The organism is Amycolatopsis tolypomycina, from assembly GCF_900105945.1.
Lineage (GTDB): Bacteria > Actinomycetota > Actinomycetes > Mycobacteriales > Pseudonocardiaceae > Amycolatopsis > Amycolatopsis tolypomycina.
Map to the genome: position 1 here is coordinate 6,080,001 of NZ_FNSO01000004.1, position 57,465 is coordinate 6,137,465.

The 57,465-nt window shown below is 71.9% G+C and carries 48 protein-coding genes (2 of these 48 running past the window's edge); 31 read left to right on the forward strand and 17 right to left on the reverse strand.

The features are described 5' to 3' along the window. On the reverse strand, positions 1-1,465 hold the 5' portion of the coding sequence (locus BLW76_RS37445) for an IS1634 family transposase (protein WP_091316518.1). 71 nt of this gene lie to the left of the window's left edge; 1,465 of the gene's 1,536 nt are visible here — the first part of the coding sequence; its start codon is at positions 1,463-1,465; its stop codon lies off the left edge, out of view. A gap of 153 nt (positions 1,466-1,618) precedes the next feature. Between BLW76_RS37445 and BLW76_RS37450 the strand changes: the two genes are divergently transcribed. Next, the gene (locus BLW76_RS37450) at positions 1,619-4,207 is read left to right on the forward strand and encodes a bifunctional FO biosynthesis protein CofGH (protein ID WP_167384867.1); all 2,589 of its coding nucleotides are present in this window, start codon (positions 1,619-1,621) and stop codon (positions 4,205-4,207) included. Between the two features lie 53 nt (positions 4,208-4,260). Here BLW76_RS37450 and BLW76_RS37455 read toward each other — a convergent pair whose 3' ends face one another. After that, complete coding sequence (locus BLW76_RS37455) at positions 4,261-5,790, reverse strand: DUF8189 domain-containing protein (RefSeq protein WP_167384868.1); 1,530 nt, start codon at positions 5,788-5,790, stop codon at positions 4,261-4,263. A 159-nt stretch (positions 5,791-5,949) separates the two neighbouring features. Between BLW76_RS37455 and BLW76_RS37460 the strand changes: the two genes are divergently transcribed. The 5 genes from BLW76_RS37460 (at position 5,950) to BLW76_RS37480 (ending at position 14,170) form a co-directional block, all read left to right on the forward strand. Continuing rightward, a complete protein-coding gene (locus tag BLW76_RS37460) occupies positions 5,950-8,964 on the forward strand; it encodes an AfsR/SARP family transcriptional regulator (RefSeq protein ID WP_091316522.1) in 3,015 nt (1,004 codons plus the stop codon). Beyond that, the gene (locus BLW76_RS37465; RefSeq protein WP_091316524.1) at positions 8,961-10,595 is read left to right on the forward strand and encodes a glucosaminidase domain-containing protein; all 1,635 of its coding nucleotides are present in this window, start codon (positions 8,961-8,963) and stop codon (positions 10,593-10,595) included. The genes BLW76_RS37460 and BLW76_RS37465 overlap by 4 nt, the downstream gene beginning before the upstream one ends. Positions 10,596-10,754: 159 nt before the next feature. Continuing rightward, the gene (locus BLW76_RS37470) at positions 10,755-11,609 is read left to right on the forward strand and encodes a HalD/BesD family halogenase (protein WP_091316526.1); all 855 of its coding nucleotides are present in this window, start codon (positions 10,755-10,757) and stop codon (positions 11,607-11,609) included. Positions 11,610-11,624: 15 nt separating this feature from the next. Beyond that, positions 11,625-12,440 carry a class I SAM-dependent methyltransferase gene (locus BLW76_RS37475; RefSeq protein ID WP_091316527.1) on the forward strand — a complete coding sequence of 272 codons (816 nt, stop codon included), beginning with the start codon at positions 11,625-11,627 and terminating at the stop codon, positions 12,438-12,440. Further along, positions 12,437-14,170: a choline/carnitine O-acyltransferase gene (locus BLW76_RS37480; protein WP_167384869.1), complete on the forward strand. Its 1,734-nt coding sequence runs from the start codon at positions 12,437-12,439 to the stop codon at positions 14,168-14,170. Before BLW76_RS37475 ends, BLW76_RS37480 begins: the two co-directional genes overlap by 4 nt. Before the next feature lie 300 nt (positions 14,171-14,470). Here BLW76_RS37480 and BLW76_RS37485 read toward each other — a convergent pair whose 3' ends face one another. Then, positions 14,471-15,253: a class I SAM-dependent methyltransferase gene (locus BLW76_RS37485; RefSeq protein ID WP_091316529.1), complete on the reverse strand. Its 783-nt coding sequence runs from the start codon at positions 15,251-15,253 to the stop codon at positions 14,471-14,473. Positions 15,254-15,405: 152 nt separating this feature from the next. Here BLW76_RS37485 and BLW76_RS37490 point away from each other — a divergent pair, with 152 nt between their 5' ends. The 8 genes from BLW76_RS37490 to BLW76_RS37530 all read left to right on the forward strand — a co-directional run bounded on the left by BLW76_RS37490 (position 15,406) and on the right by BLW76_RS37530 (position 26,986). After that, positions 15,406-17,592, forward strand: a complete 2,187-nt coding sequence (locus BLW76_RS37490; RefSeq protein WP_091316530.1) for a discoidin domain-containing protein — start codon at positions 15,406-15,408, stop codon at positions 17,590-17,592. A 100-nt stretch (positions 17,593-17,692) separates the two neighbouring features. After that, positions 17,693-18,367, forward strand: coding sequence for a response regulator transcription factor (locus BLW76_RS37495; protein WP_091316532.1), 675 nt, complete (start codon positions 17,693-17,695; stop codon positions 18,365-18,367). Then, positions 18,364-19,806 carry a sensor histidine kinase gene (locus BLW76_RS37500; protein WP_091316533.1) on the forward strand — a complete coding sequence of 481 codons (1,443 nt, stop codon included), beginning with the start codon at positions 18,364-18,366 and terminating at the stop codon, positions 19,804-19,806. Before BLW76_RS37495 ends, BLW76_RS37500 begins: the two co-directional genes overlap by 4 nt. A 1,121-nt stretch (positions 19,807-20,927) precedes the next feature. Then, on the forward strand, positions 20,928-21,935 hold the full coding sequence (locus tag BLW76_RS37510) for a LacI family DNA-binding transcriptional regulator (protein WP_091316537.1): 1,008 nt from the start codon (positions 20,928-20,930) through the stop codon (positions 21,933-21,935). 263 nt (positions 21,936-22,198) lie between these two features. Continuing rightward, positions 22,199-23,572 carry an ABC transporter substrate-binding protein gene (locus BLW76_RS37515; RefSeq protein WP_091316538.1) on the forward strand — a complete coding sequence of 458 codons (1,374 nt, stop codon included), beginning with the start codon at positions 22,199-22,201 and terminating at the stop codon, positions 23,570-23,572. Continuing rightward, positions 23,550-24,518, forward strand: a complete 969-nt coding sequence (locus BLW76_RS37520) for a carbohydrate ABC transporter permease (protein WP_091316540.1) — start codon at positions 23,550-23,552, stop codon at positions 24,516-24,518. The genes BLW76_RS37515 and BLW76_RS37520 overlap by 23 nt, the downstream gene beginning before the upstream one ends. Continuing rightward, entirely contained in the window at positions 24,515-25,384 is an 870-nt protein-coding gene (locus tag BLW76_RS37525; RefSeq protein WP_091316542.1) for a carbohydrate ABC transporter permease, read from the forward strand. The genes BLW76_RS37520 and BLW76_RS37525 overlap by 4 nt, the downstream gene beginning before the upstream one ends. A 30-nt stretch (positions 25,385-25,414) precedes the next feature. Continuing rightward, entirely contained in the window at positions 25,415-26,986 is a 1,572-nt protein-coding gene (locus BLW76_RS37530) for a glycoside hydrolase family 13 protein (RefSeq protein WP_091316543.1), read from the forward strand. Here BLW76_RS37530 and BLW76_RS37535 read toward each other — a convergent pair. Then, positions 26,983-28,314: an LVIVD repeat-containing protein gene (locus BLW76_RS37535; RefSeq protein WP_091316545.1), complete on the reverse strand. Its 1,332-nt coding sequence runs from the start codon at positions 28,312-28,314 to the stop codon at positions 26,983-26,985. The two genes, BLW76_RS37530 and BLW76_RS37535, sit on opposite strands and share 4 nt — an antisense overlap. Before the next feature lie 104 nt (positions 28,315-28,418). On the opposite strand from BLW76_RS37535, the gene BLW76_RS37540 reads away from it, so the two are divergent. Together BLW76_RS37540 and BLW76_RS37545 are read left to right on the forward strand one after the other, a co-directional pair. Further along, a complete protein-coding gene (locus BLW76_RS37540) occupies positions 28,419-29,864 on the forward strand; it encodes a peptide ABC transporter substrate-binding protein (protein WP_091316547.1) in 1,446 nt (481 codons plus the stop codon). After that, positions 29,861-30,433: a nucleotidyltransferase domain-containing protein gene (locus BLW76_RS37545; protein WP_091316548.1), complete on the forward strand. Its 573-nt coding sequence runs from the start codon at positions 29,861-29,863 to the stop codon at positions 30,431-30,433. Before BLW76_RS37540 ends, BLW76_RS37545 begins: the two co-directional genes overlap by 4 nt. Here BLW76_RS37545 and BLW76_RS37550 read toward each other — a convergent pair. After that, complete coding sequence (locus BLW76_RS37550; RefSeq protein WP_091316550.1) at positions 30,430-31,308, reverse strand: LysR family transcriptional regulator; 879 nt, start codon at positions 31,306-31,308, stop codon at positions 30,430-30,432. The genes BLW76_RS37545 and BLW76_RS37550 overlap by 4 nt on opposite strands. 70 nt (positions 31,309-31,378) lie before the next feature. On the opposite strand from BLW76_RS37550, the gene BLW76_RS37555 reads away from it, so the two are divergent. After that, the gene (locus BLW76_RS37555; RefSeq protein WP_091316552.1) at positions 31,379-32,386 is read left to right on the forward strand and encodes an SDR family oxidoreductase; all 1,008 of its coding nucleotides are present in this window, start codon (positions 31,379-31,381) and stop codon (positions 32,384-32,386) included. Positions 32,387-32,489: 103 nt separating this feature from the next. On the opposite strand, the gene BLW76_RS37560 is transcribed toward BLW76_RS37555, so the two are convergent. From BLW76_RS37560 to BLW76_RS37580, 5 genes are all read right to left on the reverse strand, one after another. Next, positions 32,490-33,482 carry an AraC family transcriptional regulator gene (locus tag BLW76_RS37560; protein ID WP_091316553.1) on the reverse strand — a complete coding sequence of 331 codons (993 nt, stop codon included), beginning with the start codon at positions 33,480-33,482 and terminating at the stop codon, positions 32,490-32,492. 20 nt (positions 33,483-33,502) lie between these two features. Further along, complete coding sequence (locus tag BLW76_RS37565) at positions 33,503-34,237, reverse strand: SDR family oxidoreductase (RefSeq protein WP_091316555.1); 735 nt, start codon at positions 34,235-34,237, stop codon at positions 33,503-33,505. A 60-nt stretch (positions 34,238-34,297) separates the two neighbouring features. Then, positions 34,298-36,202, reverse strand: coding sequence for a S8 family peptidase (locus BLW76_RS37570; RefSeq protein ID WP_091316557.1), 1,905 nt, complete (start codon positions 36,200-36,202; stop codon positions 34,298-34,300). 136 nt (positions 36,203-36,338) lie between these two features. Continuing rightward, entirely contained in the window at positions 36,339-37,235 is an 897-nt protein-coding gene (locus tag BLW76_RS37575; protein ID WP_091316559.1) for an NADP-dependent oxidoreductase, read from the reverse strand. 33 nt (positions 37,236-37,268) lie between these two features. After that, positions 37,269-37,502 carry a hypothetical protein gene (locus BLW76_RS37580; RefSeq protein WP_091316561.1) on the reverse strand — a complete coding sequence of 78 codons (234 nt, stop codon included), beginning with the start codon at positions 37,500-37,502 and terminating at the stop codon, positions 37,269-37,271. Between the two features lie 23 nt (positions 37,503-37,525). On the opposite strand from BLW76_RS37580, the gene BLW76_RS37585 reads away from it, so the two are divergent. Further along, positions 37,526-37,972, forward strand: a complete 447-nt coding sequence (locus BLW76_RS37585) for a GNAT family N-acetyltransferase (RefSeq protein WP_091316563.1) — start codon at positions 37,526-37,528, stop codon at positions 37,970-37,972. Here BLW76_RS37585 and lpdA read toward each other — a convergent pair. From lpdA to BLW76_RS37605, 4 genes are all read right to left on the reverse strand, one after another. Then, positions 37,962-39,353, reverse strand: a complete 1,392-nt coding sequence (gene lpdA / locus BLW76_RS37590; RefSeq protein ID WP_091316565.1) for a dihydrolipoyl dehydrogenase — start codon at positions 39,351-39,353, stop codon at positions 37,962-37,964. The two genes, BLW76_RS37585 and lpdA, sit on opposite strands and share 11 nt — an antisense overlap. A 48-nt stretch (positions 39,354-39,401) precedes the next feature. Then, a complete protein-coding gene (locus BLW76_RS37595; protein WP_091316566.1) occupies positions 39,402-40,265 on the reverse strand; it encodes an alpha/beta fold hydrolase in 864 nt (287 codons plus the stop codon). Between the two features lie 31 nt (positions 40,266-40,296). Beyond that, positions 40,297-41,058, reverse strand: coding sequence for a lysophospholipid acyltransferase family protein (locus BLW76_RS37600; protein WP_425266039.1), 762 nt, complete (start codon positions 41,056-41,058; stop codon positions 40,297-40,299). Positions 41,059-41,136: 78 nt separating this feature from the next. Then, positions 41,137-41,541, reverse strand: a complete 405-nt coding sequence (locus BLW76_RS37605) for a nitroreductase family deazaflavin-dependent oxidoreductase (RefSeq protein WP_091316569.1) — start codon at positions 41,539-41,541, stop codon at positions 41,137-41,139. Between the two features lie 217 nt (positions 41,542-41,758). On the opposite strand from BLW76_RS37605, the gene BLW76_RS37610 reads away from it, so the two are divergent. The 6 genes from BLW76_RS37610 to BLW76_RS37635 all read left to right on the forward strand — a co-directional run bounded on the left by BLW76_RS37610 (position 41,759) and on the right by BLW76_RS37635 (position 47,597). Further along, complete coding sequence (locus tag BLW76_RS37610) at positions 41,759-42,799, forward strand: LacI family DNA-binding transcriptional regulator (RefSeq protein ID WP_091316571.1); 1,041 nt, start codon at positions 41,759-41,761, stop codon at positions 42,797-42,799. 81 nt (positions 42,800-42,880) lie between these two features. Beyond that, positions 42,881-44,014 carry a dihydrodipicolinate synthase family protein gene (locus tag BLW76_RS37615; protein WP_091316573.1) on the forward strand — a complete coding sequence of 378 codons (1,134 nt, stop codon included), beginning with the start codon at positions 42,881-42,883 and terminating at the stop codon, positions 44,012-44,014. Further along, positions 44,014-44,826, forward strand: coding sequence for a sugar phosphate isomerase/epimerase family protein (locus tag BLW76_RS37620; protein WP_091316575.1), 813 nt, complete (start codon positions 44,014-44,016; stop codon positions 44,824-44,826). The genes BLW76_RS37615 and BLW76_RS37620 overlap by 1 nt, the downstream gene beginning before the upstream one ends. Positions 44,827-44,876: 50 nt before the next feature. Further along, positions 44,877-45,539, forward strand: a complete 663-nt coding sequence (locus tag BLW76_RS37625; RefSeq protein WP_091316576.1) for an IclR family transcriptional regulator — start codon at positions 44,877-44,879, stop codon at positions 45,537-45,539. A gap of 46 nt (positions 45,540-45,585) precedes the next feature. Beyond that, positions 45,586-46,296, forward strand: coding sequence for a response regulator transcription factor (locus BLW76_RS37630; RefSeq protein ID WP_091316577.1), 711 nt, complete (start codon positions 45,586-45,588; stop codon positions 46,294-46,296). 2 nt (positions 46,297-46,298) lie between these two features. Then, entirely contained in the window at positions 46,299-47,597 is a 1,299-nt protein-coding gene (locus tag BLW76_RS37635; protein ID WP_091316579.1) for a sensor histidine kinase, read from the forward strand. 46 nt (positions 47,598-47,643) lie between these two features. Here BLW76_RS37635 and BLW76_RS37640 read toward each other — a convergent pair whose 3' ends face one another. After that, a complete protein-coding gene (locus BLW76_RS37640) occupies positions 47,644-48,474 on the reverse strand; it encodes an SCO6745 family protein (protein ID WP_091316580.1) in 831 nt (276 codons plus the stop codon). A 199-nt stretch (positions 48,475-48,673) separates the two neighbouring features. Between BLW76_RS37640 and BLW76_RS37645 the strand changes: the two genes are divergently transcribed. The 4 genes from BLW76_RS37645 (at position 48,674) to BLW76_RS37660 (ending at position 53,239) form a co-directional block, all read left to right on the forward strand. Further along, positions 48,674-50,065, forward strand: coding sequence for an amino acid permease (locus tag BLW76_RS37645; RefSeq protein ID WP_091316582.1), 1,392 nt, complete (start codon positions 48,674-48,676; stop codon positions 50,063-50,065). Further along, positions 50,062-50,805: a carbon-nitrogen hydrolase family protein gene (locus BLW76_RS37650; RefSeq protein WP_091316583.1), complete on the forward strand. Its 744-nt coding sequence runs from the start codon at positions 50,062-50,064 to the stop codon at positions 50,803-50,805. The genes BLW76_RS37645 and BLW76_RS37650 overlap by 4 nt, the downstream gene beginning before the upstream one ends. Then, positions 50,802-52,493, forward strand: a complete 1,692-nt coding sequence (locus BLW76_RS37655; RefSeq protein WP_091316585.1) for a flavin monoamine oxidase family protein — start codon at positions 50,802-50,804, stop codon at positions 52,491-52,493. Before BLW76_RS37650 ends, BLW76_RS37655 begins: the two co-directional genes overlap by 4 nt. Before the next feature lie 80 nt (positions 52,494-52,573). Then, positions 52,574-53,239, forward strand: a complete 666-nt coding sequence (locus BLW76_RS37660) for a TetR/AcrR family transcriptional regulator (RefSeq protein WP_091316587.1) — start codon at positions 52,574-52,576, stop codon at positions 53,237-53,239. A gap of 108 nt (positions 53,240-53,347) precedes the next feature. Here the strand turns inward: BLW76_RS37660 and BLW76_RS37665 are convergent, their stop codons facing one another. Then, positions 53,348-54,079, reverse strand: coding sequence for a TetR/AcrR family transcriptional regulator (locus tag BLW76_RS37665; protein WP_091316588.1), 732 nt, complete (start codon positions 54,077-54,079; stop codon positions 53,348-53,350). Between the two features lie 67 nt (positions 54,080-54,146). On the opposite strand from BLW76_RS37665, the gene BLW76_RS37670 reads away from it, so the two are divergent. Together BLW76_RS37670 and BLW76_RS37675 are read left to right on the forward strand one after the other, a co-directional pair. Further along, complete coding sequence (locus tag BLW76_RS37670; protein WP_091316590.1) at positions 54,147-55,019, forward strand: alpha/beta fold hydrolase; 873 nt, start codon at positions 54,147-54,149, stop codon at positions 55,017-55,019. Between the two features lie 125 nt (positions 55,020-55,144). After that, positions 55,145-55,534 (forward strand): hypothetical protein, encoded by a 390-nt coding sequence (locus BLW76_RS37675; RefSeq protein WP_244170495.1) that lies wholly within the window; start codon positions 55,145-55,147, stop codon positions 55,532-55,534. A gap of 79 nt (positions 55,535-55,613) precedes the next feature. Here the strand turns inward: BLW76_RS37675 and BLW76_RS37680 are convergent, their stop codons facing one another. Continuing rightward, the gene (locus BLW76_RS37680; protein WP_091316593.1) at positions 55,614-56,834 is read right to left on the reverse strand and encodes a PucR family transcriptional regulator; all 1,221 of its coding nucleotides are present in this window, start codon (positions 56,832-56,834) and stop codon (positions 55,614-55,616) included. A 112-nt stretch (positions 56,835-56,946) separates the two neighbouring features. Here BLW76_RS37680 and BLW76_RS37685 point away from each other — a divergent pair, with 112 nt between their 5' ends. Further along, positions 56,947-57,465 carry the 5' portion of an SGNH/GDSL hydrolase family protein gene (locus BLW76_RS37685; RefSeq protein ID WP_091316594.1) on the forward strand. The gene runs 327 nt beyond the window's last position, so 519 of the gene's 846 nt are visible here — the first part of the coding sequence; the start codon lies at positions 56,947-56,949; the stop codon falls past the right edge of the window.

The window sequence follows — 57,465 nt, forward strand, 5'->3', positions numbered from 1 at the left end:
TCCGCGGCCGCCCGCCGGTCGACGGGTACGTCAGGACCAGTTCGCCGATGCCCGCGAGCCGGTCGAGCAGTTCCCGGACCGACAGGTTCATCCCGGCCCGGTCGGCCTCGCGGCGCATCAGGTGGGTCACCGTCGCCGCCAGCACCGACACCAGGCCGTGCGCGGCGATCCGCTGCCGCGTCCACTCCCAGCGCGGGGTCGGGCCGGTGAGGGCGGGCCCGGTCAGCCAGCGGAACGTCGACTCCAGGTGGGTGCGGGCGCGGTAGGCCGTGACGACGTCGCCGACCGGCCAGTCCCGGTCGGTGACCAGCACCTGCTTGCCGAAGAACTCGTCGTCGAGCCGGGCCAGCGCGGCGGAGTCGATCCGCCGTTCCACCCGGATCTCGCCGGGCCGGGTGCCGCTGAGCACGGCGGTGAGGACGCGTTCGATGCGCCGGCCGCGGGTGACCCGGCCGATTTCGGCGTGCACCTGCGCGCGGTCGCCGCGGTGGGTGCCCGCGGCCAGGGCCTCGGCGAGGCCGTCGAGCTCCCGGGTCGCGGTGGCCAGCTCGTCGGCGAACGCCCGGGACTGCGCCGCGTGCAGCGTCGCCGAGTGGGTCAGGATCACCCGGCGGCGGACGCCGTCGACCACCGCGTGCGTGTCCAGCGCGGTGAGCCCGGCGAACCGCTCGGGGTCGACGCGCCTGCGGGCGGACGCGGGCTGCGTGAGCAGCTCCGGGTGGTCGGTCAGCGGCAGCGAGCCGACGAACCCGCTGCGGGAACCGAGGTCGAGCTGCGCGGCCTGCCCGGCGTGGAACACCAGGGTGGCCGGGCCCAGCTCGCCGGTCAGCGCGGCGAACGTCGGGGCGTTGTCGCGGCGGTACAGCCGCGAGGCCAGCGGGATGGCGCCGTCGCGGGTGACGCGCAGCCCCACGCCGGCGAGCACCTCCCGGCAGGCCGAGGGCAGCGTGCAGTCCGCGGGGGCGAACACGGCGAACTGCGGGACGTCGACGGCGAGGGCCTCGTGGTCGTCGAGCGTCTCGAGGACGGCGGCGGAAACGGTCTCCTCGATGCCCGCGATCCGCTCCGGGGTCAGGCGTTCCAGCGCCCGCCACAGGCCATCCACTGTGGACAGCCGGGTCAGGTCCGCGGCCGGGCTCGCCGCCCACCACTCGCCGATCGGCGTCTCCGGAGCGGTCGCCCGGTGCAGCACCGCCACGGCGAGGGCCTGCCCCAGCGACGGCTTCGCGCGCACGACGTCGTCGACGCGGGCGACGAAGCGCAGCCGGGACAGCGTCGCCCACACCGCGGCGACCTCGCCGTACGTCCGGTACGACGCCGACGCGGGCTCGCCGCCAGGGACGGCGCGCGCGATCTCGTCGGCCGTGCCGAGGTAACGCTGGGTCACCACCCGCGGCTTGCCGTCCACCCGGGCGGACTCCGCCAGGTAGTAGTACGTCCGCCCGCCGATCTTCTTGCCGACCACCGATGCCACCCTTTAGGTAATACACGCCGACGCACTGATCGACAACCAAGCGAACCCGCTGACCTGCGACGACGATCACCCGCGGGACACGGCCGACACAGGTGCGGAACACACACTGGCTGGTCCCGCGAGGACGGTCCTAGCGTGGGCGGAATGGGACCCGAACCCGACGCCACCACCCCGACCGCCTCCGCGATGCGCCGCGCGCTCGCCCGGGCGCGTGACGGGAAGACACTCGACGTAGCCGAAGCGAGCGTCCTGCTGCACGCTCGCGGTGACGACCTCACCAAGCTGTCCGAGTACGCCTCGCGCATCCGCGACGCCGGTCTGGCCGAGGCCGGGCGCGCCGGGATCATCACCTACAGCAAGAAGGTGTTCATCCCGCTGACCCGCCTGTGTCGCGACCGCTGCGGCTACTGCACTTTCGTCACCGTGCCCGGTCGCCTGGAGTCACCGTTCCTGTCCCCGGACGAGGTCCTCGACATCGCTCGCAAGGGTGCCGAGATGGGCTGCAAGGAAGCCCTTTTCACGCTCGGCGACCGGCCCGAGGACCGGTGGAAGGCCGCCCGCGAGTGGCTGGACGCGCACGGCTACGACGACACGCTCTCCTATGTCCGCGCGATGGCGATCCGGGTGCTCGAGGAGACCGGCCTGCTGCCGCACCTCAACCCCGGCGTGCTGACCTGGCAGGACTTCCAGCGGCTCAAGCCGGTCGCGCCGTCGATGGGCATGATGCTGGAGACCACGGCGACCCGGCTGTGGAGCGAGAAGGGCGGGCCGCACTACGGCTCGCCCGACAAGGACCCCGCGGTCCGGCTGCGGGTGCTCGAAGACGCCGGACGCAGCTCGGTCCCGTTCACCACCGGGGTCCTGATCGGCATCGGCGAGACGTTCGAAGAGCGCGCGGACGCGCTGTTCGAGATCCGCAAGGTCGCCAAGACCTACGGCGGCATCCAGGAAGTCATCGTGCAGAACTTCCGGGCCAAGCCGGACACGAAGATGCGCGCGACGCCGGACGCCGACCTCGAGGAGCTGGCCGCGAACATCGCCGTCGCGCGGCTGGTGCTCGGCCCGAAGATGCGCATCCAGGCGCCGCCGAACCTGATCGGCAGCCAGTACGACCTGATGATCCGCGCCGGCATCGACGACTGGGGCGGCGTCTCGCCGCTGACCCCGGACCACGTCAACCCGGAACGCGCGTGGCCGCAGATCGACGAGCTCGCCCGCCGCACCGAGAAGGCCGGCTTCGAGCTCAAGGAGCGGCTGACGATCTACCCGGAGTACGTCAAGGCGGGCGAGCCGTGGCTGGACCCGCGGATCACCCGGCACGTCGCCGCGCTCGTCGACTACGAGACGGGGCTGGCCCGCGAGGACGCGAAGCCGGTCGGCATCCCGTGGCAGGAGCCGGACGGCGGCTGGCAGGAGTCCGGCCGCACCGACCTGCACACCGAGATCGACACCAGCGGCCGCAGCGAGGACCGCCGCAGCGACTTCGACTCCGTGTACGGGGACTGGAAGGAGATCGGCGACCGGATCAAGACCGGGCCGGCCAAGTTCGACACGGACATCCTGGAAGCCTTGCGCAGCGCGGAAAAGGACCCCGCGGGCCTGTCCGACGACGCCGCGCTCGCACTGCTGCACGCGGACGGTCGCGAACTCGACGCCTTCACCCGGATCGCCGACGACCTGCGGCGCGAGACGGTCGGCGACGACGTCACTTTCGTCGTCACGCGGAACATCAACTTCACGAACGTCTGCTACACGGGTTGCCGTTTCTGCGCCTTCGCGCAGCGTCGCACCGACGCCGACGCGTACACGCTCTCGCCGGAGCAGGTCGGCGACCGCGTCGACGAGGCGTGGGCCGCGGGCGCGACCGAGATCTGCATGCAGGGCGGCATCCACCCCGACCTGCCGGGCACCGCGTACTTCGACCTCGCGGCCGAGGTCAAGCGCCGTCAGCCGGAGATCCACCTGCACTCCTACAGCCCGATGGAGGTCGTGAACGGCGCTTCGCGGACCAACCTGTCGCTTCGCGACTGGCTGATCAAGGCGAAGGAGTCCGGCGTGGACTCGCTGCCGGGCACGGCGGCGGAGATCCTCGACGACGACGTCCGCTGGGTGCTCACCAAGGGCAAGCTGCCGACGTCGGAGTGGATCAAGGTGGTGACCACGGCGCACGAGGTCGGGCTGCCGACGACGTCCACGATGATGTACGGCCACGTCGACACCCCGGCGCACTGGGTCGCGCACCTGAAGCTGCTGGCCCGGCTGCAGCGCGAAGGCCTGGAGAAGCACGGCCGGCGCGGGTTCACCGAGTTCGTGCTGCTGCCGTTCATCCACCAGAGCGCGCCGATCTACCTGGCCGGGCTCGCCCGCCCGGGCACGACGCTGCGCGAGAACCGCGCGGTGCACGCGCTGGCCAGGGTCCTGCTGCACGGCATGATCGACAACATCCAGAGCTCCTGGGTGAAGCTCGGCGAAGAGGGCAGCCGCGCCGTGCTGCAGGGCGGCGTCAACGACATCGGCGGGACGCTGATGGAGGAGACGATCAGCCGGATGGCCGGTGCGTCGCACGGGTCGTACAAGACGATCAGTGACATGCGCGCGATGGTCGAGCCGCTGGGCCGCCCGCTGGTCCAGCGCACGACGGGCTACGGACGGCCGTCGCCGGAGCGGATCGCCGCCGCGGCAGCGTCGGACGGGGTGGCGCGCGAGGTCAGGAAGCTCCTGCCCCTCGCGTGAGACTCGTGAGCGTTCCGGGCGGTGACACCGCCCGGAACGCTCACTGGTTTGGTTCAGTCGGTGATGGGGTGGTTGTCGACGACGGTCCAGGTGCCGTTTTGGCCGTTGCTGCCGAGGTAGTTGTGGACGAGGTAGCCGTCCATGGATCGGGCGTAGACCTCGACCGAGCGTCGTGACTGGTGGAACACCGCGGTCGGGGTGTTGCTGATGGTCCAGGTACCCACAGTGGTCCAGACGCCGTGCTGGCCGTCGGGCAGCAGGTAGTTGTGGATCAGGAAGTTGTCGGTCGCGCGGGCGTAGATTTCGATCGAGCGGGAGTTCGGGTTGTAGACCGCGGCCGGGGTGTCGGCGATCTTCCAGTTCCCCACCACGCTCCAGCTACCGTTCTGCCCGTCGGTACCCAGATAGTTGTGCAGCAGGTAGCCGTCGGTGGCGCGGGCGTAGACCTCCACCGACCGGCGGGCGTCGTTGAACACCGGCGCAGGCGAACCGGTGATCTTCCAGTTCCCCACCACCGTCCAGGTGCCGTGCTGGCCGTTGGGCAGCAGATAGTTGTGCAGCAAGAACTCATCGGTGGCGCGGGCGTAGATCTCGATCGAGCGGGAATTCGGGTTGTACACCGCCGCCGGCGTCTCAGAGATCTTCCAGTCCCCCACCACCGACCAGTAACCGTTCTGGCCCGAGGCGTCGAGGAAGGTGTGGATCAGGTAGTTGTCGGTGGACCGGGCATACACCTCGACGGCCCGGGAGCCGGGGTTGTACACCGCGGCCGGCGAACTGGCGATCTTCCAGTCACCGACCCGGGTCCACGGCCCGTACTGGCCGTCCGCACCGATGTAGGAGTGGATCAGGTAGCCCAGCGTGTCCCGGGCGTAGATCTCCACCGCCCGCGAGTTGGGGTTGTACACCGACACCGGGCGGCCCACGATCTGCCACGGCCCGTTCACGCTCCACGCTCCGGACTTCCCGTCCGTGCCCAGGTACGTGTGCGCGAGCAGCCCGTCGGTGCCGCGGGCGAACATCTCCACCGACGCCGTCCACGCGTTGAACGTCCCCTCCCCACCCGGCGGCGGGCTCTGCTCGGGCGCCGCGTCCTGGATGCCGGCCGGGCGGACGTACCGGACACTGCCCCAGTCGGTCGCCCGGTGCCAGTCCTGGAAGCGGACGCTGCCGGGAGAGCTGCCCTCGTTGCCGCCGATCGTCTGCACCATGCCGTCCGCGCGCACGCCGACCACGAGGTTGACGTGCTCCGCCCAGCTGACGCCGTCGTAGTTGTAGACGACGGCGTCGCCGACGTGCGGTTCGCCGGTCGTCGTCCCGCGCTGCTGGCCGTAGGCCGCGACGCTCGCCGCCGCCGGGCCGATGCCCGCGGTGTCGATCCCGGCCGTGTCCCAGACCCACTTGACGAAGTCGGAACACCAGGCGTCGGGATCGCACCGCCAGCCGCCGGTCGAACAGCCCTTGCCCAGCTGCCCCTGCGCGACCGCGGTGATGTCCTGCCCCGTTGCCGCGGCCGCCTCGGCACCCCCGAACGGCACGCTCACCAGCATGGCCAGCGCCGCGCCTGCCAGTGTCGTGGCCACGCGTCTCGCCTTGATCGTCATCCGTACCCCGTCCTCCGGTGGCGGATCCCCTCCGCCGGTCGATTCCAGAGTGGGTTCCCGCTCTCCGAAGAACCTGTGAACGCGTCTTGAGATGTCCCGGATGTCCGGGAATGCTGGCGGGGAGGACGGGGGGTAGGGATGCGGGTGTTGCTGCTCGGCACTGTCCAGGTCGAGTCCGGCGGGCGGCAGCTGAGCCTGGGCGGTCCCAAGCCGCGCGGGCTGCTCGCGGTCCTCGCCGCGAACGCCGGGCAGGTCGTCTCGCTCGATCAGCTGGTGGACGCGCTCTGGGACGACGTCGCGGCGGTCGACATCCGCGGCGCGGTCTACACCTACGTCTCCACGCTGCGCCGGGAACTCGGCGACGTGCTGGTTCGCTCGGCGGGCGGCTACGTGCTCGACCTGCCGCCGGAGGACGTCGACGTCCTGCTCTTCGACCGGCACCTGACGGAAGGGCGCCGGGCCGGCGACCCCGCGACCGCGGCCGAGCGGCTGCGGGCCGGGCTCGAGCTGTGGCGCGGTACCCCGTTGACCGGCGTTCAGGGCCGGTGGGCGGAGGGCGAACGGGCGCGGCTCGGCGAGCAGCGCCTGGCCGCGCTCGAAGACCGGCTCGCGGCGGAGCTGGCCCTGGGCTGGGGCAACCGGCTCGTCGGCGAGATCACCGCGCTGACCGCCGAACACCCGCTGCGGGAGCGGCTGCACGCGCACCGCGTCACCGCGCTCACCCAGGCGGGCCGCCGGGCCGAGGCCCTGGCGCACTTCCGCGCGGTGCGGCGTGAGCTCGCCGACGAACTCGGCGTCGACCCCGGCCCGGAGCTGACGGCCGCGCACGAGCGGGCGCTGCGGGCGGATGCCGGCCCCGGCGAGCCCGCGCCCGTGCCCGCGCAGCTGCCCACCGACGTCGCCGACTTCACGGGCCGTGCCGAGGACGTCCGCGTGCTGACCGCCGTGCTGACCGCGCGGCCGGGTGCCGCGGTCCCGGTCTGCGCGGTGTCGGGCCAGCCGGGAGCGGGCAAGAGCACCTTGGCCCGGCACGTCGCGCACCTGGTCCGCGACGGCTACCCGGACGGCCAGCTCTACGCGGCGCTCTCGGGCACGCGTCCGGTGGTCGCCGAACCGGCCGAGGTGCTCGGGGGCTTCCTGCGGGCGCTCGGCGTCCCCGAGACGTCGATCCCGCCGGGGCTCGACGACCGCGTCACGCGGTTCCGGTCCGAGCTGGCCGGGCGGCGGGTGCTGCTGGTGCTCGACGACGCCGCGGACGAGCGGCAGGTCCGGCCGCTCCTGCCCGGCGCCCCCGGGTGCGCGGTGCTGGTCACCAGCCGGAACAGGCTGAGCGCTTTGGAAGGCGCCCACCAGCGCGACCTGCGGGTGCTGCCGGACGCGGAAGCGCTGCAGCTGCTGGACGTCGTCGTCGGCGACCGGCGTGTCGCCCGGGAACCGGCCGCGGCCGCGGAGATCACGCGGCTGTGCGGCAGGCTCCCGCTCGCCGTGCGGATCGCGGGGGCACGGCTGGCCGCCCGGCCGCACTGGCCGCTGGCCAAGCTGGCGAACCGGCTCCGCGCCGAGCGCAGCGTGCTCGCCGAGCTGTCCATCGGCGACCTCGAGGTCCGGGGCAGTCTGGCCCTGAGCTACCACAGCCTCGCCGAACGCGAGCGCACGGCGTTGCGGCGCCTGGGTTTCCTTGAGGTTCCGTCGTTCGCGCCCTGGCTGCTGGTCCCGCTGCTGGACTGTCCGGCCGACGTGGCCGAGGAGGTCCTGGAACGGCTGGTGGACTGCCGGCTCGTCGACGTCGGCGCCGGCGAACGGTACGTCCTGCACGACCTGACACGGGCGTTCGGCCGGGAGCGGGCGGTGGCGGACGAGCCGGTCGAAGACCTGAAGGAAGCCGTGGCCCGGGTCGCCGAGGACTACCTCACCCTGGTGCAGCGGGCGTCGACGTTGATCCCGAGCACGGTCGGGCCCGCGGCGGCGCCGGTCTCCCGCACGAGCCGGCTGGACGAGGCCCTCGTCGACGAACTGCTCGGCGAGCCGGGCCTGTGGTTCGACCGCGAGCAGAGCGGGCTGGTCGCCGTCGTCGAGCTGACGAGCGAGCTGGACCTGTCCGGGCACGCGGCCCGGCTCGCCGCCGCGCTGAGCTCGTCGACCTTCGCGCTGACCAACCAGTTCAGCCTGTGGTGGCGGACCCACCAGGCGGCGCTCGCGTCGGCTCAGCGAACCGGCGACCGCGGGGCCGAAGGACGGCTGCTCTGCGGTCTCGGCTGGCTGCGCTACGAGCAGGACAGGCTGGACGAAGCCGCCGACTACTACCGGCGGGCGCTGGACGCGTGGACCACCGCGGGCGACCTGCCGAGCCAGATCGGCACCCGGCTGGAGCTCGGCCGCGTCTACCGGGAGCAGGGTGACCTCCGTGCCGCGGCTGCCCTGCTGGCCGAGGCGATCCCGGTGCTCGAGCTGATGGACGAGCCCGGCACCCTGGCCCGCGCGTACCACGCCGCCGCGCTCACCCACACCGAGCTCGGCGAGCTCGAGGCCGCGCTCGACGCCTGCGGGAAGGCGATGGACGGCTACACCGGGGCGGCGGACGAACACGGCGTCGCGCACGTGCTCCGGTCGATCGGCCTCGTGCACCGCGCGGCGGGCCGGCTCGACGAAGCCGCCGCGAACTGCGACCGCGCGCTGCAGATCTTCAGATCGGTCGGGGACCGGCTGATGTCGGCGTATGCGACGCAGTCGCTCGCGAAGATCCGGCTCCGGCAGGGGCTGGGCGCGGCCGTGCGGCGCGAGCTTGCCGAAAGCCTCGAGACCTGCAACGACATGCAGGACAGCTTCGGCCAGGCCCTGATCCTGCGGACCCTCGGCGAGCTGGAACTGTCCGAAGGCGACCCCGGGGCCGCGAAGCAGCTGCTGAACCGGGCGCTCGCGTGGTGGGAGGCGCTCAACCTGCCGCTGTGGCGGGGCCGGACCTTGCGTGATCTGTCGGTCGTCCTGGCGGCCGAAGGCGACGGCGCGGGCGCCGACCGGGCCTGGGCGGAGGCGCGCGAGCTGTTCGAACGGCACGGCAGCCGGGAAGCCGGCGAGGCCCGGCCGGTCCCCCGGCCGTCTCAAAAGCCGTCCGAAGGTTTCTCGGACATCGGTTCCCGACGATCGTTCCCATGACCAGGACCTACCGGCGGCTCGTGACCGCCGCCGCACTCGTGATCGCCAGTCAGTTCGCCGGTGGTGTCGCCTTCGCCGCGCCACCGCCGGACGTCGTCGCCGACGCCGCCCGCGACGGCGCCGTGGTGCCCGAGGCGGCCTCGGCGAGCGCGGCCGACGACTTCGTCAACGCCGCCGGCCCGGCGGCCCAGCGCGGTCAAGCCGACTACGGCGTCCCCGCGTCGGTGACCGTCGCACAGGCCATCCAGGAGTCGAACTGGGGCCAGGCGGCACCGGGCAACAACTACTTCGGCATCAAGTGCAGCCCCGGTCCCGGGCCGATCGGCACCGGCTGCCAGAACCTGGAGACGCAGGAGTGCTGCCCGCTCCACACCGTGATCGCGTCGTTCCGGACCTACGCGTCCATGGAGGACTCCTTCCGCGACCACGGCCTCTTCCTGCGGCAGAACTCGATCTACGCCAACGCGTTCAACTACACCGGCGATCCCGACCAGTTCATCCGCGAGGTGCACAGGGCCGGCTACGCCACCGACCCGAACTACGCGAATTCGATCATCAACCTGATGGTCACCTACGACCTGTACCGCTTCAACTCCGGTCCGGTCCTCGCCCCGCCTCCGGGTGGGGAGGGGACGTTCAACGCGTGGACGGCGTCGGTGGAGATGTTCGCCCGTGACGTGAACGGCCGTGTGGGGCACACCTACATGGGAGCGGACGGCAAGCACGGTGCGTGGAGTGTGGCCGGGGACTGGCAGGTGGTGGGTCGTCCCGTGTCCGTGTACAACCCGAACTCGCGTGGTGTGGAGATCTACGGTCGTTCGGTGGACGGGTTCCTGATCCATTCCTACATCGGTGCGGACGGTCAGTACGGGCCGTGGACGCAGGTGGGTGACTGGAAGATCGCGAGCTCGCCGGCGGCGGTGTACAACCCCAACTCCCGCGCGGTGGAGGTGTACGCGCGAGCGACCGACGGGTTCCTGATCCACAACTACCTGGGCAGCGACGGGAAGAACGGTTACTGGTCGGTGGTGGGGGACTGGAAGATCTCTGAGACGCCGGCGGCGGTGTACAACCCGAATTCCCGCTCGATCGAGATCTACGCCCGCGCCACCGATGAGTTCTTGCTGCACAACTATCTGCTGCCCAACGGCCAGCACGGCACCTGGACGGTGGTCGGGAACTGGAAGATCACCGGTTCACCTGCGCCGGTGTTCAACGACGCCCGCCGGTCGGTGGAGGTCTACGCCCGCGCCACCGACGGCTACCTGATCCACAACTACCTCGGCACCGACGGGCAGAACGGTAGCTGGAGCGTGGTGGGGAACTGGAAGATCGCCGACACCCCGGCCGCGGTCTACAACCCGAACTCCCGCTCGATCGAAATCTACGCCCGCGCGACCGACAACTTCCTGATCCACAACTACCTGCTGCCCGACGGCCAGCACGGCGTCTGGACCACTGTGGGTACCTGGACCATCAGCAACACCCCCACCGCGGTGTTCCACCAGTCACGACGCTCGGTCGAGGTCTACGCCCGATCCATGGACGGCTACCTCGTCCACAACTACCTCACCACCACCGGCCAAAACGGCACCTGGACCGTCGTCGACAACCACCCCATCACCGACTGAACCAAACCAATGAGCGTCGCGGCCGGCCACAGTGGCCGGCCGCGACACTCCGGGTGTGCAACCGCTCACAAAGCGAAGGGTGACCCGGCCGGATCTGTGCTACCTCTTTTCCTCACGACCAGGGCAAGCACCGGAGCTTCACCGGCCGAGAGGACTTCGATGAGCACCTCCGTAGCGCCACTGGAAATGGTCGACACCGACCGCTACCCGCTCACCGATCCGGACGGCCCGGCCTGGCGGGAGGTCGTGCGGCGCACCCGTGCGGAGCTGGCCGGCGCCGGGTGCAGCGTGCTCGCCGACTTCGTCCGCCCGGAGCTGCGGGAGGTCCTGCGGGCGGAATGCGCCGCACTCGAACCGCACGCCTACACGAAGGTCGAGCGGGTCAACGCCTACAACACCGCCATCGACGAGCCGCTGCCCGAAGACCACCCCGGCCGGACGATCCTGGAACGCGGCAACGCCTTCGTCGCGCGCGACCGCGTCCCGCCATCGGCGATCATCGCGCGGCTCTACACCAGCCCGGTGTTCCGCCGGTTCGTCGCGGACTGCTTCGGGCTGCCGGAACTGCACGAGCTCGCCGACCCGCTGTCCGGTTTGACGCTCAACGTGATCGCGCCCGGTCGCGCGCACCCGTGGCACTTCGACACCAACGAGTTCACCGTCAGCATGCTGACGCAGGCCGCGGACGGCGGTGGCACCTTCGAGTACTGCCCGAACATCCGGTCCGCCACGGACGAGAACTTCGCCGCCGTGCGCTCGGTGCTGGCCGGCGACACCGGCCCGGTCCGGCGCCTGGACCTGCGGCCCGGTGATCTCCAGCTGTTCAAAGGACGGTTCGCGCTGCACCGGGTGAGTACCGTGGAGGGGGCGATCGCGCGCCACTCCGCGATCTTCGCCTACAGCGAGCGCCCGGGGGTCATCGGCAGCGCGGAGCGGACGCGGCAGCTCTTCGGCCGCGTCCTGCCCGCCCACCTCGCCGGACGCAGCGTCCGGGGCGACGAACTGCTCGACTGATCAGGAGCCTGGCCCGTGCCCTTCGACTCGACCGGCAAGATCTCGTTCGACCACATCTACACCGCGCCCGACCCGCGGCCGTTCTTCGGCACCCTGAAGCGCGTCGGCTACCACATCCCGCAGCTGGCGAAGCCGTACTTCGCGAAGCTGATCGCCGCGCACCCCGCCGAGCGGCCGACCGTGCTCGACGTCGGCTGCTCATACGGCGTCAACGCGGCCCTGCAGCGCTGCGAAGCGACGATGGACGATCTCTACGCCCACTACACCGACCCGGCCGTGCGCGCGCTGGACCACGCGGCACTGGTCGAGGCGGACCGCAGGCGCGTCCGCCCCGGTGGCCCGAAGTTCTACGGCCTCGACAGCTCGGCCCCGGCGCTCGAGTACGCGCTGTCCGCCGGCTTCCTCGACGAGGCGATCCACGCCGACCTCGAACGCGACGACCCGGACAGCACCCAGCAGAAGCTCCTGGACGACGTCGACCTCGTCGTCTCGACCGGCTGCGTCGGGTACGTCACCGAGAAGACGCTGTCACGGGTCGCCCGCGGCGCGCGGCCGTGGATGGCGCACTTCGTGCTGCGGATGTTCTCCTACGAGCCGATCGCCGGGAGCCTCGCCGAGCTGGGCTACGAGACCACGGCCGTCGGCGGCGTCTTCCGGCAGCGGCAGTTCGCCTCCGCCGAGGAGCAGGCGCAGATCCTGGACACCCTCGGCGCGGCCGGGGTCGACCCCACCGGGCTGGAGGCCGACGGCTGGCTTTACGCGCAGCTGTATGTTTCCCGTCCTGCAGGCTTGCCCGAACTCGAACTCCCCGACTCCGACGAAGAAGGATGACCGTGAGCAGTCCGGAATGGTCCACCCGCACCTTCGGCAACGAGGACCGGCTCCCCCGGGTCCCCGTCCCCACCCTGGAGGACAGCCGCCGCCGGTTCCTCGAGTGGTGCGCCCCGCTGCTGACGCCGGAGGAGCTGGCGGAGACCGAAGCGGCGCTGGCCGAGTTCCTGGCGGGTCCCGGACCGGAGCTGCAGGCGCGGCTCGAGGAGTACGACCGCTCGCCGGGCGTGCGCAGCTGGCTCGACACCTTCTGGCCGTACCGCTACCTCGGCCGCCGCGACCGGATCGCGCTCAACGCCAACTTCTTCTTCCTCTTCCAGGACTCCCCGCTCGGCCAGGTCGAACGCGCAGCCGAGCTGACCGCGGCGGCCGTGGACTACAAGCTGAAGCTCGACGACGAGCGGGTGCCGCCGGTGCTCCTGCGCGGCACGCCGCAGTCGATGGTGCAGCACAAGTACCTCTTCTCGGCCACGCGGATCCCGGGTGCGCTGCTGGACACCGCGCGCACGCGGTTCCCCTCGCCCGAGCGGCACATCGTCGTGTTCTCGAAGGGCACGCCGTTCCGGCTGGACGTCATCGCCGAGGACGGGCGCCCGCACTCGGCGGCGCAGCTGGCCGACGCGCTGCGCGCGATCCTCAAGGACGACCACGTCGCCGACGTCCCCGCCGGGCCCTTCACGACGAAGGCGCGCGCGGAATGGGCGGCTTCGCGGGCCGCGCTGCTCGAAGCGGGCAACGCCGCCGCGCTGGAGACCATCGAGACCGCGCTGTTCTGCCTGTGCCTGGACGACTTCACGCCGGCGGACGACCTGGAGGCGGGCGACAGGCTGCTGTACGGCGACAATCGCTGGTACGACAAGGCCGTCTCGCTGGTCGTGTTCGAAGACGGCACCGCCGGGATCAACGTCGAGCACTGCGAGCTCGACGGCACGACGATCCTCGGCTTCACCGACGCCCTGCTGAGCGGTTCGCGCGAGGACCGCGAACCGGCTGACGGCGTCCCCGCCCACGAGGTCGTCGAGTTCACGCTGACCGACGAACTCCGCGAAGACGCGCGCGCCGCCCGGGAAGCCTTCAAGGCCTACGCGGACGCGACGGCGACGCAGACGGTGTCGTTCGACTTCGGTGCGAACCGGGCGAAGGAACTGGGCATGTCCCCGGACGCCTTCGCGCAGATGTCGTACCAGCTGGCCCACCGCCGCGCGAAGGGCCTGACCGGGGCGACGTACGAGTCGATCGCCACCCGGCAGTTCCAGAACGGCCGGACCGAGGCCATGCGGGTCGTCACGCCCGAGGTGGTGCGCTTCGCCGACGTCATGACCTCCGACGCGTCCGTCGAGGAGAAGCGCGAGGCGTTCCGGGCAGCCGCGGCGAAGCACGTGGCGCGGGCGAAGGAGTGCCAGGCCGGCGACGCGCCCGAGCAGCACCTGTGGGAGCTGCAGCTGATCGGGAAACGCCGGGGTGACGCGGACCCGGCGCTGTTCTCCTCGCCGGGCTGGCTGAAGTCGCGCGACGACTACCTCAGCACCAGCTCGGCGCCGTCGGTCAACATCCGGTACTTCGGCTTCGGCTCGACCAGCCCGCAGTGCATCGGCATCGCCTACGTGCTGCTGCCGGACCGCTGGAACATCTACCTGAGCACGCCGAAGCACGTCTCCGCGGAGATGTACCGCTTCGCCGACGAACTCGCGGTGGCGGTGCGGGAACTGCAGGAGCTGCTGGCCGAGTAGGCGGCGCAGCCAGGCCAGCCGGGCGGCGACGGCCGCCCGGCCACACGTGCAGCGCGGTCGCGGGCCGGCAACGTCGTCGCGGCGGCCAGCCCGCCGCCCGCGCTGATCCCGCCGATCACCGGGACGCCGAAGTGCTCGACCGTCCGCAGCAGACCGCCGTGCACAAGTAGAGACGCCGGCCGGCGCCCGGCCCTCCGGGGTGACGACCAGCAGCGGCACGTCGCCGGAGTGTTCCTCGCGGAAGGCGAAGCCGGGTGCGCGGCCGCCGGCTCGTCGACCGTCCGGAAGTCGGCCGCGGCTTCACGTCGTCGGGTCGGAGACGACCAGCACCAGCGAGCCTTCGAACACCGGTTGCTCGCGCAGCCTGCCGTAGCGGCGTTCCCACGTGCCGTCGTCGAGGTCGTGCTGCAGCTCCGCGGCAAAGCGGTGGTGCACGCGGTCGTCGACGAAGCTCCACGCCGAGCACGACAGGCGGGCGCCCGGATCGAGGAGGCGTTCGGGGCGGGCGTAGTAGGCCTCGTTGAAGCCGTCGGTGCAGTCGATCGGGATCGGCACGCCGATGACTTCCGTGTGGCCGCCGAGCCCGTCGGCGATGTCGTCGACCGACGGGTAGCGCCGGGCCTCGGTCTCGATCACCTCGGGGGCGTAGTCGAGCAGCCAGAAGCGGCGCAGCAGGTCGGGGTCGCAGGTCAAGATGGCGATCGGGCCGCGGGTGACCCGGCGCATCTCCTTGAGGCCGGCCCACAGGTCGTTCCACTGGTGCACGCTGAACGTGCTCATCGCCCCTTCGAACGCCCGGTCCGGGAACGGCAGCTTCTCCGCGACGGCGTCGACCGCCGGCGGCAGGCCCGCCGGCCGCTGCGCGCGCATCGAGGCCGACGGCTCGACGGCGGTCACTTCGCGGTCTTCGGGTTCGTACGCGCCGGCGCCGGCACCGACGTTCAGCACGGTCCGCGCGTCGCCCAGCGCGTCGAGGATGTATTGGCCGATCCGGGGATCCGGCTTGCGGTAGTCGGTGTAGACCCCGCCGATGGCGCCGTAGTCGGCGTCCCCGGCGCTGCCGTCCGCACGTCGCTGGCTCATGGCGACAACGTAGCAAGAGCACGAGTTCGTCAGTTTCTGTCGCAAATTTGCGTAAGTTGGTTCATCTATTGCGGATTCTCGTTCAGGATTCGTATGATCCCGGCACGTCGACGCCCTGCTTCCGCCCCTTCCCCGCGAGAAAGGTGACGACGATGTCCCCTGTTCCCCGGCGCCACGCGGCCCTGCTGGCCGCGGCACTCGCCGCGGCCGGCACCACCGTGTTGCTCGGCGCTTCCCCGGCCGTCGCGGCCCCCTGCCCGACGACCGCGACCGGCGGCGCGAGCGTGCCCTTCCGGACCGTCGAAGCCGAGTGCTCGGCGACGAACGGCTCGGCCGTCGGCCCCGACCTCACCCAGGCGAGCCTGGCCTCGGAAGCCTCCGGGCGGCAGGCGGTCCGGATCGGGACCGGCCAGTACGTCGAGTTCACGCTGCCCGCGGCGGCCAACGCGATCAACGTCCACTACAGCGTCCCGGACGGTACTTCGGGCCGGCTTACGGTGTCCGTCAACGGAACCAGGCTGGCGTTGCCGGTGACGTCCCGGTATTCCTATGTGGTCACTCCGTGGATCCCGGGCGCGAAGACCCACCACTTCTTCGACGACGCCCGGCTGCTGCTCGGCCAGAACCTCGCCGCCGGTGCGAAGGTGCGCGTGCAGGCCGACTCCGGTGACGTCGGCCAGGCCACCATCGACCTCGCCGACTTCGAGCAGGTCGGCGGCGCGGGCACGAAACCGGCGGCCGCGCTGTCGGTCACCGACTACGGCGCCACGGCGAACGACGCCTCCGACGACTCGCCGGCGTTCCGCACCGCGTTGGCGGCCGCGCGCTCGCAGGGCCGCGAGCTGTGGGTGCCGCAAGGACGGTTCGAGATCGGGTCGGCACTGCAGATCGACCAGACCACCGTCCGCGGCGCGGGTCAGTGGTACACCGTCCTGCACGGCAACAACATCTTCAACAACGGCAGCGCGTCCGGGAACATCAGGCTGTACGACTTCGCGGTGTTCGGCGACGTGACCGAACGCAACGACGGCAGCCCGGACAACGCGTTCCACGGCGTCCTCGGCACCGGCTCGGTCGTGTCCGGCCTGTGGATCCAGAACACGAAGTGCGGGCTGTGGCTGATGAACGGCGCGTCGTCGAACGTCACCATCGAGAACAACCGCATCCTCGACACCCAGGCCGACGGCGTGAACTTCGACGGCGCGGTCACGAACTCGACGTTGCGCAACAACTACCTGCGCAACAACGGCGACGACGGCCTCGCGCTGTGGTCCAACGGCCAGGCCGACTCCGGCAACACCCTGGTGAACAACACGGTCGTGCAGCCCAACCTGGCCAACGGCATCGCGCTGTACGGCGGTTCGAACAACACGGTGACCGGCAACCTCGTCCAGGACACCAACGCCCTCGGCGGCGGCTACCTGGTGGCGAACCGGTTCAACTCGGTGCCCCTGTCCGGCACGGTGACGCTGTCGGACAACACCGCGCTGCGCGCCGGAGCGCTCGACCCGAACTGGCAGTTCGGCGTCGGCGCGCTGTGGTTCGACGCCCGTGACCAGGCCATCACCGGCGTGACGATCCGGGTCACCGGGTTCACCGCGATCCAGAGCCCGTACGCGGCCGTCCAGTTCATCGACGGCAACGGCGCCGGCAAGCCGATCCAGGGCATCACGCTCGACGGCGTCTCGGTGCAGGGCGCCGGAACGTTCGTGGCGCAGGCCCAGACGCAGGGGTCGGTGGCCGTCAGCAACCTGACGGCGTCCGGCGTCGGCGTGACCGGGACGTACAACTGCCCGTACCCGACGTCGATCCCGCGGATGACGTTCACCGGCTCGGGCAACAGCGGCTGGACCGGCACCTGGGGCGACTGTTCGACCTGGCCCGCGCCGAACTCGGGCCCGACGCAGCCACCGCTGCCGGGCACCAACCTCGCGCGTGGCAAGGCGATCAGCGCGTCCGGGTCCCAGGGCGGGTTCCCGCCGTCGAACGCGGTGGACGGCGACGCGAACACCTACTGGGAAAGCGCGAACAACGCGTTCCCGCAGACGCTGACGGTGGATCTGGGCACGGCGTCGTCGATCAACAAGGTGACGCTGAAGCTGCCGCCGTCCTCGGCGTGGGGTGCGCGCACGCAGACGGTGACGATCTCCGGCAGCACCGACGGCAGCTCGTACACGACGCTGGTGGGGGCGCGTGGTTACGCGTTCGACCCGGCGACCGGCAACACGGCGTCGGCGTCCTTCGCGACGACGTCGCAGCGGTTTGTGCGGCTGACGTTCACCGGCAACACCGGCTGGCCCGCCGGCCAGGTGGCCGAGTTCGAGGTGGCAGCGGCCTAGTGTGACGAAAGCGCACGGCGGCTCGACGGTTCCGCACGGAACCGCCGGGCCGCCGTGCGCTCGGTTAGCATCGCCCGGGAGATCATCCGGGGGAGGACCAGTGCCGCGTCTGCTGCTCGTCGAGGACGACGAAGCGCTGGCCGAAGCGCTTTCGCTGGCGTTGCGGGCCTTGGGGCACGACGTCGTCCACGCCCCGACCGGCGAGCACGCGCTGACTTCGCTGGGCGACGCCGAGTTCGTCCTCCTCGACGTCATGCTGCCCGGCATCGACGGCTTCGAGGTGTGCCGCCGCATCCGGGCCCGCAGCAGGCTGCCGATCGTGCTGCTGACCGCGCGCGGCGACCCGATCGACGTCGTCGCCGGGCTGGAGTGCGGCGCCGACGACTACGTGGTCAAGCCGGCGGAACCCCGGGTGCTCGACGCGCGGATCAAGGCGATCGGCCGCCGCGCGCAGCCGGCCGTGCCGGAAGCCGGCCTGCTGCGCGTGGGCGAGCTGGAGATCGACGCGGCCGCGATGAGCGTCACCCGCGGCGGCGAGGAACTCGCCCTGACGGCCACGGAGATCCGGCTGCTCGTCGAGTTCGCCGAGCACCCGAACCAGGTGCTGAGCCGCCAGGTGCTGTTGAAGCGGGTCTGGGACTACGGCTACGTCGGCGATTCACGGATCGTCGACGCGGCGGTCGCCCGGCTGCGGGCGAAGGTCGAGGACGACCCGGCGAACCCGGCACTGCTGCGGACGGTCCGCGGCCTGGGTTATCGCCTGGTGACGAAGTGAGACTCAGCCTGCGGACCCGGATCGTGGCGGCGATCGTCGGCGTGACCACGACGGCGACGGCGGTCATGGCCTTCTTCGCCTACCGGGTGCAGTCCGAGGACGTGGTGCAGGCGTTCACCATCGCCGCCCACTCCCGGATGACCACTGACGGCGTGGAGCTGCAGAAGAAGATCGACCTGGCCCGGCCCGAGGAACGGACCCGCGTCATCTTGGACGACCTGGAGTTCACTCCCGCCGGCTGGCTCCTCGTGGCCAAATCACCCGGCAAGCCGTTCGTCACGATCGCCCGAGCCTCCCTGGTGCTCGCCGGGTCCCGGATCGGCTACCTGGGGCCACCGACGATGGTCATCACCGAGACCCCGGAGAAGTTGCTGAAGCCGGTCGAAAGGGAAGTGCTTTCGGCCCCGTTCGGTCAGATCACCCAAAACACCGCCGTCACCACGGATCCGGACACCGGGCGTCCGGTGCTGGTCGTGAGCCGCAACTTCCTCAACACCGACTACTTCGTGGTCAAGTTCTACGACCTCGGCGTGCTCGAAACCGACCTCGGCGCGCTGCGCCGCAACCTGGGGCTGATCGCGCTCGGGGTGAGCGTGTTCGGGGTCGGCGTCGCGTTCCTGGTCGGCCGCCGGATCGGCCGTCCGATCAAGGCATTGGCCACCGCCGCCGACGAGCTCGGTTCCGGTGCGCTCGGCACCCGGGTCCCGGTCAAGGGCCGGGACGAGGTCGCCGCACTGGCCGCCTCCTTCAACACCATGGCCGCCCGGCTCGGCGAGTCCATCGACGAGCTGCACGCCAAGGACCGGCAGCAGCGGCGGTTCGTCGCCGACGTCGCTCACGACCTGCGGACGCCGCTCGCCTCGATGATCGCCACCGTCGACAGCCTCGACCACGCCGAGCCCGCCACCCGCACCCGCGCCACCGAAATCCTCGGCACCCAGGCGCGGCGGCTCGCCAAGCTCGTCGAAGACCTCCTCGAGATCGCCCGGTTCGACGCCGGGAAGGCCGATCTGCGGGTGGCGCCCGTCGACCTCGCCGACCTGGTCGCCGACGCCGCCGCGGTCACCGGCGTCGAGGCCGCCGTCACGGCGAGCGGGGACGTCACGGTCGTCGCCGATCCGCGGCGGGTGCACACCGTGGTGGCCAACCTGCTGAGCAACGCCGCCCGGCACGGCGCCGCGCCGATCTCGGTCGCCCTCGACGGCACCGGGGACGACGTCGTCCTGCGCGTCGCCGACGCCGGTCCCGGGATCCCGGAGGACCTGCTGCCGATCCTGTTCGACCGCTTCGCCCGCGGCGACCACGCGCGTCAGGCGACCGAGGGCAGCGGGCTCGGGCTCGCCATCGCCCGGGAGAACGTGCTGGCGCACGGCGGCTCGCTGACCGCGCACAACGACGGCGGTGCCGTGTTCACCGTGCGGCTGCCCAGGAACGCCTGACCCCCGGGTAGCTCGCGCGGGTGCTGCGCGTCGAAGTACGGCAGCGGCAGGGAGGCGAGCAGCGCCGCGGCGGCGAGCAGTGGGAGCGGGCGAAAGTCCCGTGCCGGGCTCAGCCACAGCACCACGGCGAAGTTGACGACGAGCAGGAAACCCCAGCGCGCCCAGTCCCAGCCGGCGAAGGCCAGCAGCGCGGGTGCCGCAACCGCCGCCACGGCGAGCGCGTCGAGGCGTTGCAGGAGGGCGCCGGCGACGACCACGGCGAAGATCGGGGCCATGCGGAGCAGGACCTCGGTGATCGAGTACAGCTGCCAGCTCTGGCTCTGGGTGCGTTCGAACAGGGCCAGCGCGTCGGCTCGCGGGGTGAAATCCGCGGTGGCCAGCGCAGTTTCGAGCCGTGCGACCGCGCCCGCGCTCGCTGCCGGGAGCCCCAGGACGGCGAGTTCCGCCACGACCGGCGGCACGAGCAGCACCGCCGCGCCGCGCACCGGGAATCGCCGCAGCAGGACGAGGGCGAAGACGGGAAGCACGGTGAGTGCCGCGATCTCGTGCGTGCACACCGCGGCCGTCAGCAGCACGGACGCCACCGCCGGCCGGCGCGGCAGCTGCCACAGCGCGGCGAACAGCAGCAGGTACAGCACCTGGTCGAAGTAGCCGGCCTCGTGGAAGAGGAACCCGCCGGACGGCAGCAGCAGCCAGCCGACGACCAGCAGCCGGTGCCACGGGGAAGGGGCGCGGAAGAAGGCCGCCGTCAGCACCGCCAGCACGGCGGCGAGGACGGCGAACGCCGCGGCCGCGAAGACCCAGTACGCGTAACCCGTCGCGAGGGCGAGCGGGTGGAGCAGGGTGCCGACGAGGAACCGGCGGTGGAACCCGTCGGTCACCGAGACGGCTTCGAGCGTCACGGCCCAGTCGCCCGGCATGCGAAAGCCCCGGTAAGCGGCGAGGAGCAGGGCCAGGACGAAGAGCGCGGTCAGGCCACGGGACGTCGTCGTGCGGGCGAGAGTGGTGGTCACGATGGCCAAGCTAGGAACGGGATGTGCGCCCGCCATGACCGTTGATCACCGGTTCGGCACGATCGCGCACGTCGTACTTTTGCGCTCGGTTGCTGTAAAGTTTCGGACATGACGCGTCGTCTTGCCGAAGTCGCCCGCCAGGTCGGGGTCAGCGAAGCCACGGTCAGCCGGGTGCTCAACGGCCGGTCCGGGGTGTCCGCCAGCACCCGCGCCGCCGTGCTCACCGCGCTCGACGTGATGGGGTACGAGCGGCCCACCCAGCTGCGCGGCGAGCGGGCCCGCCTGGTCGGGCTGGTGCTGCCGGAACTGCAGAACCCGATCTTCCCGGCGCTGGCCGAGATCATGGGCAACGCCCTCGCCCAGCAGGGGTTCACGCCGGTGCTCTGCACGCGGACGGCCGGCGGGGTCTCCGAAGCGGAGTACGTCGAGCTGCTCCTGCAGCAGCAGGTCTCGGGCGTGGTCTTCGCCGGCGGGCTGTACGCGCAGGCGGACGCGGTCCACTCGCACTACCACCACCTCGTCGAACGCCGGCTGCCGACGGTGCTGATCAACGCCGCGGTCGACCACCTCGGGCTGCCCCAGGTTTCGTGCGACGACGCGGTGGCCGTCGAGCAGGTCGTCGGCCACCTGAGCTCGCTCGGGCACGAGAAGATCGGCCTGGTGCTGGGCCCGTCGGACCACGTGCCGTCGCGCCGCAAGCTCGAGGCGTTCCAGGCGTACGCGGCGAAGCTGGGCCTGCCGGTGCTGGACGAGCTGGTCGAGCACGGGATGTTCTCGATCGAAGGCGGCCACGCGGCGGCGGCGCGCCTGTACCCGCGGGGTGCGACGGCGGTGCTGTGCGCGAGTGACCTGCTGGCCCTCGGCGCGATCCGCGCGGCCCGGCGGCAGGGCCTCTCGGTGCCGTCGGACATCTCGGTGGTCGGCTACGACGACTCGGCCCTGATGAACTGCACCGACCCGCCCCTGACGACCACCCGCCAGCCGATCGAGGCCATGGGCCGCGCGGTGGTGGAACTGCTGGTCAAGCGCATCAACGGCGGCGAAGTGGCGGCCGAGGAGCTGCTCTTCGCGCCGGAGCTGGTGGTCCGCGGCTCCACGGCCCGCCGCACCGCCTGACACCCCGGCCACACCGCCAAGGCACCCCCGCCGCCCTCCCCCTTGCGCCCCAATGTGGCGTTGGGTGCATCCAACGCACCCAATGTGGCGTTCGGTGCATCCAACGCACCCAACGCCACATTGGGGCGCTTTGGCGCGTCCGACCGACCGCGGCCTGTTCGTAACTTGCAGATTCTCGTCGTCTTATTGCGGCCATCCCGTCTTCCACTTTAGAGTGACCGCAATCACGTGACAGCCGTCGCGACCCCGAGAAGAGGCTTGAGATGAGCAGTCCCTGGTCCCGATCCGTCTCCCGCCGCACGTTGTGCCTGCTCGCCGCCGGCAGCCTTGCCCTCACCGCAGCCGCCTGCGGGGACGGCGAAAGCACGCCGGCCGGCGGCAAGGTCAAGATCACCGTCACCGGGCAGCCGCCGACCAGCCAGCCGTTCGAGCGCAGCGTGTTCGACGCCGACGTCCAGGAGTTCGAGGCGTCGCACCCGAACATCGACATCGACCCGCACGAAGGCTTCATGGACCCGAAGACGTTCTCCGCGAAGCTCGCCGGCGGGCAGCTCGAGGACGTCTACTACGTCTACTTCACCGACCCGGCGCAGATCATCGCCCGCCACCAGGCCGCCGACATCACCGAAGCCGTGAAGAGCGTCCCGCACGTCAACGACCTCAAGCCGGAACTGCTCGACAACTTCCGCGACGCGAACGGCAAGCTCTACGGCCTGCCGACGATGAACTACACGATGGGCCTGCTCTACAGCCGCGCGTTGTTCCAGAAGGCCGGGCTCGACCCGGACAAGCCGCCGCAGACCTGGGACGAAGTCCGCGAAGCCGCGAAGAAGATCTCCGCGCTCGGCAACGGCGTCGTCGGGTATGCCGACTACAGCAAGAACAACCAGGGCGGCTGGCACCTCACCGGCTGGCTCTACTCGATGGGCGGCGCCATCGCCCGCAAGGACGGCGACAAGTGGGTCGCCGACTTCAACAACGACAACGGCAAGAAAGCCCTCCAGTACCTGCACGACATGCGCTGGACCGACAACTCCATGGGCGCCAAGCAGCTCCTCGAGGCCCAGGACGTGCAACGCATGATGGGCGCCGGCCAGCTCGGCATGTACATGGCCGCCCCGGACAACGTCCCCGTGCTCGTCAAGCAGTTCAACGGCAAGTACGAGGACTACGGCATCGCCGGAATGCCCGGCGGCCAGGGCACCCTGCTCGGCGGCGAGGGCTACATGATCAACCCGAAGGCGTCGCCGGAGAAGGTCAAGGCCGGCCTCGAGTGGATCCAGTGGAAGTACCTCAACCCGGACCGCTTCGAGAAGCACATCCAGCAGTACGTCGCCGAGCTGCAGCCGGTCGGCCTGCCCGCCGAGCCGACCCCCGACGTCTGGACCGGCGCAGTGCGCGAGCAGCAGCTGGCCCTGAAGGCCAAGTACGCCAACGTCCCCGCGGCGAACTACAAGTCCTATGTGGACACCACGAGCCGGATCAAGGGCAGCATCGAGCCGCCGAACGCGCAGCAGATCTACGCCGCGCTCGACAGCGTCATGCAGGCCGTGCTCACCGACCAGAACGCCAACATCGACCAGCAGCTGTCCTCGGCCGCGTCGAAGGTCAACAGTGTCCTCGCCCAGGTCAAGTAGCCTGCTCGCCTGGCCCGCGGCGAAACCGTCGCGGGCCGGGCGCCCGGCCGCCACGCCGGTGCACCGGGCCCGGCTGAAGCGCAAGCTCAAGGAGAACGTCACCGCGTACGGCCTGCTGTGCGCCGCGCTCGTGGTGTTCGCGCTGTTCTCCTGGTACCCGATCGTGCGCGGGGTGCTGCTGAGCTTCCAGCAGGTCGACTTCGTCAACGCGCCGACGTGGGTCGGTTTCGACAACTTCACGCGGCTGTTCGAAGACCCGCTCTTCGGCGTCGCCTGGCGCAACACCCTGCTGTTCACCGGGCTCGCGCTGGTCTTCGGCTTCGCCGTCCCGTTCCTCACCGCGGTGCTGCTGAACGAACTCCGCCACGCGAAGGCGTTCTTCCGGCTCGCCGTCTACCTGCCGGTGATGCTGCCGCCGGTGGTGACGGCGCTGATGTGGAAGTGGTTCTACGACCCCGGGCCCGGCCTGTTCAACTCCGCGCTCGGCGCAGTGGGCCTGCCCGGCGGCCAGTGGCTCGACTCCTCCACCACCGCCATGCTGTCCCTGGTCTTCGTCTCGACGTGGGCCAACATGGGCAGCACCACGCTCATCTACCTCGCCGCGCTCGGCACCATCCCCGGCGAGCTGTACGAAGCCGCCGAACTCGACGGTGCCGGGCTGTGGAAACGCCTGCGGCACGTGACGTTCCCGCAGACGCGCTTCGTCCTGCTGGTGCTCCTGCTGCTGCAGGTCGTCGCAACCATGCAGGTGTTCACCGAGCCGTACGTGATGACCGGCGGCGGCCCGGACGACTCGACGGTGACCGTGCTCCTGCTGCTCTACCGCTACGCCTTCGTCTACAACGACTTCGGCTCGGCGAGCGCGATGAGCCTGCTGCTGTTCGTGGCGCTCGGCGTGTTCTCGGCGTGGTACGTCCGGCTGACGCGGAAGGCGGACCAGGTATGAGAACCCTCGTCTCCCCCGGCGCGCTGCGCAGCCCGCGCGGCAGGCTCGTCTACGGCGTCGTCTTCGCCTGCACGCTCCTGATCTTCATCCTCGCCTTCCTGTTCCCGCTCTACTGGGCGGTCACGGGCGCGATGAAGTCCCCGCAGGAACTCGCCGCGACGCCGGCGACGCTCGTCCCGCACGAGTGGCACCCGGAAACCTTCGCCGACGCCTGGGACCAGCTCAGCCTGGGCAAGTACTTCCTCAACACGCTGGTCGTCGCCGGTGGCGCGTGGCTGGCGCAGCTGGCCATCGACGTCCCGGCCGCGTTCGCGTTGTCGAAGCTGCGGCCGAAGTTCGGCAACGTCGTGCTCGGGCTGATGCTGGCCACGCTGATGCTGCCGGCCACGGCGTTGCTCGTCCCGACCTACGTGACGGTGACGGACCTGCCGCTGCTGCACCTCAACCTGATCAACTCGCCGGCCGCGGTCTGGCTGCCCGCGGCGGCGAACGCGTTCAACATCTACCTGCTGAAGCGGTTCTTCGACCAGATCCCGGACGAGCTGATCGAGGCCGCGCGCCTCGACGGCGCCGGGCCGGTGCGCACGCTCTGGAAGATCATCCTGCCGATCTCGCGGCCGATCCTGGCCGTGGTGTCGATCCTCGCGGTGGTCACCGCGTGGAAGGACTTCATCTGGCCGCTGCTGGTGTTCCCGGACACCGGGAAGCAGACGCTCTCGGTGATGCTGCAGCGGGTGGCGATCGACATGCCGCTCAACGTGCTCGTCGCCGGGATGGTGCTGGCCAGCCTGCCGATGGTGGCGCTGTTCCTCGCCTTCCAGCGGCAGATCCTCGCCGGGCTGACCGCCGGCTCCATCAAGGGCTGACTTCCCAAACGACTCAGGAGGGGCACTTTCGTGACCGACAAGACCGGCTGGTGGCGGAGCGCGGCCATTTACCAGGTGTACATCCGCAGCTTCGCGGACGGCAACGGCGACGGCGTCGGCGACCTCGCCGGCGTCCGCGCCCGGCTCGACCACCTGGCCGACCTGGGGATCGACGCGATCTGGTTCACGCCGTGGTACCCGTCCCCGATGGACGACGGCGGCTACGACGTCGCCGACTTCCGCGACATCGAACCGCTCTTCGGTACGCTCGCCGAGGCCGAGGAGCTGATCGACGAGGCCCACGCCCGCGGCATCCGGGTCATCATCGACATCGTCCCGAACCACTGCTCCGACGAGCACCGCTGGTTCCAGGCCGCGCTCGAAGCCGGCCCGGGTTCGCCGGAGCGGCAGCGGTTCTGGTTCCGGCCCGGCCGCGGCCCGGACGGCAGCGAGCCGCCGAACAACTGGAAGTCGCGCTTCGGCGGGCCCGCGTGGACCCGCGTCCCGGACGGCGAGTGGTACCTGCACCTCTACAGCTCCCGCCAGCCCGACTTCAACTGGGACAACCCGGAGATCCGCACGGAGTTCGAGGACGTGCTGCGCTTCTGGTTCGACCGCGGCGTGGACGGCTTCCGCATCGACGTCGCCGACGGCCTGGTCAAGGACCCGCACCTGCCGGACGTCGACGACGGCGACGAGACGCCGTTCTCCGACCAGGAAGGGCTGCACGAGATCTACCGGTCGTGGCGCAAGATCGCCGACAGCTACGGCGGCGAGCGCGTGCTGGTCGGCGAGATGTGGCTGCCGGACATGGCACGGGCCGCGCGCTACCTGCGCCGCGACGAGCTGCATTCGGCGTTCAACTTCGACTTCCTGGTCTGCCCGTGGGACAGCGAGCGGTTCCGCGACGTCATTTCCCGCACGCTCAAGGCACACGACGAGGTCGGCGCCCCGGCGGCGTGGGTGCTGTCGAACCACGACGTCACCCGCCACGTGACGCGCTACGGCCGCGAGGGCGACACGGGCTTCAGCTTCGCGGACCGCCTGCACTCGGCCCCGGTGGACCTCGCGGTGGGCACCCGGCGCGCGCGGGCGGCGGCGCTGCTGACGCTGGCCCTGCCCGGCGGCCTGTACGTCTACCAGGGCGAGGAGCTGGGGTTGTGGGAGGTCCTGGACATCCCGGACGAGCTGCGCCAGGACCCGGTGTTCGCCCGCACCCACGGCACCGACCCGGGCCGGGACGGCTGCCGGGTGCCGATCCCGTGGTCGGGTTCGGCGCCGCCGTTCGGGTTCGGCACCGGCGGCGCGTGGCTGCCGCAGCCGGCCGCGTGGAAGGACTACACGGCCGAGGTGGAGGCGGCGGACCCGGCGTCGATGCTGTCGCTGTACCGCAACGGCCTGCGGCTGCGGCGGGAACTGCCGAGCGGCCCGCTCGAATGGCTCCCGCTGGGCGAGGGTGTACTGGCGTTCCGCCGGGGGTTCACGTTCGCACTGAACTTCTCGCCCGAGCCGGTGCCGCTGCCCGAGGGCGAGATCCTGCTGGCCAGCGGGCCGGTCGGGGGTGAGCTGCCGACCGACACCGCTGTCTGGCTGAAGTCCTAACGGGTGAGCTGCAGGACGTCTACGCCGCGGGTGTTGTCCGCGACGTAGACGTACTTCCCGTGGAAGTACGGCGCCCACGCGCTCGCGTCGGCCGGGCGGTAGTAGGCGATCTGGCGCGGGTTCGTCGGGTCGCTGACGTCGAGGAACCGGGTGCCCTGCGCGTAGAACGACTGCACCAGGACCTTGCCGCGGACGTCGAAGTAGTGCGCGGAGCAGTCGTCCGACGCCGGGTCGCTGCCCTCCTGGCCGTTGACGCTCCACGTGCCGACGCTCGGCAGGCGGAAGGGCTGCGAAGGCGTCGAACGCCAGCCTTCGCCGTGGTAGGAGCCCTTCAGCGACGAGATCGTCAGGACGCCGTCGCCCGCGCAGCCGTCGACGAAGTTCTCCTCCGTCGCGTAGATCAGGTCCTGGCCGCGCCAAGCGCCGTCGCCGATGCGGTGGCCGGCCGGGTGGAAGCTGTTGTGCATGAACCGCGAGGGCGCGGCCGTCTCGGCGATGCCGCCGCCCGCGTACGGGATCGGCTCGTGCGCGGTCGCCCGGCGGACCTTGTTCGTCAGCGGGTCGCGGTGGATCCCGGAAGTCCAGTAGCCGCGGACACCGCCGCGGCCGGACACCCAGGCCACGCCGTCGGCGTCGACCTGCACGTCGTGCACGTAGTCGGTCTTGCCGTCGTTGCGGGCCAGCTCGATCGGCTGCGGGTTGACCTTCGGGTGCCTCGGGTCGCGGATGTCGGTGACCCAGATCGGCCTGCCGCCCCAGTCGGCGGGCTGGTCGGCGGCCTTCGACGGGCCACCGGTCCAGAGGTAGCGGCAGCCGTCGACGCAGCTGGTGGTGTGCCCGGCCGGCACCTTCACGTAGCTGAGGATCGACGGCGCCTCCGGCTTCGAGACGTCGACGATGTAGATGCCGGACTCGCCGGTCGCCGTGGTGCCGCCGTAGGCGCGCGGGTCGCGGGAGAGGAACACCAGCTTGCGGTTCTGGTCGACCTCGGTGTCTTCGGTTTCCCACAGCCCGGGCAGGCTGACCTGCCCGACCAGCTTGGGCGCGGCCGGGTTCTTCAGGTCGTAGACCTTGAGCCCGAACTCGCCGGACACGGCCATGACGTCGCGGTGGCCGTAGTCGAGGAAGCCGATGGAGATGGCGCCGGCGGCGTCGGGCACGTTGCCGACGGCCTTGACGTTCTTGATCGCCCCGGGGTCGCCCGCCGTGCGGGTGGCCGGGGTCGCGGGCTTGTCGTCTTCACCGCAGGCCGCGGCCGGCAGCCCGGTCGCGACGAGCGTGGCGCCGACGGTGACGGCGGCGAAGCACGACCGCAACCAGGTGCGCACGCGAAACCTCCCAGAACGCTCCGAGCGTGACATCCCGAACGGTACGACGGAGATCAACCGGACACAACCGTCTTTCGTTGCCATCTTGCTGGTAGGAACTGCGCATGCGCCTGTTCGTCCTGCTCGCCGCCGTGACCCTCGCCGTCTCGGGCTGTTCCGGTGCCGACCCCGCCCGGCCCGGTGTCCTGTCCGTCGGCATCCGGGAGCCCGCCACGCTGCTGCCGGCCGACCTCTCCGACCAGGCGGGCCGGCTGGTGACCGGAGCACTGTGGACACCGCTCGCCGACTACGACGCGGCGTCCGGGAAGGTCACCCCGCGCGCGGCCGCGTCGATCGAAAGCACGGACCGGGTGCACTGGACGGTGAAGCTGCGGCCGGCGACGTTCCACGACGGCACCCCGGTCACCGCGCAGTCCTATGTGGACACATGGCAGGCGATCGCGGCGTCGCGCTGGGTGTCCTCCCCGGTGCTGACGAAGCTCCTGCGCGCCCGCGAGATCAAGGCGGCGGCGCCGGACACGATCGCGCTGACCCTCGACCGGCCGTCCGGCCAGGTGCCCGTGCTGCTCTCCGCACCGGGCCTGGTCCCGCTGCCGGCGTCGGTACTCGCCTCCCGGGACTGGAACGGCTTCGCGAAGGCACCGGTCGGCAACGGCCCGTACCGGCTCGACAGCGAGTGGAAACCCGGCTCGGGCGGCACGCTCAAGCGGGTCGGCGCGGGCAAGGCCGAGGAGATCGAACTGCGGGTCGGCGAGCCGGCCGCCCAGTACGACGCGGTCAAGGCGGGCACGCTCGATCTGGCGACCGAGGTCCCCGGTGCGCAGCACGAGGCGATGCACGGCGACTTCGCCGACCGCCACGCGACGTGGGCCCTGCCCGAGGCGGGCTACCTGGCGTTCCCGGTGACGAACCCGCGGTTCGCCGACGCGACGGTCCGCCACGGCTTCGCCCTCGGCGTCGACCGCGCGGCGCTGGAGGCAGGTCCGCTCGCCCACCAGGTCGACCCGGCCAAGGCGCTGCTGCCGCCCGCGGACGCGCCGGGCGAGCGTTCCGGCACCTGCCGCCCGTGCAGCTTCGACGCCGCGGCAGGCAAGGCCCTGCTGAAGCAGGCCGGCTTCCCCGGCGGCGCGACCGTCTACTTCGGACCGGGCGCGGAGGAGTGGACACGCACCCTGGTCGTCGGGCTGCACAAGGCACTGGACGTTTCCGTGACGGCACAGGCGGCCCCGCGCACGGACCGGCTCGACGGTCCGTCCACACTGGACGTCAAGCTGACCACGGGCAGCCCGGACGAGCTGCTGACCCAGCTGGCCACGGCCGCGGGGTACGCCGACGACACCTTCCGCCAGAACCTGTCGCTGGCCGACGCCGCGGCCACCCCGGAGGAGGCGGGCGAGCTGTACCGGCTGGCGGAGAACCAGCTGCTGCGCGACCTGCCGGTGGCCCCGCTGTGGTCGGGCCACGGGCACGCGGTCTGGGCACCCCGGGTCCACGACGTCACGGCGACGCCGTTCACCGGCCCGGTGCTGGCGGGGATTGGCGTCTCGTGACCTGGGAGCCGGCGTCCCTGCCCGAGGTGGCCGAGCTGTTGGCGCAGGTCCGCGTGCCCTGGTGGATCGCCGGCGGGTACGCGATCGAGCTGGCGGTGGGCCGGGCGTTCCGGGAGCACTCCGACGTCGACGTCCTGCTGCTCCGGCGCGACCAGCGCGCGATCCAGGAGGCGCTGCCGTCGTGGGAGTGGTGGGCGGCGGACCCGCCGGGCACGCTGCGGCCCTGGGCACCCGGCGAGGTCCTGGGCGAAGACGTCGACGACGTGTGGTGCCGTCCGTCGCCGGCCACGCCCTGGCGGATCCAGTTCATGCTCGACAACGCCGAAGGCGACGAGTGGGTCTCCCGCCGGAACCCCGCGGTGCGCCGGGAAGTCGCGGCGCTGGGCGCGGTTTCCCGGGCGGGCATCCCGTACCTGGCCCCCGAGGTGCAGCTGTTCGCCAAGGCGCACCGCACCCGGCCCAAAGACGAGCTGGACTTCGCCGCCGCCTTGCCGGTGCTCGACGCGGCGCAACGGCGCTGGCTCGCCGAGGCCCTGGACGATGATCACCCCTGGCTCGGCCGCCTCTAGACGGTGGCGTGCTCCGCCAGCGTCTCGATGAACGCCGTGGTCAACGGATCGGGCGCCGCGCGGGTGTAGGCCGTCAGTGTCCGCCGGATCGGCGCGCTCGGCCGCAGCACCCGGCCGTCGAAGCGGGGCGGCAGGACGTTCGCCGGGACCAGTGCCGGGCCGAGGCCCGCCGCCGCGAGGATGGGCGCGGCCGCCGTCTGCTCGGTGCGGACCGCCGCGCGGGGCCGGAAGCCCGCCGCCGCGCACGCCGCGTCGACCAGCTCCGCCAAGCCGTTGCCGGGGGCGTAGTGCACCCAGGCGCAGCCCGCGAGCGTCGCCAGGTCGACCTCGCCCGTGCCGTCGTCCTCGCGGGCGCCGTCCGCGGGCAGCACGACGACGAACTCCTCGACGCCCAGGTCCCGCACCGGCCCCGCCCAGTCGCCGGGCCGCGGGCCGAGCGCGACGTCGGCCTCACCCGCGGCCATCGCGTCACGCAGCTCGTCGGCGTGCCGGAACTCGATCAGCCGGACGTCGACCTCGGGCCGGTCGCGCCGCCACACGCGCAGCGCGGGCGGCAGCACGCCGAGGCTGACCGAGTACACCGTGGCGACTTGCAGCTCGCCCGCGCTCGTGCCGGAGGCGAGCCGGGCCGCGCAGCGGGCGCGTTCGGCGTCGGCCAGCGCGGCGCGGGCGTGCGGCAGCATCGCCCGGCCCATCGGGGTGAGCCGGACGGCCCGCGGCAGCCGCTCCAGCAGCGGCCCGCCGAGGCTGCGCTCGAGGGCCCGCATCTGGTGCGACAACGCCGGCTGCGTCACGTGCAGCTGCTCGGCGGCGCGGGTGAACGAGCCGGTGTCGACCACCGTGACCAGGTACTCGAGCTGCCGGAGACTTGTCATGAACGCAGTTTATCGACATGGTGACAAGTAAGCCTTGGACTTATGCCGCGGGCTGCCGCAGCCTGGGGACATGGAACGCAAGACAGCCCTGGTCGCCGGGGCGAACGGGATCATCGGCCGCACGCTCACCGAGCACCTGCGCACGAACGGCTGGGACGTCACCGGTCTCTCCCAGCGAGGCGGCCCGGGATCGATCGCCGTCGACCTCCTCGACCCGGCCGACACGCGGGCGAAGCTCGCCCCGCTGGCCTCGGCGACGCACCTCTTCTACGCGGCGTACCAGGAGCGCCCGACGTGGGCGGAACTGGTCGCCCCCAACCTCGCGATGCTCACGAACCTCGTCGATGCGGCCCCGCCCGGCCTCGAGCACGTCAGCCTGATGCAGGGCTACAAGGTCTACGGCGCGCACCTCGGCCCGTTCAAGACCCCGGCGCGGGAGACCGATGCCGGGCACATGCCGCCGGAGTTCAACGTCGACCAGCAGCAGTTCCTCGAGCGGCACGCGGGCGACTGGACGTGGTCCGCGATCCGGCCCTCCGTGGTCGGCGGCACCGCACTGGGCAACCCGATGAACCTGGCGCTGGTGATCGCGGTGTACGCGTCGATTTCGAAGGAACTCGGGCTGCCGCTGCGCTTCCCCGGCGCGCCGGGCGCGTACGACAGCCTGCTGGAGATGACCGACGCGGGCCTCCTGGCCTCGGCGACGGTCTGGGCGACGCGGCACCAGGGCGCGTTCAACATCGCGAACGGCGACCTGTTCCGCTGGCGCGAGCTCTGGCCGAAACTGGCGGCCTACTTCGACCTCGACGTCGCCCCGCCACTGCGGATGTCGCTGGCGGACGTCATGGCGGACAAAGGTCCACTGTGGACGTCGATGACGGCCGAGCACGGCCTTTCGGCGTCCTATGCGGACGTTTCGGCGTCATGGGCGTTCGGCGACTTCGTGTTCGGCTGGGACTACGACATGTTCGCGGACACGTCGAAGGCGCGCCGGGCGGGGTTCCACGAGTACGTCGAGACGGAGCGGATGTTCTACCGGCTGTTCGACGAGTTCCGGAAGGCGCGGGTGATCCCGTGAGCAGGGGCCCGTCGTCGTCCATGCCGGCACAGACCCCCTGACCGTGCCGGCATGGACGCCCCCCGTGACGTCGTCCAGCGTACGGACGGCGGGCGAACGCCCGCTATCCGTTATCCGCCGAGTGGTCCGCGGATTCCGGATTGCCCGAACGGCCCGGATCGGCGGTGCGGGACGGCAGCTGCCCGTACGCCTCGCGGTAGTACGCGGCGAACCGGCTCAGGTGCGTGAAGCCCCAGCGCGTCGCGACCTCGGCGACTGTCCCGGACGCGGAGCCGTCCGCGATGCGCAGCAGGTCCTGGTGCACCCGGTCCAGCCGGACGCGCCGCAGGTAGGCCGCCGGGGTGGTGCCGAAGTCGAGGCGGAAGCGGTCCTGCAGGGTCCGCGGGCTGACCCGCGCCGCCGCGGCCATGTCCGCGACCGACACCGGCTCACCCGCGTGTTCCTCGCAGTAGGCCATGGCGCGCCGCACGGCACGCGGCAGCGCCGGGTGGGCGAAGGCGGGCAGGGCGGCGACGTGGTCGTGCGGCTGGAGGTCGACCAGGCCGTGCACGAGGACCTGTTCGAAGTGCGCGGCGGCCAGCGGCGACCGGGCGGCCAGCGGCGACGCGGCGAACCGCCCGAAGGCCCGCACGGTCTCGAGCCACGCGGCCACCGCCGGATCGCCGTCCGCGAAGCCGGGGGCGAACCGCAGCGGGGCGGCGGGCGGTTCCCCGGTCTGCGCGGCGACGGCGTCGTCGACCGCGGCCTGCGGCAGGAACAGGATGAGGGTGTCCGCCGCGGCCGGCAGCGACATACCCAGCGTCATCCCGGGCCCGGCGACCGAGCACGGCGCGGCGACCTCGCGGCCGCCCACCCGGACCGCACCGGCGCCGGCAAGCGGGAGGTGGACGTTGTAGAAGTCGGGCAGTTCCCCGGCCGCGACGTCGACCGGGCGGCCCCAGCCCAGCTCGTAGAGTGCGAGCCCCTGCCGGTGCAGGCGCCGGAAGCGGGCGGGCGCCGGTTCGCCCCGGCCGACGCGCAGGCAGTGCGGCGAGAACTCCCGGGTCACCACCTCGTCCAGTGCCTCGACGTCGTGCCCCTCGAACAGCATCTGCATGGCGTCTCCCCGGAAGGCGGCTAGCCGCGGCCGATGAAGGGCATGGTGGTGGCGGTGACGGTGAGGAACTGGACGTTGGCGTCCAGCGGCAGCCCGGCCATGTACCGCACGGCGTCGGCGACGTGCCGGACGTCGAAGGTCGGCTCGGCGAGCACCCGGCCGTCGGCCTGCGGGATGCCGGCGGCCATCCGTTCGGTCATTTCGGTGGCGGCGTTGCCGATGTCGATCTGCCCGCAGGCGACGTCCCAGGCCCGGCCGTCCAGCGAGATCGACCGGGTGAGCCCGGTGACGGCGTGCTTGGTCGCGGTGTAGGCAACACTGGCGGGCCGCGGCGCGTGGGCGGAGATCGAGCCGTTGTTGACGATCCGGCCGCCGCGCGGGTCTTGGTCCTTCATGAGCCGCACGGCCTGCCGCGCGCAGAGGAACATCCCGGTGAGGTTGACGTCGACGGTCCGCCGCCAGTCTTCGACGGACAGATCGGCGACCGTGCCGGTGGCCCCGATCCCGGCGTTGTTGAAGAGCAGGTCGAGCCGCCCCCACCGCTCCCGGACGGCGTCGAAGAGCGCCTCGACGGCCTGTTCGTCGGCGACGTCGGTGGGCACGACGAGCGCGTTCTCGAAACCTTCGGCCGTTTCGGCGAGCGCGTCGGACCGCCGCCCGGCGAGGGCGACCTGGTAACCGTCGTCGAGCAGGGCGCGCGCCACGGCCCGCCCGATGCCCGAGCCCGCTCCGGTGACCACCGCCGTCTTCGCCATACTCACGACCCTAACGAAAGAGGGCCCGGCACATGCCGGGCCCTCTTCGCGAACGAGGACTTACTTCGCCGCCACGCCCAGGGCCGCCAGGGCCGGGCCGGCCATGATCACGCCGGTGCCCGTCACCGTGTCGAAGCCGGCCGGGCCCAGGTCGATCGCGCTCGACACCAGGGCCGAACGGATCTGGGCCGGGGTTGCCGTCGGCTTGCCCGACAGGAGCAGGGCCGCGATCGCCGCCGCGTGGGGGGCTGCCGCCGAGGTTCCGAAGAACGGCTGGAAGCCCGTCACCGATGTCGCCACGCCGTCGGCCGCCGTGATGTCCGGCTTGTTGCGGACCGTGCCGCCGGTCGACGTCACGTTGCCCGGGGTGATCGCGGTGCCGTCCGCGTTGTAGAACACGCGGCGCTTGCCGTCGGAGGAGAAGCGCTCCCACTTGCTCGACGCCGTGTACAGGCCGGGGTACGGGCCCGTCGGGTTGGCCGGGTCGCCGGCCTCGAGGGGACGGCTGAACGCGCCCGCCGCCGGCGCCGCCGCCACGCTGAACGCGTTGACCGCGGCCGAGTGGCCGTTCGTGACGCCGTTGGTGCTGAACGCCTTGAGCGAGCCCGAAGCCACGAAGCGGCCGCGGATCACGTTCAGCGCGATGAAGCGGTCGGCGCCGCTGTACTTGACGACCGCCACCTTGTAGCCCGAGCCGGTGGTGGGCACCGACGCGATCTCGTACGGGTTCTGCGTGCCGGACTGCGCGTTCTCGCTGGAGGCCACGACGCTGCCCGAGGAGTTCAGGATGAACAGGTCGTAGTCGTTGGCGGACTTGCCCCACGGGTCGGACCAGAACAGCGTCACCGGGCGGCCGAGCGAGCCTGCCGACAGCGCGTCGAAGTTCTGCGTGGTGCTGCTCGGGTCGAAGTCGTGCGGCGTCCCGGTGACGCCGCTGATCTTCGACGACGACGCGCGGAAGTCACCCTCGTAGTAGCCGCTGGTGCCGTCGGTCGCGTTGCCCGAGTTGCCTGCCGAGGAGAAGTACAGCGCGCCGGCCGCGGTCACGTCGTTGACCGCCTGCGCGACCTGCGTGTCCTGGAACGGCGACTCGTCGAAGTAGGAGACGTCGTCGACGATGATCTGGCACTTGCCGGTGGTGCGCAGCGCGCGGATGTTCGCGGCGAAGCTGGCTTCGCTGGTGAACGCGGTCGCGAAGCCGAGGGTCGCGTTCGGCGCGAGGTCGTGGATGATCTCGAGCATCGCGGTGCCCTCGTCGCCGCTGCCCTTCTGGCCGGCCAGCACGTCCACCGCGGGCAGCTCACCGGCGCTCTGCGACTTCGCCAGGGAGTCGACGCCGTCGGAGAGCACGCAGACCTTCACGCCGGAGCCGCTGACGCCGTAGGTGGTGCGCGCGGTGTCGGCGCCGTGCGCCTTGTCCCCTTCGGACACCTGCGTCGCGGCGGCGGCCTGCGCGGCCACCGCCTTGCGGGCGTCGCGGTTGCCCGGCTCGCTCCACGTCGTGGCCTGCGCGGCGGGCTTGACCTCGGTGACGTCGGCCCGGCCGGCGATCGCGTCCAGGGCGGACAGCGGCAGGTCGGCGCGGACGGCACCGTCCGGCGAGACGGACCGGACGGAACCGCCCGCCGCCTTGACGGCGTTCGCGACGGCCTTGCTCTGCGCGGCGATGTCGACCGAGACGGTGCCGGCGTTGCTGACGCCGACGCCGGAGCGGTATTCCGGCAGCTTCGCGGCCAGCGACCGGTCGGCCCGCAACCGCTTCTCGACGACCAGCTGGCTCGATTGCTTGCGCTCCGCGGGGCTCAGGCTCTTCTTGATGCTCTGCAGCGCGCTGATGCCCGCTTCGGTGCGCGCGGCCGCCGCGTCCACGGTGGACGGCTGCGCCGCCGAGACCCCCGTCGTCAGCAGCAGCGCGCCGACCGTCAGCGGAACCGCGTGCGCGGCGACCCGGCTGAAACTCACCATCGATGTCTCCCTGTGGTACTCGGCCACTCGACCGAATGACACCCAACTGGGTGTAATGGGGAGAATCTAAGGAGCGACCGGCCCGGATTCCAGCGACCAAAGTCGGGAACGCCCGCGCGTCCACATGCTGGAACGGTCAAAAGAACGTGAGAACTATTTTTCCGCGACCGTGTCCGGTTTCGATTTCCCGGTGCGCGGCCACGGCCTCGGTGTACGGGTAGGCCCGGCGCACGGTGAAGCGCAGATCGCCCTTGGCGTAGAGCGCGGCCAGCTCGGCGAGCCGCGCGGCCGAGCGCCCGGACTTCGAGAGCAGCACGCCGAGCTCCGCGGCCCGGTGGTGGTCGACGAGCGTGAGGATCCGGTCCCGGTCCTTCACCAGTTCGAGTGAGACATCGAGTGCCTCCCCGCCCGCGCCGTCGAGCACGACGTCGATCCCCTGCGGCGCGGCGGCCTCGATGCGCTCCTTCAGGCCGTCGCCGTAGACGACGGGGGTCGCGCCCAGTTCGCGCAGGTAATCCTGGTTGGCCGCGCTCGCCGTGCCGACGACCTCGGCGCCCTGCAGGCGCGCGAGCTGCACGGCGGCGGTGCCGACCGAGCCGGCGGCGCCGTGGATGAGCAGGGTCTCCCCTTCGCGCGGTTTCAGCACCTCCAGGGCGATCGACGCGGTCTGCGCCCCGGCGGTGAACCCGCCGGCCACCTCCCACGGCATTTCCGGCGGCTTCGGCGTGACATCGGATGCGGGAACGACAATGTATTCGGCGGCGGCCTGCACGGCGGTGAAGCCGAGAACTTCGGTGCCGGCTGCGAGTTCGCCCTCGTCGACGACGCCGGCGAACTCGTTCCCGGGCACGCGCGGCCAGGTCAGCGCCAGACCGGGCGGCTCCCACCCGGCCCGCACGGCGGCATCGTACGGCTGCACCCCGGCAGCCTTGACCCGCACCCGAACCTGCCCCGGCCCGGCGTGCGGTTCGGGCAGATCGAGGACGCGGAGCACCTCGGGCCCGCCGAATTCGGTGAACGCTACGGCTTTCATGGGACCAGCCTGATACTTCGAGCTAACTGGAGGTCAAGACCGTCGGTTCCGGCCGGCCGGCCACCGGGCCGCCTTCCGGTCGAACACCTCGCGCGGCGCGAGGACCGGGTTCGGCCGGACGATCAGGGCGAAGAGGTCGCCGAGCCCGTGCGGCACGTGAAAGAAGAGGCCGTAATCCCGGATGCCGTGCGTCGCCGCCCGCCCGAGCAGCTCGACGAGGACTTCGTTGCGCGCCAGGATGGTGCGGAGCCGGTCGAGGTCCGTCATCTCTTCATCGTAGGCTGGTGCCCATGGGCCAGATCGAGATCGTGCGTGCCACGCCGGACCAAGCCGGCACCCTGACCGCTCTGATGCACGCTTCCTCGGCCTACCAAGGCGACTACGCGTCCATTTTGGACGGATACACGATCGCGCCCGGGTACGTCGAGGCCAACCCGGCCTTCGTCGCCATCCGGGACGGCGAGATCCTCGGCTTCTACGCGCTCGTCGACGCGGAACTCGACCTGCTCTTCGTCGCCGACCGGGCGCAGGGGCTCGGTCTCGGCGCCCGGCTGATCACGCACATGCTCGCCGAAGCGCGTGGGCGCGGGCTGGCGAGCGTGCGCGTCGTTTCGCACCCGCCCGCGTTGGCCTTCTACGTGCGGATGGGTGCGCGGCGCACCGGCACGATCCCGGCGCACCCGCCGAAGGTGCGCTGGGACCGGCCGGAGCTCCGCTTCGACGTCCCTACATGTTGATCATGTGACCGGCGAGGCCGTGGATGGCCTCCTTCACCGCTTCGCCCAGCGTCGGGTGGGCGTGGACGTTGCGGGCGACCTCGTGCACCGTCAGGTCCCACTGCTGGGCCAGCGTGAGCTCCGGCAGCAGCTCCGTCACGTCCGGGCCGATGAGGTGCCCGCCGATCAGCTCGCCGTGCTTCGCGTCGCTGATCAGCTTCACGAAGCCGGCCGCGTCGCCCAGGCCGTGGGCCTTGCCGTTGGCCGTGAACGGGAACTTCGCCACCTGGACGTCGAAGCCCTTCTCGCGGGCCTGCTCCTCGGTCCAGCCGAAGCTGGCGATCTGGGGCTGGCAGTACGTCGCGCGCGGGATCATCGGGAAGTCGAGCTCCATCGTCTCGGCGCCCGCGATGGTCTCCGCCGCGACCACGCCCATCGACTCGGACGCGTGCGCGAGCATCAGCTTCGCCGTGACGTCGCCGATCGCGAAGATGTGGTCGACGTTCGTGCGGCCGCGGCCGTCCACGGCGATCGCGCCGCGCTCGGTCAGGGCCACCCCCGTCTTGTCGAGGCCGTAGCCCTCGACGCGCGGCTGGAAGCCGATCGCCTGCATGACCTTGTCGGCCTCGAGGACCTGCTGCCCGTTCTTCTCCGAGGACACCGTCACGCGCACGGACGAGCCCGAGTCGTCGATCGACTCGACGCGGGTCGACGTCAGCACCTTGATGCCGAGCTTGCGGTACCGGCGCGCCAGCTCCGCCGAGACCTCGGAGTCCTCCAGCGGCACCATCCGGTCGAGGAACTCGACGATGGTGACGTCGACGCCGTAGTTGTGCAGCACGTAGGCGAACTCGACACCGATCGCGCCCGCGCCGGCGATCACGATGCTCGACGGGAGCTCGCTCGACAGGATCTGCTCTTCGTAGGTCACCACGCGCTCACTGCGCGAAGTCCCCGGCAGCAGCCGCGTGGTGGCGCCGGTCGCGATGATGCAGTGATCGAACGTGATCTGCGAGCCGTTGACCTCCAGGGTGTGGTCGTCGACGAACGTGCCGTGCCCGTCGAACTCGGTGATCTTGTTCTTCTTCATCAGGAAGTGCACGCCCTTGACGCGCCCCTCGGCGACCTTGCGGCTGCGCTCGTACGCGGCCGTGTAGTCGAACCGGATCGGGCTGTCGGAGGAGATGCCGAACGTCTTCGCCTCCTGCGTGACGACCTGCGCCAGCTCGGCGTTGCGCAGCAGCGCCTTCGACGGGATGCACCCGACGTTCAGGCAGACGCCACCCCAGTACTTCTCCTCGACCACGGCGGCGCTGAGCCCCAGCTGCGACGCGCGGATCGCCGCGACGTAGCCGCCCACCCCGGCACCCAGCACGACGACATCAAAGTGTTGTGCACTCATGCCACGAAACTACCCTTCCGAGCAGGGCTCGGCGGGGTGACCCGGGACTCAGGCAGCGACGAGCTCGCGCAGGGCAGCGACCACCTCCTCCGGCCGTTCTTCGGGCAGGAAATGCCCCGCGTCCAGCACGTGCGTCCGCAGGTCGGGCGCCCACGAACCCCACACCGCGGCCGGGTCGAAGGGCAGCTCGCCGACCGGACGCTGCCACAGCGCCGCCACCGGCATCGCCAGCCGCCGCCCGGCCGCGCGATCGTCCGCGTCGTGCTCGGCGTCGACCGTCGCGCTCGCCCGGTAGTCCGCGCACACCGCCGCGATCGCCTCCGGCGTCGAGGCCGCCGCCAGGTACGCGGCCCGGACCGGAGGCGGGATCGCCGAACGATCACGCACCCAGCCGTCCAGGAAGTGCCCGAAGAACTCCGCCGGTGCCGCGGCCAGCAGCCGCTCCGGCAGCGGCGGCGGGTGCGCCAGCAGGAACAGGTGGAACGCGAACACCCCGGCCGTGCCGGCGAGCGACTCCCACAGGTCCACGGCCGGGATCACGTCGAGCACCGCCAGGTGGCTGACCGCCGACGGATGGTCGAGCGCCGCCCGGAACGCCACCAGGGCGCCCCGGTCGTGACCCGCCAGGGCAAACCTCTCGTGCCCCAGCGCGCGAGCCAGCTCGACGACGTCGGCCGCCAGGCGCCGCTTCGAGTAGTCGCCCGGTGGCTTGTCGCTGCCGCCGTAGCCGCGCAGGTCGGGGCAGATCACCCGGTGGTCGCGCGCGAGCGACACCGCCACCTCCCGCCAGGCGAGGTGGGTCTGCGGAAACCCGTGCAGCAGCACGAGCGGCGGCCCGGCGCCGCCCTGCGCGACGCCGAGGTGGACATCCCCGACGGGGATCCGCTGGTAGGAAAAACCGGAAATCGTCATGCCGGCAGGTTCTCACCCACCACCGACAATTTTAGGCAGCGACCGGACGCTCCTCGCCGCGGATCGACTCCAGCAGCGAAGTCACCGCCGCCATGATCCGGGCCGTCGCCTCCTCCAGCACCTCGCGGGTCAGCTCACGGCCGACGAGGTCCGACAGGTCGACCGGCGGCCCGGCGACCAGCTCGACGGTCTTGCGCGGGACCGCACGGGGAAACCGGGCCGTCGACGGCAGCAGGTGGTGGGTCCCCCAGTTCGCCACCGGGATCACCGGCGCCCCGGTCTCCAGCGCGGCTCGCACCACGCCGGTCTTGCCGCGCATCGGCCAGCCGTCCGGGTCGTTCGAGAAGGTGCCTTCCGGGAAGATCGCGACGCACTCGCCCGCCCGCACGGACGCCACCAGGTCGCGGTAGGCCTCCGCGGCCGTCGCGGCCCCGCGGTACACCGGGATGTGCCGCCCGGAGCGCATCACGCGGCCGACCACCGGCAGCTTCCACAGCGACGCCTTCGCCAGGTAGCGCGGCACGCGGCCGGCGGCGAGGCAGAACGCGGTGAGCGTCGTCGGGTCGGCGAACGACAGGTGGTTCGACGCCACCAGCACGCCGCCGGTCTTCGGGATGTGGTGCGAGCCCCGCACCCGGAACCGGGTGGTCTGGACGAGGAACTGCCACACCACCTCGATGGCGAAGCTGTACCAGGCGCCACGGCCGGCGCGGGCGAAGCGCCGGCCGTAGGCGATCATCTGGCGTCGGGTGAGCAGCTCACCTTCGAGGTCCAGGGCGGTCCAGCGGTCCATGACTGTCATTCGTAGCTCACGACCGGCCGGATCGGCCCCTGCCCGCGCCGAACGCGGCGCAGATCACAGCGGAGAACGTCAGAGCCGCTCGAGCACCACGACGGGGATCTCGCGGTCGGTCTTCTTGGCGTACTCGTTGTAGTCCGGCCAGACGGCGGCCAGCTTGTCCCAGAGCTTCGCCCGCTCCTCGCCGGACGCCGTGCGCGCGCGGGCCTTGAACTTGTCCGCCTTGATCTGGACGCCGACCTCGGGGTGCTCGACGAGGTTGAAGTACCAGCCGGGGTGGTTCGGCGCGCCGCCCTTGGAGGCCACGATCACCGGGTTGCCGTCGGCTTCCTGGTAGATCAGGGCGAACTTGCGCTCCTGCCCGGTCTTGCGGCCCTTGGTGGTCAAGACCAGTGTCGGGACGCCCTCCTGCCAGTCGTGGCCGACCTCGCCGTCGGTCTCCTCGTAACGGCGGACGTGCTCGTCACCGAACAGCATGCGTGGTTCCTTTCGCGTCGACGAAGCAGTGGCGGGCTCACCACTTGAAGGTTCTCCTTGTTTGCAACACACCCGAAGCGCACGATCTTCCCGGCGGTTTTCACTCGTTCGGGGGAGGTCCCCCGAGCAGCGGCTTCTCGGGACACACCCTCCTCCCAGTAGATTGCACCGACCGAGCACACCGAGACACTCGAGACCGACCCTGGAGGAGCCAGCCATGAAGGCCCGGCCGCACGTGACACTCGAAGACGTGGCACGCAGCGCGAACGTCTCGCTCGCGACGGCGTCGCGGGTGCTCAACGGCACCGCGTCCGTCCGCGCCGACCTGCGGGAGCGGGTGTCCGCCGCCGCGGCCGAGCTGGCCTACGCCCCCAACGCGCACGCCCAGGCCCTCGCCGGCGGCACGCACCGCACGGTCGGCGTGATCTGCCACGACGTCAGCGACCCGTACTTCGCGGCGATCGCGGGCGGGGTGATGCGGGTGGCCACCGACAACGGGCTGCTCGTCATGCTCGCCGGCACGTTCCGCGACCCGGACCGCGAAGTCGCCTACGTCTCGACGCTGCGCGCGCAGCGGGCCGCGGCCATCCTGCTGATCGGCTCGGCGTTCGAGGACCGGGCGTGGGAACGCGCGATGGCCGCCGAGCTGGAGCCCTACCGCCGCGGCGGCGGCCAGGTCGCGGCGGTCAGCAGGCACCGCGGGCTCAAGATCGACACCGTCCAGCCGGACAACAAGGGCGGCGCCGCCGCGCTGGCGAAGGAACTGGTCGGCCTCGGCCACAAGCGGTTCGCCGTGCTGGCCGGGCCGCGGCGGCTGAGCACCGTGATCGACCGGCTCGCCGGGTTCTCCGGTGAGCTGGCCGCGCACGGCATCGAGCTGCGCGAAGAGGACGTCGTCGAGGCCGCGTTCAGCCGCGACGGCGGGTACGAGGCCACGAAGCGGCTGCTCGCCGGCCGCAAGCGCAAGCTGCCGACCTGCCTGTTCGCCGTCACCGACGTGATGGCGATCGGCGCGCTGACGGCGTTGCGCGAGGAAGGCCTGTCCGTGCCCGGCGACATCTCGGTGGCCGGGTTCGACGACATCCCGGTGGTCCGCGACCTGGCCCCGGCGCTGACCACGGTGCGGCTGCCGCTGGAGGAACTCGGCGAACGCGCGATGGACATGGCGATCAAGGGCTCCGCGGGCACCCGGCCGCGGACGGTCCGGCTGTCCGGCGAAGTCGTCCTGCGCGAAAGCACCGGACGCCCCAAGCGCTGACCCCACCGGGCCTTGTCGCGGCGCGGCACAGGCCCTACCGTGGGTCGAGAAAGCGCTTTCTTACCCCTGCGGAGGTCCTCGATGCTCGTGCTCCCGGCCCCCGGTGGCGAGCTGCTGAACTGGTCGCCGTCCGGACCACGGCCCCCGGCACCCCCGACGAAACCGCCGACTTCGCGCATCGCCTACGCCGCCGCGCACGTCGTCGCGGACGCGCTGGCCGACGAGCCCTACGCCGTGGACTGGGACACGACGCTGGCCTTCCGCGAGCACCTCTGGTCGTGCGGACTGGGCGTCGCGGAGGCGATGGACACCGCGCAGCGCGGCATGGGCCTCGACTGGGCCACGACGCAGGAACTGGTGTCCCGCACCGGCGCGGCCGCGGCCGGGCGGCGCTGGTGCGCCGGCGTCGGCACCGACCAGCTGCCGCCGGGCCCGGCCACCATCACGTCCATTGTGGACGCCTGGCGCGAGCAGCTCGAGCTGGTCTCCGGCGCGGGCGCGGTCCCGGTCGTGATGGCCAGCCGCGCGCTGGCCGCCGCCGCCCAGAGCCCGGACGACTACCACACGGCGTACGGGAAGCTGCTGTCCGAGGCGGGCGGGCCGGTCCTGCTGCACTGGCTGGGCGAGCAGTTCGACCCGGCGCTGGCCGGCTACTGGGGCCACGCCGACGTCCGCGCCGCCGCCCGCGAGCTGGCCGCGCTCTGCACCGAGCACGCCGCCACGATCGCCGGGGTGAAGGTCTCGGTACTCGACGCCGAGGTCGAGGTCGAGTTCCGCCGGGCGCTGCCGGACGGCGTCGCCTGCTACACCGGCGACGACTTCAACTACCCGTCGCTGATCGCCGGGGACGGCGAGGGCCACAGTGAGGCCCTGCTCGGCATCTTCGACCCGCTCGCCCCGATCGCCGGCACCGCCCTGGCCCGCCTCGACGACGGCGACCGGGCCGGGTTCCACGCCCTGCTCGACAGAACCGTGCCGTTGTCCCGCGAGATCTTCCGCGCGCCGACCCGGCACTACAAGACCGGCGTCGTGTACCTGGCCCACCTCAACGGCCACCAGGACCACTTCCGGATGATCGCCGGGCAGGAGTCCGCGCGGACGATCACCCACCTCGCGATGCTGCTGCGGCTCGCCGACGAGGCCGGCGTGCTGGCCGACCCCGACCTGGCCGAGGCCCGGATGCGGCCGCTGCTGCAGGTCGCGGGGGTCGCGTGATGGACCCCCGGCTGAGCCTCAACCAGATCACCACGAAGTCCTGGTCGCTGCCGGAGGCGGTGGCCGGCTGCGCCGAGGCGGGCGTCGGCTGGATCGGGCTGTGGCGCGACAAGGTCGCCGAAACCGGCGTCGACGAGGCCGCACGGCTGCTGAAGGAACACGGTGTGCGGGTTTCGTCGTTGTGCCGCGGTGGGTTCTTCACCGGCGTGACACCGGAGGGGTCCCCTGTGGACGGTGTGGCGCAGACCCGGGAGGCGATCGACGAGGCCGCCGCGCTCGGCACCGACGTGCTCGTGCTGGTCGTGGGCGGGATCGCGGGCAACGACCTGGCCGCGTCCCGGCAGCGGGTCGCCGACGCGGTCGGCGAACTGGCGCCGTACGCCGGGGAGCGCGGGGTCCGGCTCGGCCTGGAGCCGCTGCACCCGATGCAGTGCGCGGAGCGGTCGGTGCTGTCCACTGTGGACCAGGCGCTGGCGATCGCGGTGGAGCACCCGGCCGAGCAGGTCGGCGTGATCGTGGACGAGTTCCACGTCTGGTGGGACCCGCGGATCGAGGAGTCGATCGCCGCGGCGGCCGGGCGGATCGCCGGGTTCCACGTGTGCGACGTCCTGGTGCCGCTGCCGGACCCGCTGCTGGGCCGCGCGCTGCCCGGCGACGGCCCGATCGACCACCGCCGGCTGCGCGCGGCCGTCGAGGCGGCGGGGTACTCGGGGCCGATCGAGGTCGAGGTGTTCAACGCGGACCTGTGGGCCCGGCCGGGCCAGGACGTCCTGGCCGAGACCATTACGGCGTTCGAGCGATACGTGGCCTGATTCCGTCCGCCTGGCGGTACGCTGGGTCCATCAGGCGGACGGGGTCGCTCATGAAGGCAGACGAAGACGGATCGGTCCGGAGCGTGCTGCGCGCGTTCGACCTGCTCGCGCTCTTCACCGAACACCGCCCGACCTGGGCGGTCAAGGACCTCACGACGGCCAGCGGCCTGGCGAAGACGACCGTGCTGCGGCTGGTCGCCACCTGCGAACAGCGCGGCCTGCTCTGGGCGCGGCCCGACGGGCGGTTCACCGTCGGGCCCGGGATGCTGCGGTGGGCGCAGCTGGCGAGCACGGCCTGGCAGCTGCCCGAGCCGGTCCGGCAGGTGCTGCGCGACCTGGCCCGGGAGTGCCGGGAGACGGTGAACCTCTACGTCCGCAGCACCTCCGTGCTGGTCTGCGTGGCCCAGCAGGAGGGCCCGCTGGCCATCCGGCACGTCGGCCGGGTCGGCGACGAACTCCCGCTCGGCTTCGGCGCCGCCGGGCGCGTCCTCGACGGCACCGAGGGCGCCGCCGTCAGCCACGGCGAGCCGGAGACCGGCGCGTCCAGCGTGGCCGCGCCGGTGCACGACGGCGACGGACGGCTGCTCGCGGCGCTGGCCGTCACCGGGCCCAGCAGCCGGTTCGGGCCCGGCGAAGTCGCTGCGTTCACCGAAGCCCTCGCCACCGCTTCGGTGCGGATATCGCAGATCGGCCTCGGGACGCGGACGGAATAGACGACAATCACCCGGCGCGCGGCGGAACGTTGGTTAGGCTTCCCGCATGCCGAACCTGCTGGTGGTGGAAGACGACGCGGCGATCGGCAGCGTGCTCGAATCGACCCTGCGACTGCACGGTCACCAGGTGTACTGGGCCCGCGACGGCCGGACCGCCCTGCGGGCCGCCGAACCCGGCGAATTCGACCTCGTGCTGCTCGACCTCGGCCTGCCCGACCTCGACGGCGTCGAGGTCTGCCGCCGGCTGCGGGCCGCGCTGCCCGCCGCGGTGCTGGTGATCCTCACCGCGCGGCAGGAGGAGATGGACGTCGTCGTCGGCCTCGACGCCGGTGCCGACGACTACCTCACCAAGCCGATCCGGCTGGGCGAGCTGCTGGCCAGGGTGCGGGCCCACCTGCGGCGCGGCGCGCCCGCCGGGGCCCGGCCGCCGGTGACCATCGGCGGGCTCACCGTCGACATCGCCGGCCGCCGCGCCACCCTGGCCGGGCGCGAGGTCGTGTTGCGCGCCAAGGAGTTCGACCTGCTGGCCCGGCTCGCCGAGCAACCCGGCGTCGCGGTCAGCCGCGAGACGCTGATGTCCGAGGTCTGGGACGCGCACTGGTACGGCTCGACGAAGACGCTGGACGTGCACATCGCCGCGGTGCGCCGCAAGCTCACCGCGGCCGCCGGGCCCGACGACGAGGTCCCGCGGATCGCCACCCTGCGCGGGCACGGCTACCGGCTGGAAGACCCGGCCCGCACCGCCGCCGAAGGCTAGCCGTGCGCCGCAAGATCACCTCGCTGACGGTGCTGGCCGCCCTGGTGGCGACCCTGCTGTTCGCGCTGCCGCTGGGCTTCGCGGTGTGGCAGTACTACCACGACGACGCGAAGGGCGACCTGGAGCGGGCCGCGGACGCCGCCGCGCTCGCCGTGTCGGGAGACCTGAACGCCGGGCGGCGGCCGACCGTGCCCGTGCTCGACGAGGAGGACGACGAAGCCGCGGGCGAAGTCGGGATCTACGCCCCGGACGGGCGGCTGCTCGCCGGGGTCGGGCCCGCCGTCGCCGGCCCGGTCGAGCAGCAGGCGGCCAAGGCCACGGTGGACGTCGTCATCGGCCGCGAAGGCGACGAAATGGCGCTGGCGGTGCCGGTGGTGAGCGGCCCCCGGGTGACCGGCGTGGTCCGCGCCGCGCTGCCGCTGTCCGAGCTGCGGCTGCGGATCGTGCTGACCCTGCTCGGCATGGCCGGGCTCGCGGTCGCCACGACCGGGGTGAGCTGGCTGCTGGCCCGGCGGTTCACCACGCGCTTGGTCCGGCCGCTGGAACAGCTGGCCGCCGCGGCCGAACGGCTCGGCGACGGCGACTTCACGGCCCGCTCGCCCCGCGCGGGCATCCCCGAGATCGACCAGGTCGGCGAGACACTGGACGCCACGGCGGCCCGCATCCGCGAGACCCTGGAGCGCGAGCGGGCGTTCTCCGCGGAGGCGTCCCACCAGCTGCGCACGCCGCTGACCGGGCTGCGCTGGCAGCTCGAAGCGGCCCTGGAGGCCCCGGCGGCCGACCCGTACGCGGCCATCCGCGCCGGCATCGCGTCCGCCGACCGGCTGGAACGCACCATCGAGGACCTCCTGGCGCTGGGCCGGGAACGCCGGGCACCGCGGGCCGAGCTCGACCTCGACGGGCTCCTCGAGGAGCTCCGGCAGGCCGGCGAAGCCCTGCTCGGGCCGCAGGGCCGGACGGTGCGGATCCACCGGGAGGACCCGCCGCCGGCGCGCGTGGCGGCCGCGGCGGTCCGGCAGATCCTGGGCGTGCTGCTGGACAACGCCGTGACGCACGGCCGCGGCACGGTCACGGTCCTGGCCCGCGACGCCGGCGACGCGCTCGCCATCGACGTCGCCGACGAAGGCCCGGACCTCGGCGAGACCGACCCGTTCGCGACGACGCCCACCGGCCACGGCATCGGCCTGCGCCTGGCCCGCGGCCTCGCCGAGGCCGAAGGCGGCCGCCTCCGGCTCAGCCGCCCCGACCCGCCGACGTTCACCCTCCTCCTCCCCGCCGCCGACCCCACCACCCCGGCGTAACCGAAGAGGGCGGGGGCACTTTCACGTGAAAGTGCCCTCCGGGGGGTTACATCGGGAAGGTCGTGCGGAAGGCGGCCGAGATCGGGGTGAGGTCGGCGATGAGGTGGTCCAGCTCGGTGGGGGTGAGGGCCGTGTAGGGCGGCTCGGCGAGGCGGTCGGTCAGGGCCTCGACGCGGTCCTTCGCGGCCCGGCCGTCGGGCGTGAGCCGGCTGTCGGGGCCGATGAGGCCGCGGGTGCGCATGCCGTCGACGACCGCTTGCAGCTGGGCGGCCGGGAGGTGCCAGACCCGGCCGAACTTCTCCGCGGGCAGGTCGATGGACAGGGCGTGCAGCACGTGGGCCTCCGTCCCGCCGATGCCCTCGGTCAGCAGCGCGGCGGTGTGGCCGTCGCCGCGGTGCTCGCGCAGCAGGGTCGCCGCGTGCCACAGCCGGGCCACCGGCTCGGCCGGCACCGGGACCGCGCGCAACGCCGCAAAGAGCGGGCGCCCCTCGACCGGGGCGCTGGTCGCCGCCTTCAGCAGGAGGTCACCGGCGCGGGCGATCGCCGGGTCGTCGGCCCGGTCGCCGAGGATCCGCCGCATGCCCGCGACGCAGCCGCGTTCACGGGCGGCCAGCGCCGCCTCGGGCGTCGTCAGCTCCCAGACCCGGGGGAGGTGGCGGGCCACCTCGCCGGGGGCGAAGTTGTAGAAGACCGCGTGGACCACCTCCGCCGGAACCGAACGGCCGAAGGGCGCGGCCCGGCCGGCGAAGTAGGCGTCCCACACGTTGCGCAGGCCCAGCGCCAGCAGCGCCTCGTCGGACTCGTCGGCGAAGTAGGGCACCAGGCCGATCGGCTCGACCAGGTCGTACATGCGGCGGGCGACGTGCGTCATCTTCATCCCCTGGGGTTCCGGCGGCGCCTTCGTGGCGGCCGCTCACCCCCTCCACGAACGGCCCGGCCCCGATCCGACACCGAAATCCAAGCCGGAACGAATCGCCATGATTCGATGCCTCTGTGCAATGAATCACCTGTGATTCATCTGTACGCGCAACGTCCTCCTGTTTTGCACTCCGGAAACGACCGTTACCGTCGTCGGCATGACTCTGCGAGCCGCGACGGTGCGGCGGAAACCGGTCGCCGACCTGGTCGCCGAAGGCGATCACGGCACGTTGAAGCGGTCGCTCGGCCTCGGGCAGCTCACCATGCTCAGTATCGGGGCAACGCTGGGCAGCGGCATCTTCGTCGTGCTCGGCGAGGCCGTCCCGGTGGCCGGCCCGGCCGTGGTGCTCTCGTTCGTGCTCGCCGGCGTCACGGCGTTGTTCTCGGCGCTGTCCTACGCCGAGCTGGCCGGGATGATCCCGCTGTCCGGTTCGTCCTACTCCTACACCTACGCCACGCTCGGCGAGCTCGTCGCCTGGGTCTGCGGGTGGTGCCTGGTGCTCGAATACGGCGTCTCGGTCGCCTCCGTCGCCGTCGGCTGGGGCCAGTACCTCAACGAGCTGCTGCGCCTGGCCTTCGGCTTCGCCATCCCGGACGCGCTCAGCCAGCCACCCGGCGACGGCGGCGTCGTGAACGTACCCGCCATCCTCGTCGTCGTCCTCGCCATGTTCCTGCTGCTCTCCGGCGCGAAGGAGAGCGCGCGGGCCAACGCGGTCATGGTCGTGGTCAAGATCGGCACGCTGGTCCTCTTCTGCGCGATCGCGTTCAGCGCGGTGCAGGCGAAGAACTTCACGCCGTTCCTGCCGCTCGGGCTGGCCGGGCTGAGCGCCGGCGGGGCCAAGCTGTTCTTCTCCTACATCGGCTTCGACGCGGCCTCGACCGCCGGCGAGGAGGCGAAGAACCCGCAGCGCGACCTGCCGCGCGCGATCCTGCTCTCCCTCGGCATCGTCACCGTGCTGTACTGCCTGGTCGCCGTGGCCGCGGTCGGCGCGCTGCCGTGGCAGCAGTTCGACGGCCAGGAAGCCGCGCTCTCGCACGTCCTCGACGTCGTCTCGGACAACCCGTTCTGGGCCGGGCTGCTCGCTGTGGGCGCGATCGTGGCGATCTCCAGCGTCGTGCTGACCGTCCTCTACGGACAGACCCGCATCCTGTTCGCGATGTCCCGCGACGGCCTCGTCCCGGCCGCGCTGTCCAAAGTGGACACCAAGACCGGCTCCCCGCGGGTCAACACCCTCGTGGTGTCGGCCTTCGTCGCCGTCCTGGCCGCGTTCATCCCGCTCGGCAAGCTCGCCGACGCCACGAGCATCGGGACGCTGTTCGCGTTCGGCCTGGTCAACGTGGCCGTGCTGATGCTGCGACGCAGCCAGCCCGACCGCCCGCGGACGTTCCGCGTCCCGCTCGCGCCGGTGACGCCGATCCTGGGCGTGCTCTGCTGCGCGTACATGATGCTCAGCCTCGACGGCGCGACCTGGCTGGTCTTCGGCGCCTGGATGGTCCTGGGCCTGCTGATCTACTTCGGCTACGGGATCCGGAAGTCGAGGCTGGCATGAGGGTCGCCGTCCACCAGGGTCCGCTCGACGGCCTGCCCGCGGTCGACGCCGACCTCGTCGTCACCGCGGAGATGATCACCACCGGCTACCACATCGGCGCGCGCACGCACGAGCTCGCCGAACCCGCCGACGGCCCCACCGCGGCCCGGATGTCCGCGTGGGCGCGGCAAACCGGCACGGCGATCGTGTACGGCTACCCGGAAACCGACGGCGGGCACGTCTACAACAGCGTCCAGCTGATCGACGCGACCGGAACCCGGCTGGCCAACTACCGCAAGACGCACCTGTTCGGCGACCTCGACAAGGCCTGGTTCACCCCCGGCGACGACCCCGTCGTCCAGGCCGACCTCGGCGGCCTCCGGGTCGGCCTGCTCATCTGCTACGACGTCGAGTTCCCGGAGCTGGTCCGCGCGCACGCGCTCGCCGGCACCGAGCTCTTGGTCGTGCCGACCGCGCTGATGAGCCCGTACGAGCTGGTCGCCGACACGCTCGTGCCCGCGCGAGCCTACGAAAGCCAGCTGTTCGTCGCCTACGCGAACCGCTGCGACACCGAGCGGGAGCTGACCTACTGCGGGCGCTCCTGCGTCGTGGCCCCGACCGGCGAGGTGCTGGCCCGCGCCGGCGCCGGGCCGGAGGTGATCGCCGCCGACGTCACCCGGGACGCCCTGATCGCGTCCCGCCTGGAGAACACCCACCTGGCCGACCGACGGCCCGACCTGTACCGAGGAACCACCGCATGACCTCCGCCGTTCCCACCGCGCTCCACCACGACGAGCCGGCGGGCCGCCCGATCACGATGTTCGGCCCGGACTTCCCGTTCGCCTACGACGACTACCTGGCCCACCCGGCCGGCCTGGGCTCGCTGCCCGCCGAACGGCACGGCACCGAGGTCGCCGTGATCGGCGGCGGCCTCTCCGGCATCGTCACCGCGTACGAGCTGATGAAACTGGGCCTGCGGCCGGTGGTGTACGAGATCGCCGACCTCGGCGGCCGGCTGCGGACCGTGCGGTTCCCCGGCTGCCCGGACGACGTCGTCGCCGAGATGGGCGCGATGCGCTTCCCGCCCGCGTCGACCGCGCTGTTCCACTACATCGACAAGGTGGGGCTGGAGACCACGCCGTTCCCGAACCCCCTGGCCCCGGGCACGCCGAGCACGGTCGTGGACCTCAAGGGACAGAGCCACTACGCACGCACGCCGGAAGACCTGCCCGCCGTCTTCCGCGAGGTCGCCGCGGCCTGGGACCGGACGCTCGCCGAGCACGCCTCCTTCGCGGAGATGCAGACGGCGATCCGCGACCGCGACGCGAAGACGATCAAGCGGCTGTGGAACGACCTCGTCCCGCGGCTGGACAACCAGACGTTCTACGGCTTCCTCTGCGACTCCCCCGCGTTCGCCTCCTTCCGCCACCGCGAGATCTTCGGCCAGGTCGGCTTCGGCACCGGCGGCTGGGACACCGACTTCCCCAACTCCATCCTGGAGATCCTCCGCGTCGTCTACACCGGAGCCGACGACGAGCACCGCAGCATCGTCGGCGGCAGCAGGCAGCTCCCGCTGCGGCTGTGGGAGCACGCCCCGGCAGACATCGCTTTCTGGCCGTCGGGCACCAGCCTGAGCACGCTGCACGGCGGCCGGCCGCAGCCCGGCGTCGCGCGGCTGCACCGGACGGCACCCGGCAACGTCACCGTGACGGACACGGACGGACACATCCGGACGTTCCCGGCGGCGGTGTTCACCGCGCAGAGCTGGATGCTGCTGTCGAAGATCGAGTGCGACGAAGCGCTCTTCCCGATCGACCACTGGACGGCGATCGAGCGCACGCACTACATGGCGTCGTCGAAGGTGTTCGTGCCGGTCGACCGCCCGTTCTGGCTGGACCGCGACCCGGTGACCGGCCGCGACGCGCTGAGCATGACGCTCACCGACCGGATGCCCCGCGGCACGTACCTGCTCGGCGACGACCCGGCGAAGCCCGCGGTGATCTGCCTGTCCTACACCTGGGCCGACGACTCGCTGAAGTGGCTGCCGCTGTCGGTGGGCGAGCGCGTCGAGGTCATGCTGCAGTCGCTGCGCGAGATCTACCCGGGTGTCGACGTCCGGCGGCACATCATCGGCGACCCGGTGACCGTGTCGTGGGAGGCCGAACCGCACTTCATGGGCGCGTTCAAGGCGAACCTGCCCGGCCACTACCGCTACCAGCAGCGGCTGTTCACGCACTTCGTCCAGGACGAGCTGCCGCCGGCGTACCGGGGCCTGTTCCTGGCGGGCGACGACATCTCGTGGACGGCGGGCTGGGCCGAGGGCGCGGTCCAGACCGCGCTGAACGCCGTGTGGGGCGTGCTGCACCACTTCGGCGGGTCCACCGATCCGGCGAATCCGGGCCCGGGTGACGGCTTCGCGGACATCGCGCCGATCACGCTGCCGGACTGACCGTGCCCCGATCGTGGGGGCGCATCCGGCAACGTGCCGACTACCCTGCCCGGCGCAACGGCCCATGCGACGATGGGCGGATGAACACCGAGCCGGCGCCGAGATGGCGAAGACTGGAACCGGACGAACGGAAGGAACAGATCTACACCTGTGCGGCGCGCCTGTTCGGTGAGCGCCCGTATTCCGCAGTGTCCACATCGGACATCGCCGCGGCGGCCGGCGTCGCGCGGGGACTGATCAACCACTACTTCGGCACCAAGCGCGAGCTGTACCTGGAGATCATCCGGCGCGCGCTGACCGTGCCGCGGCTGGCCGTCGAAATCCTCCCCGACGGGCCGCTCGAACTGCGCGCCGACGTCGCCATCGAGTGGTTCCTCGACATGGTCACCAGCCAGGAGCGGATGTGGCTGGCCGCGATCGCGCCCGAAGGCATCGGCCGCGACCTCGAAGTGGAGCGCATCCTCGAAGAAGCCGACCGCGAATCCGCCGACCGCGTGCTGGAGGCCGTCGGGCTGTCGCGGGAAAGCGACCACGGGCCGGAGCTCAACGCGCTCGTGCGCGCGTTCGGCGGGATGGTGAAGTCAGCGGGCCGGGAGTGGCTCGTGCGCCGGTCGCTGACGCGCGAACAGGTGCACCTGCTGCTGTCGAAGTCGCTGGTCACGCTGGTCGGCGAGATCTTCCCGGCCATCCAGGCGCAGCCGCCGCGCGGCGGGCCGCCGTCACCGCGGCAGGGCGAACCCGGGTAGACCGAAGCCCCCGGCGCCACGAGGGGGAGGAGGGCGCCAGGGGCTCCGGGTCAGTGGGCGAACCACCGACGCACGCCCACGGTACGCCGAAGCACTGTCAAGTCGCTGTCAACCAGCAGTGTCCGATTCGCGAAGTTCGGCCAGGCGGTGCGCGAGGCCGTCCAGGCACCGCCGGACCGCGTAGTCGTAGAGCTGCGCGTAATAGCCGGAGGCGAGTTCCGGGTCACCCATCAGGTCGTGCATCGCCGCGCCCAGCTCGGCCATCCCGGGCAGGTCGGGCCGCTCGCGGTAGGTCGCGTACTCCTCGGTGTTGTCGATCCGCAGGGCGAGCGCGCCGTCGCGGTCGTCCTCCATCGCGACGAACTGGCACGCCGTCATCAGGAGCAGGTTGTAGGCCAGCACGCTCTCGCGGCCGAAGCCGGCGGCCAGCAGCACGCCGATGCCCGCGTCGATGGTGCGCGTGGCCGCCTTGACCGACGGGCCGAACAGCGCCAGCCGCCGCGCGCAGCCCGGGTACGTCCGCAGCACCGCGCGCAGGCCGGCCAGCAGCTCGGTGAACCAGTCCTGCCACGGCAGCCGCTCGTCCGGCAGCTGGAGCAACCCGACCACCCGGTCGACGACGGCGTTCACCACCGCGTCCCGGTCGCCGACGTGGTGGTAGATCACCGCCGGATAGGCTTCGACCGCGCGGGCGAGCTCCCGCAGCGTCCAGTTGTCCAGGCCGCGCTGGGCGGTGAGGGCCGTCGCCGCGCTGACGATGCAGTCGGCCGTCAGCGCCGGCAGCCCCGCCGCGGCCCGCGACCGGGGGCGCTGTCCCGTGCCCGAGGATGAGGTCGGCATGGGGCGTAACGGTAACGGCACCGCCCGGCCCGGTGCCAGCTCCGCGCGGGTACGGCAGGATCGGGGTATGGCACGCGCACAGGCCAACGGTCTCGAGCTCGAGTACGACACTTTCGGCGATCCGGCGGCCCCGCCGCTGGTCCTGGTGATGGGCCTCGGCGCCCAGATGATCACCTGGGAGGACGGCTTCTGCGAGTTGCTCGCGGGCCACGGGTTTTTCGTGGTGCGTTACGACAACCGGGACGTCGGGCTCTCGACGTGGCTCGACCACCTGCCCGCGCCGGACCTCGCCGCGCTGGCCGCCGGCGACCTGTCGAGCGCGCCGTACACGCTGTCGGACATGGCCGACGACGCCGTCGGGCTGTTCGACGCGCTCGGGATCGCGCGGGCCCACGTCGTGGGGGCGTCGATGGGCGGGATGATCGTGCAGCAGCTGGCCATCGACCACCCGGACCGGCTGCTGTCGCTGACGTCGATCATGTCGACCACCGGCGACCCGGCGGTCGGGCAGGCCGAGCCGTGGGCGCTGGCGCTGCTGACCCGGCCACCGGCGACGACCCGCGAGCAGGCGCTGGCCGACAGCGTCGAGGGCTACCGGCGGCTCGGCTCCCCGGGTTATCCGGACGACGAGGCGTTCCTGCTGGCCAAGGCGGCGGTGCACTACGACCGCGCCCGCCACCCGGTGGGCACCCTGCGCCACGCGGCGGCGGTGGTGGCGTCCGGCGACCGCACGGCTGGTCTGCGCTCGGTCCGCCTGCCGGCGTTGGTCGTCCACGGCGACGCGGACCCGCTGATCAACGTCAGCGGCGGCAAGGCGACGGCGGAGGCGATCCCGGACGCGGAACTGGTCGTGATCCCGGGCATGGGCCACAACCTGCCGCGCGCGGTCTGGCCGACGCTCGCGGACGCGATCCAGGGCGTGACGGACCGGAGTAAATAGATCGTAAAGATCGACGGGCTGGGTGTAGGGAATGTGTCCTGGCCCACGCTCTCGCGCGTCCGCCGGACTGGACTGGGCGGATGGGCTTCGAGTTTCCGTTCGGATGCGTAGCAGCGACTGCCGCGGTGATCGTGGCCGACCTGGCCGGGGCGACGGGCCACCCCTGGTACGCCCTGGTCACCCTGGGCGCGGTGGTCCTGGCGTTCGCCTACCGAAGTCCCCTGCCCGCCGCGGCCGGCGTCACGGCGGTCGCCTGGGCGTTGCACACCGGCTTCGTCCTCGGCCGCCTCGGCGAGCTCACCTTCGACGCGCAGGCCGCCCTCGCTGCGCTCGTCCTCGCCTCGGCCCTGGTCACCGGCGCCCTGGCCCGCGCCGCCGTGTCGACCGCTCAATCACGCGTGTCGACCCTCCAGACACGCGTGTCGTCCATCCCGGCACGCGTGTCGTCCGTTCCGGTACGCGAGTCGTCCGTCCGGGTACGCGAGTTCGCCGGCCGGGTGCTTCGGGTGCCGTGATCGGAGGGTCGACTCGCGTGATTGGGGAGTCGACTCGCGTGATTGAAGGGACGACACGCGTGCCTGGGTGGACGACACGTCAGTGGGCGGCGCGGCGGGCTGCTGATGCTGCGATGATGCGGGGGAGGCCGGAGGGGTGGAGGGGGTCCATGCCGGTGAGGTCGCGGATGCGGCGGAGGCGGTAGTCGACCGTGTTGGGGTGGACGTGGAGCTGGGCCGCCGTGCGGCGGCGGTTCGTGTCCAGCGCGAGGTAGGCGTCGAGGGTCTCGACCAGCTCCGGGTGTGCGGCCAGGGGGTCGAGCGCCGCCGCGAGGCGGTCTCGGGCCGCGCCCGGGCGGGTCAGCTGGTACTCGACCAGGACGTCGTCGAGGCGGTACAGCCCCGGTGGGCGGCCGAACCAGCGCAGCACGTCCAGGACCTCGCCGGTCTGCGCGGCCACCGCCCGGACCTCCGGTGGGGCGGCCGTGTCCGCCGCCGCCAGCACCGTCACGCCCGCCGCGCGGCCGGCCGCGTCGAGCACCGCGTCCCAGTCCGCGGGCCGGCCCGCCGCCGGGAGGAGGACGAGCCCGCCGCAGCCGTCCAGAGAGGCCAGCACGCCGTCGCCGCACGCGTGCTCGAACGCCGCCAGGAACCGCCGCAGCTTGCGGCGGACCGCGATCTCGGCGTCCACCCCCGGTGACGCCTCGTCGGCGTGCGGCCCGAGTTCGACGCTCAGCACGACGTACCGCGCGGGCAGCGTGATCCCGGCGCTGCGGGCGACGACGTCGACCGGGCCGCCGTCGACGAGCACCGACAGCAGCGTCCGGCGCGCGGTGTGCTCCTGCCCGACCTTCGTCCGCAGCTCCTCCAGGTATCCGCGCGTCACCGCGCCGGTGACCGTGCCGACGAACGCCAGCACCCGGTCCGCGACGTCGAGCAGATCGGCGACGTCCGCACTGCCCGAAGACGCCGAGCCGACGGCGAAGATCTCCCGCGCGCCGACGTGGTACGCCGTCAGCACGGCTTCCAGTGGGAAGCCCTCCTCCGCCCGCCGGACCGCGGACGCGCCGACCTGCCGGAGCTCGGCCGCGTTGAGCTCCCGGTCCTCGCGCAGGCTGCGCGCGAACGCCCGCACCGCCTGCCGGGTGATGCCCGCGATGTCGCCGGCCAGCTCCTCCACCGGCAGCCGCCGGTAGTCGGCGACCTCGGCCTGGATGCGCGTGAGCACCCGGGCGATCAGCTCCGGTTCCTCCTGCGTGAGCCGCTCGTGCACGCGCTGCCCGCCGAGGGTGAGGTCGCCGCCGTGCTTGTGCTCCGTCACAACCGATCCCCTCGTTCTCTGCCCGGATTCCCAGTCAATCCCGTGACGCCCGGTGCCGATGGTGTCACGGAGACCAACGTTGAGCACAACGTCAAGGAGGACGGGCGTGCGAGTGAGGACGACGGCGTTCATCGCGATCATGGTCACCGCGCTGACGGGCGCGGCAGCGGGCCCGGCAGCGGCGGCCACCCCCGGCGAGTACGTGGCACTGGGCGATTCGGCGGCAGCCGGGCCGCTGATCCCGCCGCCGGACCTCTCCTCCCCCGGCTGCCTCCGGTCGCTGCTCGACTACCCGCACGTCGCCGCCAAGCAGCTCGGCGTGCCGCTGAAGGACGTCACGTGCTCCGGCGCGACGACCGCGGACATGACCGCCCCGCAGCAGACGTCGTCCGGGCCGGTGCCGCCGCAGCTGGACGCCTTGAGCGCGCAGACCCGCACGGTGACCCTGACGATCGGCGGCAACGACGTCGGCCTGGTCGGCGCCGCGACGAGCTGCATCAACCTGCTCCCCGGCATCGTTCCCGATTGCGTCGACCGGTACACCGCGGGCGGCCACGACCAGCTGGCCGAGAAGATCGCCGCGTTCGAGCCGGTGTGGGGCGCGCTGCTGGACGCGATCCACGCGAAGGCG

What these genes read in the sequence shown, in the direction of transcription:
- BLW76_RS37450 (WP_167384867.1), top strand. Translation starts at nt 1,619, where the DNA reads ATGGGACCCGAACCCGACGCCACCACCCCGACCGCCTCCGCGATGCGC.
- BLW76_RS37460 (WP_091316522.1), top strand. Translation starts at nt 5,950, where the DNA reads ATGCGGGTGTTGCTGCTCGGCACTGTCCAGGTCGAGTCCGGCGGGCGG.
- BLW76_RS37465 (WP_091316524.1), top strand. Translation starts at nt 8,961, where the DNA reads ATGACCAGGACCTACCGGCGGCTCGTGACCGCCGCCGCACTCGTGATC.
- BLW76_RS37470 (WP_091316526.1), top strand. Translation starts at nt 10,755, where the DNA reads ATGAGCACCTCCGTAGCGCCACTGGAAATGGTCGACACCGACCGCTAC.
- BLW76_RS37480 (WP_167384869.1), top strand. Translation starts at nt 12,437, where the DNA reads ATGACCGTGAGCAGTCCGGAATGGTCCACCCGCACCTTCGGCAACGAG.
- BLW76_RS37485 (WP_091316529.1), bottom strand. Translation starts at nt 15,253, where the DNA reads ATGAGCCAGCGACGTGCGGACGGCAGCGCCGGGGACGCCGACTACGGC.
- BLW76_RS37490 (WP_091316530.1), top strand. Translation starts at nt 15,406, where the DNA reads ATGTCCCCTGTTCCCCGGCGCCACGCGGCCCTGCTGGCCGCGGCACTC.
- BLW76_RS37510 (WP_091316537.1), top strand. Translation starts at nt 20,928, where the DNA reads ATGACGCGTCGTCTTGCCGAAGTCGCCCGCCAGGTCGGGGTCAGCGAA.
- BLW76_RS37515 (WP_091316538.1), top strand. Translation starts at nt 22,199, where the DNA reads ATGAGCAGTCCCTGGTCCCGATCCGTCTCCCGCCGCACGTTGTGCCTG.
- BLW76_RS37525 (WP_091316542.1), top strand. Translation starts at nt 24,515, where the DNA reads ATGAGAACCCTCGTCTCCCCCGGCGCGCTGCGCAGCCCGCGCGGCAGG.
- BLW76_RS37540 (WP_091316547.1), top strand. Translation starts at nt 28,419, where the DNA reads ATGCGCCTGTTCGTCCTGCTCGCCGCCGTGACCCTCGCCGTCTCGGGC.
- BLW76_RS37550 (WP_091316550.1), bottom strand. Translation starts at nt 31,308, where the DNA reads ATGACAAGTCTCCGGCAGCTCGAGTACCTGGTCACGGTGGTCGACACC.
- BLW76_RS37555 (WP_091316552.1), top strand. Translation starts at nt 31,379, where the DNA reads ATGGAACGCAAGACAGCCCTGGTCGCCGGGGCGAACGGGATCATCGGC.
- BLW76_RS37560 (WP_091316553.1), bottom strand. Translation starts at nt 33,482, where the DNA reads ATGCAGATGCTGTTCGAGGGGCACGACGTCGAGGCACTGGACGAGGTG.
- BLW76_RS37565 (WP_091316555.1), bottom strand. Translation starts at nt 34,237, where the DNA reads ATGGCGAAGACGGCGGTGGTCACCGGAGCGGGCTCGGGCATCGGGCGG.
- BLW76_RS37570 (WP_091316557.1), bottom strand. Translation starts at nt 36,202, where the DNA reads ATGGTGAGTTTCAGCCGGGTCGCCGCGCACGCGGTTCCGCTGACGGTC.
- BLW76_RS37575 (WP_091316559.1), bottom strand. Translation starts at nt 37,235, where the DNA reads ATGAAAGCCGTAGCGTTCACCGAATTCGGCGGGCCCGAGGTGCTCCGC.
- BLW76_RS37580 (WP_091316561.1), bottom strand. Translation starts at nt 37,502, where the DNA reads ATGACGGACCTCGACCGGCTCCGCACCATCCTGGCGCGCAACGAAGTC.
- BLW76_RS37585 (WP_091316563.1), top strand. Translation starts at nt 37,526, where the DNA reads ATGGGCCAGATCGAGATCGTGCGTGCCACGCCGGACCAAGCCGGCACC.
- lpdA (WP_091316565.1), bottom strand. Translation starts at nt 39,353, where the DNA reads ATGAGTGCACAACACTTTGATGTCGTCGTGCTGGGTGCCGGGGTGGGC.
- BLW76_RS37595 (WP_091316566.1), bottom strand. Translation starts at nt 40,265, where the DNA reads ATGACGATTTCCGGTTTTTCCTACCAGCGGATCCCCGTCGGGGATGTC.
- BLW76_RS37600 (WP_425266039.1), bottom strand. Translation starts at nt 41,058, where the DNA reads ATGGACCGCTGGACCGCCCTGGACCTCGAAGGTGAGCTGCTCACCCGA.
- BLW76_RS37605 (WP_091316569.1), bottom strand. Translation starts at nt 41,541, where the DNA reads ATGCTGTTCGGTGACGAGCACGTCCGCCGTTACGAGGAGACCGACGGC.
- BLW76_RS37610 (WP_091316571.1), top strand. Translation starts at nt 41,759, where the DNA reads ATGAAGGCCCGGCCGCACGTGACACTCGAAGACGTGGCACGCAGCGCG.
- BLW76_RS37615 (WP_091316573.1), top strand. Translation starts at nt 42,881, where the DNA reads ATGCTCGTGCTCCCGGCCCCCGGTGGCGAGCTGCTGAACTGGTCGCCG.
- BLW76_RS37620 (WP_091316575.1), top strand. Translation starts at nt 44,014, where the DNA reads ATGGACCCCCGGCTGAGCCTCAACCAGATCACCACGAAGTCCTGGTCG.
- BLW76_RS37625 (WP_091316576.1), top strand. Translation starts at nt 44,877, where the DNA reads ATGAAGGCAGACGAAGACGGATCGGTCCGGAGCGTGCTGCGCGCGTTC.
- BLW76_RS37630 (WP_091316577.1), top strand. Translation starts at nt 45,586, where the DNA reads ATGCCGAACCTGCTGGTGGTGGAAGACGACGCGGCGATCGGCAGCGTG.
- BLW76_RS37640 (WP_091316580.1), bottom strand. Translation starts at nt 48,474, where the DNA reads ATGAAGATGACGCACGTCGCCCGCCGCATGTACGACCTGGTCGAGCCG.
- BLW76_RS37645 (WP_091316582.1), top strand. Translation starts at nt 48,674, where the DNA reads ATGACTCTGCGAGCCGCGACGGTGCGGCGGAAACCGGTCGCCGACCTG.
- BLW76_RS37650 (WP_091316583.1), top strand. Translation starts at nt 50,062, where the DNA reads ATGAGGGTCGCCGTCCACCAGGGTCCGCTCGACGGCCTGCCCGCGGTC.
- BLW76_RS37655 (WP_091316585.1), top strand. Translation starts at nt 50,802, where the DNA reads ATGACCTCCGCCGTTCCCACCGCGCTCCACCACGACGAGCCGGCGGGC.
- BLW76_RS37660 (WP_091316587.1), top strand. Translation starts at nt 52,574, where the DNA reads ATGAACACCGAGCCGGCGCCGAGATGGCGAAGACTGGAACCGGACGAA.
- BLW76_RS37665 (WP_091316588.1), bottom strand. Translation starts at nt 54,079, where the DNA reads ATGCCGACCTCATCCTCGGGCACGGGACAGCGCCCCCGGTCGCGGGCC.
- BLW76_RS37670 (WP_091316590.1), top strand. Translation starts at nt 54,147, where the DNA reads ATGGCACGCGCACAGGCCAACGGTCTCGAGCTCGAGTACGACACTTTC.